This window comes from Chryseobacterium sp. X308 (assembly GCF_020733145.1).
Classification (GTDB): domain Bacteria; phylum Bacteroidota; class Bacteroidia; order Flavobacteriales; family Weeksellaceae; genus Chryseobacterium; species Chryseobacterium cupriresistens.
On sequence record NZ_JAJFZH010000023.1, the window covers coordinates 1 to 57,671 of the forward strand.

Here is a 57,671-nt window from a genome sequence, read left to right on the forward strand (position 1 = left end):
ATCTAAAGCCAATGGGATTTAAAATTTATTTGGCTGGGCTAAAGCTCACCCCTATTGAATTTTAACAATAAGATCTTTTATCTTTTATCTTTTATCTTTTATCTTTTATCTTTTATCTTTTATCTTTTATCTTTTATCTTTTATCTTTTATCTTTTTACCATAATTCATATATTTGTACCCTCAAAAGGAAATGGTGTTCTTCCTTACCCAACCGCTTTATAAAAGCTGATGACGCCTGATTAAAAGATTATTAACAAATAACTAATCAGGATTATTATGTCAAAAAGTCAAAGAACACCAGGTAAAAAAGCAGTTTTTCATACTCGTTTTTTCTTCAGAAAATTTCCGGCAATTCCTTATATTTTAAAATGGCTGTGTATCAGTATCATCATTGGTGCATTGGTAGGAACCGCATCTGCAGGATTTCTTCAATCTTTAGAATGGGCAACACACTTCAGAGAAAATCATCTCTGGCTGATTGCTTTACTTCCTGCTGCAGGATTTCTGATAGGGCTTCTTTATTATTATTTCGGAAAAGATGTGGAGGCTGGAAATAATCTGTTGATCGATACCATCCATGAACCCAAGGGAATTATTCCATTTAAAATGGCTCCTTTTGTGTATCTGGGAACAATTGCAACGCATTTCTTTGGAGGTTCTGCCGGCCGTGAAGGAACAGCTCTTCAGATGGCGGGAGCCATCGCGGATCAGCTCACCAGGCCTTTTAAACTTGACCGAAATGAAAGAAAAATATTAATTATTGCTGCTATTGCTGCCGGATTTGGCTCCGTTTTCGGAACACCGCTGGCAGGAGCCGTTTTTGGTCTTGAAGTTTTTCTGATCGGAAGGATTCGTTACAATGCAATCTTTCCGGCATTTGCTTCTGCAATTCTGGCAGACTGGGCTACCAATCTCTGGAATGTAAAACATACCCATTACCATATTGATTATATTCCTAAACTTGAGTTCTTACCAATTCTATACAGCATTCTGGCAGGAATAGCTTTTGGAATCTGCGCTGCTGCATTCAGTAAAATCATCCACTGGATGGGCTCTCATTTTAAATCAAAAATCAAATATCCTCCACTTCGTCCAGTAGTGGGAGGAATTATTATAGCACTTGCCGTTTTTGCAATGGGAACAACCCGTTATATAGGACTGGGAGTTCCTGTAATTGTGGAATCTTTTGATAAGCAGCTTCCACTGTATGATTTTGCTCTAAAAATGATTTTTACCATTGTTACGCTTTCGGCCGGATTCAAAGGTGGAGAAGTGACACCTTTGTTCTTCATTGGTGCTACCTTAGGCAGCGCTCTGTCACTATTCATTCCTTTACCCTTCGGATTATTAGCAGGAATGGGGTTTGTAGCGGTATTTGCAGGAGCCACCAATACGCCTTTAGCCTGTATGCTGATGGGAATTGAATTATTCGGGGCAGAATGCGGTGTTTATGTAGCTATTGCGTGTGTCGTTTCTTATCTTCTTTCAGGACATAACAGTATTTATTCCAGACAGAAAATCGGAGAAGCAAAAAACAGAAGATATGAAAGTCAGCAGGACAAGTCTGTTTCGGATTTTTTATAAAGGGTTTCGAGATGCGGGGTGCGGGTTACGAGTTACGGGATGCGAAGTGCGGGGTCACAATTATTTGTTTATTTTGTTGCCGGATGCGGGATGCTGGTTTTTATTAATTCTCAGTTCTTCACTTATAACATCTTGAGCCCAAAATCCCTCAAACTTAAAAACCAAACTTGAAATCCCGAATCCCGCACCACGAAACCCGAATCCCGAATCCCAAATCTCTCAAATCGTCAGACTCCAAAACCCCGAAACTCGCAACACGCATCTCATTACCCTCAAACCCTCCCACTCTCAAACTCACTCCACTTCCCGTTTCCAACTATAATTCGTAATTTTACCCCATGTTCGATTACAGATTAAAAGTTTTCCATACGGTGGCTACCCGATTAAGTTTCACGAAGGCTTCAGAGGAGCTTCACATTTCCCAGCCTGCCGTTACCAAGCATATTAAAGAGATTGAAATTCAAATAGGAGCCAAATTATTTGATCGTAAAGGAACTTCTATCCAACTGACTCAAAGCGGAAAAATTCTGTTTGAACATGCCGAAAAGATCAGAAATATCTACCGTGACATGGAATTTGAGATCAGCCAGATCAGTCAGCAGCATAAGGGAAAACTGATTATCGGGGCGAGTACAACCGTTGCACAGTATATTTTACCGGAGATTTTAGCCAAATTCAATTCGTATTATAAAGATATTAAGATTGAATTGCTGACAGGAAATACAGAAACCATCTCAACCCTTTTAAAAGAGGAGAAAATTGATCTGGGCATTATTGAAGGAGAATCACAGTCTTCTTATTTTGAATATAAAACTTTTAAGCCCGATGAGATTGTACTGGCCGCAAAGTCAGATCACCCTCTTGCCCATAAAACATTAAGCTTAAAAGATCTTTATCAGCTGGATCTTATCTTCAGGGAACAGGGTTCCGGGACACTGGAATTTATCCAAAACAGGCTTAAAGAAAAGGAAATTAATATCCATGAATTGAATACTGTCATACAGCTGGGAAGCAGTGAAAGTATTAAAAATTACCTTCTTCACTCTGAATGTTTGGCATTTCTTTCCATCAGCACTATTCTTAACGAACTTAAAAACAACATCCTTACAGTGATTGATATTAAAAATTTCAGTATCGAAAGAGATTTTCATTTTATCCTGCCTAAAGGAGAACAATCTGAACTGATCAAACTTTTTTTGAGGTTTGCAGAATAACAGGCAATAAGCAATAAGCAATAAGCAATAAGCAATAAGCAATAAGCAATAAGCAAAGATATAACTTTTAGTTATTCAATATAACAAAATACGATTTACTTTGTAATACTATTTTCCGGACTTTTGATGCTCATTTTAAAAGTTCGCATTATGAAAGATTTCATTCAAAATGAAATAACAAGGAAAGTATTTTTTATTGTTTTGGCTGTATTATGCCTTACTCCCTTTATATCTTCTCCAATTGCCCTGGCGCTGGGTTTTTTCCTGGTTGTCTTTATCGGAAATCCTTTTGAAAAACATCTTCATCAATATATTCATTTACTGCTGCAGATTTCAATTGTAGGTCTTGGATTCGGGCTGAAGCTTGATGAAGCGCTTCATGCCGGTAAAACAGGCTTGATGCTGACTGTTGTAAGTATTGTCACTGTTATGGTTTTAGGATATTTTCTTGGAAAAATATTTAAACTGGAAAGGCCTTTATCTTATCTTCTCTCCGCAGGAACTGCTATTTGTGGCGGGAGTGCTATTGCTGCTGTTTCCCCAATCATTAAACCCAATACAAAACAAATTTCTCTTGCACTGGCTATTGTTTTTACCTTAAATTCGGTTGCCTTGTTTGTATACCCTGCAATAGGACACCTGCTGAATCTTTCACAGGAGCAGTTTGGGCTTTGGTGTGCCGTGGGAATTCATGACACAAGTTCTGTAGTGGGTGCCGCCAGTAAATATGGAGATGAAGCTTTGAAAATAGCCACCACAGTAAAACTGGCTCGTGCTTTATGGATTATTCCTGTTTCACTGATCACCATGTTTATTTTTAAAAGTAAAGATTCCAAAATAAAGATTCCCTGGTTTATTGGATATTTCATTGCAGCAATCCTTTTGAATACTTATTTCCCCTTTCTTGACCGATTCAGTACTTCGATTACTGTTCTGGCAAAATCCGGTCTGAATCTGACTTTATTTTTGATTGGTTCTACCCTTTCTGTTCAAACACTAAAATCAATCGGATTAAAACCTTTGGTAATGGCAATTATCCTATGGATAACGATAAGCATCGGCAGCCTTCTTTACATCATCCGTTAAAAGAGCAGAACCCTTTTGAAATCAAAAGGGTTCTGCATATTAAATGTGGAAATGTTTATTTCTAATTGAAATAATTTCTTAGATCTCCCCGCAAGTATAAACTTGTGGACAGCCAATATATTGTACACAATACCAAGGTCCGGTTACTGCTCCTGAGCAGCTGCATCCGCAAAGTGATAAATCAGGATTTCCGCTTATTCCTCCGGTAATGTTTTTCAGATCCTGTTTTCTTAATTTTTTAGCGTTTTTCATAATGTTCATGAGATTTAGTTTGATTAAAAATATAGTTTTAGTTACCTTTCAAAGTTAAACAAATATTAAATACTCGCAACAAAAATTAATGTAAAATTGAATAATTTATTGATAATAACCCTATTATTATGTTCAAAATAAGGAATAGCACTATGTTATTTATTAAACAAGTTAAATTATTCCGTAAATTCAAGATCTCTGTCGTGGGTTTCTGAAATGGTAAGTGAAGAATAAAATGCCAGCCCGAATACCACCACTCCTACTATGGCAGCACTTTCCACAACCGGGAAATGTCCTTTAAGAGAATCAAAAGCAAATATCATTACCGGCACCAACCCTCTTACCATGTTAGGAACGGTAGTTGTTGCCGTATTTCTGATATTCGTTCCGAACTGTTCTGCTGCCAACGTTACAAACATAGCCCAGTATCCTGTTCCAAATCCCAGCCATACACAAAACAGGTAATATCTGGTTTCCGTGTTGGTATTTCCGAATAACATAATTACCACCCCGATCAGCGTAAAGATCAGCATATAAAAGATGGCCATTTTACGGGATTTTAAAGCATGGGAAATAAAACCACTCAACAGGTCACCGACAGAAATACCTACATAAGCCCACATAATGGCTTTTCCGGGGTTGATATCCTTTATTCCTAATTCAGGGGCAAACTGATTGGCTAAAACAGCCAGAATCCCTATGCAATACCACGTAGGTAATCCCACTGCAATGCATTTTAAATATCTTATCAGTCTGTCTTTATTGGTGAAAAAGGAGAGAAAGTTTCCTTTGGAGATGTTTTTATGCTCAAGATTCTTATAAATTCCGGATTCCGATACGCTTATTCTCAGTATCAATAACATAATTCCCATGATCCCACCGATAATGTAAGAAATATTCCATCCTCCGGCCAGCTCTACAGTTAGCTGAGCTACAACGGCCCCCATTAATCCGAAACCGGCAACAACCGAAGTCCCGATGGCTCTTAAATTCTTCGGCAGACTTTCAGAAACCAGTGTAATTCCGGCTCCAAGCTCTCCGGCAAGTCCTATACCTGCAATAAACCTTAAGCCGGCATATTGGTATACCAAATGCTCTTTCGGAAAATAAGGCAGAAAACCACAGGCAATATTGGCTAAAGAATACACTAAAATGGATCCAAAAAGTACGGAAAGCCTTCCTTTCTTATCGCCAAAAATTCCCCAGAACACCCCTCCGATAAGAAGGCCTACCATCTGACAGTTCAGAATAAAAGTTCCGTCCGCATCCGGATTAAGCCCCAAAGCTTTTAAACTGGGTATTCTAACGATACCGAATAAAAGAAGGTCATAGATATCTACAAAATAGCCAAGGGCGGAGATAATAACGGGAATAGAGAAAATGTACTTCAGTTTTGAAGACAGGGACAGTTCTTGCATTTTTAAGTTTTGATAAAAATAAAAAACCTTTCAATTTCTTGAAAGGTTTTTATCAAATATCTTTTTCTGATTATTATCTGGCAATATTGACAGCTCTCGTTTCTCTGATTACTGTTACTTTTACCTGCCCCGGATAAGTCAGTTCATTCTGGATTTTCTCAGAGATGTCGTAAGATAGCTGAGACGCTACTTCGTCATTTACTTTTCCGCTCTCTACCATTACTCTCAATTCTCTACCCGCCTGGATGGCATAAGCACTGGATACTCCATCGAAGCTTAATGCTGCAGATTCAAGATCTTTTAATCTCTGGATGTAAGACTCCAATACCTGTCTTCTTGCTCCCGGTCTTGCTCCTGAGATCGCATCGGCAACCTGAATGATCGGAGATAATAACGATTTCATTTCAATTTCGTCGTGGTGAGCTCCGATTGCGTTTACAACTTCAGGGTTTTCACCGTATTTCTCAGCCCACTGCATTCCTAAAAGGGCGTGTGGTAATTCTGATTCCTGCTCAGGAACTTTACCGATATCGTGTAAAAGACCTGCTCTTTTTGCTAATTTTACGTTTAATCCTAATTCAGCAGCCATCGTTGCAGCAATGTTGGCTACTTCTCTCGAGTGCTGTAGTAAGTTTTGTCCGTAAGAAGAACGGTATTTCATTCTACCTACGATTTTGATCAGTTCAGGGTGTAATCCGTGGATTCCTAAATCAATGATGGTTCTCTTCCCTACTTCAATGATTTCCTCCTCAATCTGCTTTCTTGTTTTTTCTACCACTTCTTCGATTCTTGCCGGGTGAATTCTACCATCGGTTACCAATCTGTGAAGGGATAGTCTTGCAATTTCTCTTCTTACCGGATCAAAGCATGAAAGAAGAATAGCTTCAGGAGTATCATCAACGATAATTTCTACTCCGGTTACAGCTTCCAAAGCACGGATATTTCTACCTTCCCTACCGATAATTCTACCTTTTACTTCATCAGACTCGATGTTGAAAACGGATACTGAATTTTCGATTGCCTGCTCCGTTCCGATTCTCTGGATTGTCTGGATAACGATCTTTCTCGCTTCGTTTTTAGCATTCATCTGAGCTTCTTCCATGATGCTCTGAACATGTGCCTGTGCTCTTGTTTTGGCCTCTGCTCTCATGGTTTCTACCAATTCTGCTTTAGCTTCCTCAGCGGTGTAATTAGAGATTTTTTCAAGTATTTCTACTTTCTTGGCAGTAGCCGTATCTAATTCCTGCTGTTTTCTATCCAGAATTTCGTTCTTCTTGGCATAATCTGCAATCTGTCTGTCTAGATCTTTTTCAAGCTTCCCAGTCTTGCTAAGCTCGTCATTCAGCTTGTGTTCCTTGTCTTTGATTCTTTTCTCAACTTCCTGCATTTTCTTTTCGCGGGACTGAATATCAGCGTCATGCTGTGATTTCAGTTCCAGGAATTTTTCTTTAGCCTGAAGATTCTTTTCTTTCTTTATGGATTCAGCCTGTACATTAGCTTTTTCTATAAGGTTTTCGGCATTTTTCTTGGCATCATCTATGATGAATTTTGCTTTAGTATTCAGAGAACTTCTGGAAAAAAACATTCCCACGACAGCTCCGATTACCAAACAAACAACACCGACTATAACTTCTATCATAATTTATATTGAGTTTTAATTGTATTCATATCCTTGTTCAATAAAAAAAGCCCACAATAATCCAGAGATTGAGAGTAAACTCCTAATCAACACGATTTGAACTGATTTCCACTGTCTGTAATCCGGAAGCCCGGCACGCCATTCAATGGACATTTGTTCGGTAATTGTTTAGCGTTGAGTTTACCTTTAATGTGTTAGAATTATTGTAGGCAGTAATTTTCAGGAAAAAAAATCTATTTCCCGATTTCATTCAACGACTGATTAATCTGCTTTAACCTTTCGTTGGTAGAATTAATATTTTTTTCGTAGTTCAGAGAAACTACTTCCGCATTGGTTCCCAGTTTAAGGGCACACATTGCCAAAGCATCCTGTTTATCTCTTACATCGAAGTTTTGTTCAAAATCTTTAATCATATTCTCGATCTGCTTCCCTACTTTACGCAAAGTTTCTTCCTCTGCTGCCGGTACGTTCAGCGGATACACTCTTCCTGCAATGTTGACGGTTATTCTCCTTATCTCCATTATAATCCACTGTTTTGAAGCTGAGCAATACAGAAATCAATTTCTTTTACCAATCTGTTGATATGGTTTTTCATTAACCTATTGTGTTCAGGATTTCCTGATATTGCTGAATAAAGTTTTATATTTTTTTGTTCTTCTGCTAATACCTGATTCTTTCTTCTTTCCTCATCATATTTCTTCTTCAACTCTTCATGCTCAATACTTAATTCTTTTAAATTTTCCGTAAGATTTTTATAGTTCTTTTGCAGAGTCGAAATCTTTCTCTCTAATTCTGAAAAATTGTTTTCTAAATCTTGAAGCATTTCAGGTTTGTATATTCTAACTAAAAGCAAAAATAAAAAAATAATAACACTAACAAAAATAAAACACTCTATATTTTGATATAACAATAAAAAAGGAGGTGCCAGCGCACCTCCTGTGTATTTTTCATTGAAATATTTTTTATTCAAATTTCAGAACGAACATTACTGCTCTTGTCTGCAATGTAGAGATTGCAGATGACCAGTAAGGAGGTGTAGTAGCGTTATCCGCCACTTTTTCATTGTTCATGAAGAATGTTCCTCTTACGGCAGGAGTCAGTTTAAATTTGTTGAAATAAAACTGGATTCCCATTTCTGCAGACCATGCAAAGTTGTGCGTAGTAGATCTGTAGATTCCCTGCATGTTGTCGTCTGTAGAAGTTGCATTAGACTGAAGGTTTACAACGTAATTCACCCCTGCTGCAACATAAGGTCTTGAGTTGTACCATCTCTGGCCGTGAAGCTCCAAAAGTACCGGAATATCGATCAACGTAGATTTAATTTCTCTTACTTTATCCTTTTCCTGTAAAGGGAATGGCATAAAAGGATCATTCGTTAAAGATCCCCCTGCATATATGTCATTGGATTGAGTATTAAAAGTCAACTGTCTTTGTGCAAACTGTAAACCTGGTTCTATTCTCACGTCAAGATAGTCATTCAGTCTCCATTTTGCAATAAGCCCGGCACCGAAACTATAGCTTTCCTTAGAGGTAACAAGGTTTTCATTATCATTCATCCCGTATTTCGGATGTAAAACAATGCGGTAATCCAGTCTGTTCCCGTTCAAATAAAACCCCCAACTGAATTTCTGTTCGTCGAAATCTTCCAACTTGTCCATTCTGTTTCGGGTTCTGAATTGCGCGTTTGCAAAAACGGCAACATTTACTGAGGTTAAAACCAGTGCTTTTAATAGAAATTTATTCATAGGTTACTTTGTTGCTTTATAAATTGTGGCTATACCTAAACTTAATTTTTTATATTCAACTTTCTTAAATCCCGTATCTAAAAGAATTTGCTTCATCTTCTCCCCGAAAGGAAAAGCATTTACAGAATCCGGAAGGTATGTGTACGCCCTATTATCCTTAGAAACCAATCTGCCGATGGCAGGCAATATATTTTTGAAATAAAACATATAAAATGGTCCCATGAAACCCTCAACCTTTGAAAACTCCAGTATATAAACACTTTTGTTATCTTTAACTACTCTTCTTAACTCTGCCAAACCTTTGGTAAGGTTTTCAAAATTCCTTACTCCAAATGCAACGGAAACAGCATCAAATCTATTGTCCTCGAAGGGTAAATTTTCTGCATCTCCTTTTTGCATGGAAATTTTGCCGTCTAATTTAAGTTTTTTTATTTTAATAACGCCAACATTCAGCATTTGTTGTGATAAATCTAATCCAACTACTTTAGAACCGGTTCCTTTTTCAATAGTAATTGCCAGATCTCCTGTTCCTGTAGCCACATCCAGCACTTCCTGCGGATTATCATTTTTCATCCATTTTACCAGTTTATTTCTCCATAAAACGTCAATTTTCATGGATAAAACATGGTTCAGAAGGTCATACTTCGGTGCAATGTTGTCGAACATATCCTCTACCTGGCTCTTTTTGGTAGCCTCTGAATTGTAGGGAGTAACTTTGGTGATATCTTTTGTCAAAACTTAAAACTTGTAATATTCTTTGTAATAATTTAGGTAATCCTGCTTTCTGAAGATTTTGGATCGCGATTCCACTTTCTGGATGTTTTTGATCACTTTGTCATAGTCTTCATCTACATTGTAATAAAAATCTTCTGTGTAAAGCTTATTGAAGCGTCTTGCTCCTCCGTAATAATCCTTTCCGTCGATAACCGTTTTATCAAGGTTAGCCAGCAACGAATCTTTTTTAAGATTATATCCGTAATACTGATCATTTACGTAGTAATCCTGATGGGTAATATTAATCAGACCGCGAAGTTTATTCACTTCAAATGCTGAATCGTAAAGCATTTTCTTGTTCTGATCAAAAACCTGAATAGAGTTTTTCCCTTTATTCAAATCCACATGCACATACTGCCCCGCAGAAATAATTCCTTCAGATCCGTTATTGATCTTAAAATAATACGTATTCGGGGTAGGATTATCTACAACATAATAATTCTTCTTGGCTAAAAAAAGGAAGTAGATCCCAAAGGCAACGATAAACGCCACAGCTGCAATAAGTAAGCCTTTTAAGGACGAGTTGTTTTTCATAGATTGTAAAGTACAATTTTTGCAAATTTAATAATATTTTTAATTCTCCGTTATTAATATTAATTATTAACTTTGCATCTTTAAAAAAATCATATAAACGAATGCCGAATACGATCATTATTGGCTCTGGATGTTATATTCCGAACAGAGTTATTGGTAGAGATTACTTCATGAATTCCGAGTTTTACACTGAAGACGGGGTAAAGATTGAAAAGCCTGTGGAAGAGACCATTGCGAAATTTGTAGAGATTACAGAAATCGAAAACAGGAGATTCATTGAGGATGATCTTTCCAACTCACAAATCGGTTATGAAGCTGCAAAAATTGCCCTTGAGGACGCAAAAGTAGACGGCGAAGACCTGGATTATATTATTTATGCAAGCAATTTCGGGGAAGTTACTGAACACGGATATGCTGATTTTATGCCTACAATGGCAGCGAGAGTGAAGAATAAACTGGGAATCAAAAACAGAAAATGCGTAACCTACGATATGCTTTTCGGATGCCCGGGATGGGTAGAAGCAATGATTTTGGCAGATAACCTTATTAAAGCTAAAGTAGCCAAAACCATTCTTGTTATCGGAGGAGAAACTTTAAGCAGAGTAACAGATCCGCATGACAGAAACAGAATGATCTTTGCAGACGGTGCCGGAGCTGTAGTGGTAAAAGCTACGGATGAAGAGAATGTTGGAATTATTGCCCACAACACAATTTGTGATAACGGACCGGAATTAAACTATCTTGAAAACGCTCCTTCCATCAATAAAGAAGTAGATCAGAAACGTCTGTATGTAAGAATGTTAGGAAGAAAAATCTACGAATACGCTCTAAAAAATGTACCGGTTGCCATCAAGGATACCATTACTGATGCCGGTCTTTCTATTGAAGATATAGACAAAATCTTAATCCACCAGGCTAATGCTAAAATGGATTATGCAATGATTGAAAGACTTCATAAGCTTTATGACGTGAAAGAATACGATCATGCCATCTCTCCTATGACTATTCAGGATTTCGGAAACACTTCTGTAGCAACAATTCCTACTATGTACGATTTAATAATTAAAGGAAAAATGGAGGGTCAATCGTTTAAAGATAATGGTAACATTGTAATGACTTCGGTAGGTGCCGGAATGAACATCAATGCTATCGTTTATAGATTTCCTAAAAAGTAATATTTAAACCATTAAAAATATAAAAGCACAGGGAAGTTTATTCTTTGTGCTTTTTTTTGATCAGAACATGCAAAAGAATTTTTTAATCATCGCCGCAATCTTCCTTTTTCTGGAAGTGTATATTTATCAGGCCGTCAGAACACTTACCGATAATTTCTGGATCAGAATCGGATACTGGGTCATATCTTTAGTTGTGTATGGAATTTTCGCGTATGAAGTTACCCACTACCAAAGATCAGACAGAAGTATGGTAAGAGCTCAGATCATGATTTCGTTATTTTTAATCTTCATTCTTCCAAAGATCTTTATCGTGTTATTTTTATTGATTGATGATATTGTCCGAACGGGTGGTTACCTGATCGGTTTCGCCAAGCCATCGGAAAACTTCTTCCCGGAAAGAAGAAAGTTCCTGAGTCTGGTTGGATTGGGAATGAGCGGCCTTCTTTCCGCTCTTTTCATAGACGGGATTACATTTGGAAAGTACAGACATAAGGTAAGAAGGGTAAGAGTGAATTTCGCCAACCTTCCGAAAAGCTTTAAAGGCTATAAAATCATCCAGATTTCTGATGTCCACAGCGGAAGTTTCTCTGATCCCGGCAAATTAGAGCATGCCATTGAGCTGATTAATGAGCAGAAGCCAGACCTGGTATTATTTACCGGGGATATGGTGAATAACGTTGCTGATGAATTCAAACCTTTTATTCCCTTATTTTCAAAAATCCAGGCTAAAGACGGCAAGTTTGCGGTATTGGGAAACCACGATTACGGAGATTATGTAAGCTGGGAATCACCTGCAGCTAAACAAGAAAACCTTGATACATTGATTGATTATGAAAAGCAAGCCGGATTTGATATGCTGAGAAATGAACACAGAGTCATTGAAAAAAACGGAGAAAAACTATATATTCTTGGGGTTGATAACTGGGGATTGAAGCCATTCCCACAATTCGGAAAGATTGATGATGCTTTACAAGGCGTACCGGAATCTGCCACTAAGATTTTAATGAGCCACGACCCTACCCACTTTGATTATGTAGTAAAAAAGCACCCTGCAAACATTCACCTGACACTTTCGGGACACACGCACGGGATGCAGTTTGGGCTGGATCTTAAGAATGTCAAATGGTCACCCGTACAATATAAATACCCAAAATGGGCCGATTTATACGAAAGTGAAGGAAAACTACTGTATGTCAACAGAGGATTCGGAGTATTGGGCTATCCGGGAAGAGTAGGTGTATTGCCGGAGATTACGCTTTTTGAGTTGAGCTAGTGAAGTTCAAAGTTCAAAGTTCAAAGTTTAATGTTTAATGTTTAATGTTTAAAGTTTAATGTTAGAGGTTTAGAAATTGAGTATTGTTGAACATGTGAAATAGCTCTCCCTAATCCCTTTAACCTATTAGCTGCTACCTAACACCTAATATCTGCAACCTATAACCTGCAACCTAAAAAATATAATCTTTCATACGGGAAGTAGCCATTTCCCTATCGTTAAGAAAAGTAAGGAGGGCATCTAGTTTGTCCTCCATTTTTTTGCCCGAAAATAAGCTTCGGTAAAATGGAATATCAAAACGGTATTTCTTGAAATCCGTAAACTGCCATGTGTTCAGGTAGATCAGCACAAATTCTTCATTCTGCAAAGTTTCCAGTACCATATTCTGATAGTACTTCATCGGCAGAATCTGAAATACAAAATCATTATAGGGAAGCTGGCTGTACGGAGAGATACTTTCCGGAACAATACTCAGCCCATCCTCCTCTATAATTTCAGTATCTCTTTTAAGCCTTTTGAAAGGAAAAAGAATATTGGCATTATCAATATTGGAGACATAATTGAATTCCATCATCTTTAACATTTCGTGAGAAACCTTTATGTCTTTCTGACGGATTCCTCTGATTTGTTTTTCCAGAAGATCCTGAATATTCTTCTTGGCATTTTCAATTTCTTCAGGATTTGAACCTTTGTTATAAAAAGCAATTTCATGCCCTTTGGATGAAATTGCTTTTATTAAATGATGAAGTTTTTCAGTAAGAGAAACCTCTACAAAAAAACTTGATTTGACATCATGAATATCTAAAATTCTCAGAATCGCTCTGGTATTATCTTCAGTGATTTTTAATCGCTCTTCATCAGAAATTTGAGAGCCGTTTTTTACTCCAGCTTCAATACAAGTGATGTTAAAAGTCAATAATACCATTTAAATTAAAATTTATGTAAATTCTATAAAATATTAAAAATCAGACGTTAAAGATATTTTTAATTAAAGTATTACTTTATATTATTAATCCTTTGCTAATTTTACCTTTAGGTTCTTAATCATATCTTTTGTCATCTCAGAAATTCCGAAATCATACGTCAGACCCCAGTCTTTTTTAGCTACGGAATCGTCAATTGATGCCGGCCATGAATCTGCAATTGCCTGTCTGAAATCCGGGTTATAATCGATCGTAAAATCCGGAATTTCTTTTGTGATTTCTTCCGCCAGTTCTTTTGGAGTAAATGACATTCCGCCCAAATTATAAGAAGAACGAACCGTTAAACTTTCTTTAGGAGCCTCCATCAATTTCAGGGTTGCATTGATAGCATCATCCATATACAACATCGGCATTCCTGTATTCTCCGAAATGAAACTTGTATACTTTCCGTCTTCAATTGCTTTGTAGAAAATCTCAACGGCATAGTCGGTTGTTCCTCCTCCCGCAGGAGTCTTCCATGAGATCAATCCTGGATATCTGATACTTCTTACATCCACACCATATTTATCGAAATAGTACTCACACCACTTCTCCCCTGCCATTTTGGAGATTCCGTAAACGGTTGTTGGGTTCAGCACCACATCCTGTCCTACGTCATGCTTAGGAATTCCTTTTCCAAATACAGCGATTGAACTTGGCCAGAAGATCTTTTTAAGAAGTCCTTCTTTCGCCATTTCACAAAAATGAAGCAGTGGTTCAAGATTTAGCTTCCACGCAAAAATTGGCTGCTTTTCCGAAGTCCCGGATAAAAGCGAAGCAAGGTGATACACTGTCGTAATATCGTAATCTTTGATCACCTGTCTTACCAATTGGGTATTGGTAACATCCATTCTTTCATAGTGTCCGGCAGAGGTAATTCCCTCCTGCCATCTGTCCAATCCTGAGGCAACTACGTTTTCCGCTCCGTGGATTTCAACAAGTCTGTTCGTTAATTCGGTACCAATTTGTCCCAAGGCACCTGTAATCAGTATTCTTTCCGTATAGGATTCCATTTTTCAGATTTTTTTTAGAATTCTACAAAAGTAAAAAAAACATGCCAACCATAATAAAAAAGGTATACTTTCGTACACCTTTTTATATTGCCTAAGCTTGTAATTAAAAAGTAAGATTTACTCTGGCAAAAAGAAATCTTCCGTTCATTCCGAACTGAGAAACATTTCTCGAGTATACAAACTGATTCTGATTAGAAAGATCGATAGTAGATGTATTAACATACACGAGGTTACCGGAAGCATCCAGAGAAGGAGTTTTTAGCGTTGCCGGACCGTAGTTTTTATCAGGATAAATATCAAACAAATTATTTGCCCCGATTGTCAGCTTAAAGTTTTTATTAAAATTATATCCAACAGACAGGTCGGTAATTATTTTTCCTCCCCAAACCGGATGTTCAGTAGCGACAGCCTGGCCGTTAATGATTTCTCCGCTTACGATTCCATCCCCGTTAGCATCCATCGTATTAGGGTCGGTAACTTTTCCGAAATAAACATTCCTTAGCAGCACACTGAATTTATTAATTTCAAGGGCATTATTCAGGGAAGCTTTGAACCTTGGGATAGCTTCCTCAAGGTAAACACGGCTGGATTCCGAATAATACCTGTTGATCTGCCCGGCATTGACTAAAATATCGGAACCATGTATATCTCCTATCCTGTTCGTCTTTGACACCGTAACTGCAAAATCAGAATTCAAAGCTACCGCCTGAGAAAGTCTTGCTTTATGTGAAATCACTCCTTCAACACCCTTAGTCTGAGTATCAATCGCATTCGCGAAGAAAGTGGCAGCATTTGCATTGGCCTTATCAAAAGCAGTCTGTAATTTAGCAAGATCACTTCCCACCGGATAGGTTCCTGACGGTCTTGAAAACTGATCTGTTAAGACCACCCTGTTTTTAATCTTAATGTAATAACCGTCTACTGTAAATGTAAGATTGGCCTGTGGAATCTTAGCCGTAAAACCGGCAGAATAACTCACCGACTCTTCCTGTTTCAATTGTGGAATTCCAAGAATACGTGCTACATCAGAATCATTAGAAAACGTACCTACTTCATATGCTGTTCCGCCCACAAACTGTGTCGCTGTAGCATTAAAATAAATCTGCTGTAAAGAAGGAGCCCTGAATCCCGTGGAATGTGCCGCCCGCAGATTGATATGATCCGTCAGCTTATATCTTGTTGCCAGCTTATAGTTGAATGTAGAACCAAAGTCTGAATAGTTTTCATATCTCAAAGCGGCACTCAAAAGCCACTTGTCTGTAACATCCAGTTCCGTATCCACATAAGCAGCTACGGAATGTCTTCCTTTATTTAAAGCATTTTCTGGTCTAAAACCAGGGAACACCTGAGCTCCTCCGGGCCTTATGTTTCCAAAAAAATCAGTAGGTTTAATCGCAGACCCCCGATTCCCATTAATATCATAAAGAGCCCATGAGGCTTCCTCGCCATTTTCTATTTTGTATTTTTCAAACCTCATTTCTCCTCCAAAGGCAATATTAAATCCTTTTAACCAGTCTAACTTTGTATCGAAATCTGCATTGATGGTATTTTGAGAGAACCCCAAACCTCCTGCATTAAACTCTCTTTTACCAGGATACAGCATGGATGCATTGGCTGTATTTTTTATTGTATAGTCAAAAGTATTGCTTCCGTAAGTGTTACTGATATCATAATTAATATTTCCTAATTTTCCTTTAAATCCTGCTGCAAAAGAGAGATCTATAACATCAGAAGCAATTTCCGGTAAGAAACCATTAGGATATATTGACGTTGAAGTTCTGTTTTGATTAGGCCTTCTGTAAAACCCAGCTGCATTTCCCGCTCTGTAGGAGATTCCTCCAAAAGCATATCCACGGATTGTTGAGGACAGATCAAATTCGGAGTTCATAAAAAACTGACCGGATCCTAACCTAGACTGCCCCACTCTCATATTAAAGTCGTCTCTTGTTAACCCTCTGTAAGCAAGTTCATTTTCAGTTACATCACCCTTCAGCAGATTCTGCAGGGCTGTAATTGTATTTGCCGACTGAATATCAGCCTGCTGTGCTGCAGTAAAATAATTGACATGCGGAGCATACTGATGTATATAATCTATGATTTGTTGCGTATTGGGAGTGTTATTGATATTCCCGAAAAGAGCGGAAATATTAACTCCTTTTTCTAATGCTCTTTGCTCAATAGCATTATATGCATTAAAAATATCACCTGCCGCCGACCTGGCTCTTCCGGTATCATTTCTGTTCAGCAAACTTGCCGTAAAATTGACGAACCCATTATTACCAATTTTAGTTCCGTAATTAAGATCAAGCTGATATTTCTCTCCATCCCATCCTCCGGTATGATCATTAGCTCCTTTCGAATTAAATCCACCTCCCATAATCGCTGCGGTAAATGCATTGGTATTTTTCTTCATGATCACATTAATAACCCCGGCAATTGCATCAGAGCCATACTGCGCTGAAGCCCCATCCCTCAATACTTCCAGCCTTTCAATAGCAAAAGCAGGAATAGCATTCAGATCAGTCCCTACAGATCCTCTACCCGGAGAACCGTTAATATTAACCAGTGATGAAGTATGCCTTCTTTTTCCATTAAGTAAAACAAGTACCTGATCCGGCCCGAGTCCTCTCAATTGAGCTGGATCAACATGATCCGTACCATCTGCTACAGTTGTTGAATTGGAAGTAAAAGACGGCGCAGCATAGTTTAAGATCTGATTAAGATCGGTTTGCGGACTTAGCACAGATTGTGATCCAATATTGATAACATCCACAGGAACAGGAGTATCAGTTGCAACTCGGCTTTTATTTCTGGATCCTACAGTAATTTTAACTTCATCTACTGCCTTTACTTTTATAGAATCTTTCGTTTGTGCATCCAAGCTGGCTGACACAAAGACCAAGGTTCCCAAAAAGATAATTTTCTGGTAATTTTTTTTCATGTATTTTTTTTTCAAATGTAGCAATTCGAATCATAAAAAATAAATTAAAATTCATAAAAACTCTAAATAATTTAAACATTATTCAATATTATTAAATAAATTAACAATAAAACATAAATTAACTTAAAATATATCAACAACTTCAAACAACAATGTATAATTTTCATACCTCTAATAAAAACAGCCATTTACACAAAAAATTCAATAATTTTGTCCTAAGAAAAAAACAATCATATGAAGAAGATTTTAATTGCTTCGATGCTTTTGGCTGCACAGCTCAGCTGGGCACAATTTACTGACATCAATATTATCAAAGAAGTACAGGTAAAAAAGAAAGGTGTTGTAGTCTCTGCACATCCGTTAGCCAGTGAAGCAGGAGCCAAAATCTTAAAGATGGGCGGAAATGCCTACGATGCTGTTACCGCAACACAATATGCTCTTGCTGTAGTGTATCCGCAGGCCGGAAACATCGGTGGCGGAGGATTTCTGGTAGGCGTAAAGAATAATGGTGAAAAATTCACACTGGATTACAGGGAAACAGCTCCGAAAAAGGCTTCCCGTGATATGTATATTGATGAAAAAGGAAAGGCAGATACAGATTTATCCCAGAACGGCAGACTTGCAGTAGGCATCCCGGGAAGCGTAGCAGGATTTTTTGCTACGTTGAAATATTGTAAACTTCCTATGGAAAAGATTATTCAGCCCGCCATTGATCTTGCTGAAAAAGGATTTGCCATCACAGATAAAGAGGCAGAAATGCTGAATAACCAAAGGGAAAAATTCCAGAAACATAATAAATCTTCTATCATTTTCGTGAAGGATACTCCATGGAAAGCCGGAGATCTATTGGTTCAAAAAGATTTAGCTGAAACTTTGAAACTGATCCAGAAACAGGGAGCTAAAGGTTTTTATGAAGGAAAAACAGCTGAACTTTTAGTTGCTGAAATGAAAAGAGGGAACGGAATCATCACATTAGAAGATCTTAAAAACTATAAAGTTGCTGAGAGAAAAGCATTGGAATTTGATTACAAAGGAAACGATGTTGTCACCATGCCTTTACCATCAAGCGGCGGAGTACTACTTGCCCAGATGCTCAGAATGGCCAGTTTTGAAAACCTTGAAAAATATCAGCAGAACTCAACAAAAGCAGTTCAGATTATGGCTGAAGCAGAAAGAAGAGCGTTCGCAGACAGGGCTGAATATATGGGTGACCCGGATTTTATTCAGGACAAGACCTCTTACCTGATCTCTGATGATTATCTGAAAGGGAGATGGAAAAGCTTTAGTTTTGACAAAGCGACACCAAGTGCAGAAGTCGGTAAAATCATAGCACAACCGAAAGAATCGATGCAGACCACACATATTTCCGTATTGGATAAGGATGGAAATGCAGCTTCTGTAACCACGACTCTTAACGGATATTACGGAAGTAAAGTTTTAGTTACGGGAGCAGGATTCTTTTTAAATAATGAGATGGATGACTTTTCAATCAAACCCGGAGTACCGAATATGTTCGGAGCTGTGGGTGGAGAGGCCAATTCAATACAGCCCAACAAGAGAATGCTTTCTTCAATGACGCCAACGATTATTCTTAAGAATGGAAAACCTTTTATGGTTGTGGGAACTCCCGGAGGCACTACAATACCGACTTCAGTATACCAATCCATTGTGAATGTGGTTGATTTTAAACTCAATGCAAACATGTCGGTCAATGCACCAAAATTCCACCACCAATGGCTTCCTGAAACCATAACGGTTGAAAATAATTTTCCGGAAAGTACTATTTCTGAACTGAAAAGTAAGAATTACGTCATTGAAAAGACGAAGTACATCGGAAAAACAGAAATGATTGTTCTTGATGAAAACGGAAATATCCATGCTGTGGCAGACGGCCGTGGAGATGATTCTGTAGCAGTGGAATAAACTACATATTAATATATAGAAATAGAGTCAGGGCTTCATTCTTCGAATGAAGCCCTGACTTTTTAATCAATCTATCAAATAAGTTCAACAGATTCTTTTGAATGACTTTTGTCATGTTTTCAGATAAATTTTCTTAATTTTCGCCCTTAAAAAAACAAAACGACTGTTCTTTGAAAGCAAAAAAAATACACAATCAGCTTTATTTCCAGGTGATTATCGCCATCATTGCGGGTATTCTTCTTGGGAAATTTTACCCTGAATTGGGAGAAAAGATGAAACCATTGGGGGATGGATTCATCAAATTGGTAAAAATGATTATCGCTCCGGTAATTTTTATAACCCTTACTTTAGGAATTGCCCACATGACCGATTTGAAAAAAGTAGGCAGAATTGCAATCAAGGCAATGATCTATTTTTTTACCTTTTCAACTCTGGCTCTTATCATCGGATTAGTGGTAGGAAATATTCTGCAGCCGGGACATGGTTTGAACATTGATCCTGCTACCCTTTCGGGTGATGTTTCACAATACCAGGCAAAAGCTCATGAATCTACTCTTACAGGTTTTATTATGAATATTATTCCGGAGACATTATTCAGCCCTTTGGTGGGTGATAATATCCTGCAGGTTCTTCTGGTTGCTATTTTAATGGGAGTTGCTTTGGTTTTAACAAAAGAAAAGAGCCAGAAAGTAACTGATTTTCTACAGGATTTGTCGACTCCGGTATTTAAAATCGTCCATATGCTCATGAAACTTGCCCCGATAGGAGCTTTCGGTGCTATGGCCTTTACCATCGGAAAATATGGACTTCATTCTGTACTGAATCTTATATTCCTGGTAGGAACCTTTTATATCACGTCTATCCTTTTTGTGGTCCTGGTACTGGGAGCGGTGACATGGTATAACGGATTTAATATTTTCAAACTTCTTTTTTATCTTAAGGAAGAGCTTCTTCTCGTTCTGGGCACAAGCTCTTCAGAGTCTGCCCTACCGGGAATTATGGAAAAACTTGAAAAAGCCGGCTGCTCACGGGCTATTGTAGGCCTTGTAGTTCCTACCGGATATTCTTTCAATCTTGACGGAACAAATATTTATATGACACTGGCCTCTCTCTTTATTGCACAGGCATTAAATATTCATCTTCCTCTGGAAAAGCAACTGATGCTTCTTTTGGTAGCCATGTTAAGTTCAAAAGGTGCAGCTGGTGTCACAGGTGCCGGGTTTGTTACGCTTGCAGCAACGCTGGCCGTAGTTCCTGAAATTCCGATTGCAGGAATGACTTTAATTCTTGGAATTGATAAGTTCATGAGCGAATGCAGAGCTTTAACCAATGTCATTGGAAATTCCGTAGCTACAGTTGTAGTGGCCAACTGGGAAAAACAACTTGATAAAAAACAGCTTCAATACTGTCTGGAACATCCGGCTGAAGTTGAAAAGAAACTGGAAGTGTAGATAGGTGGCAGATGGCAGGTTTTAGGCTGCAGGGAATAGGAATAGAATTCAAGGTTCAAGGTTTAAGGTTTAAGATTGTGTGTAAAACGTAACTCGAAATAAACCGAACTCGCAGCCAAACAACCAGTAACTGGTAAACCCGAAACAGATTAACCCACACCAGTAACTGGCTTTAAATCAAAATGTTCAAACTTGAAGGCTGTACTTTAACATGAATTGGTGATTTTATCTTATTGAATTCACCGTCAAGATGCCAGTTTTTGGTATTGACTTTAAATGATATTTCAGAGACCGGAAGATAGGTTACGTATTCATCATCTTTCAGCCTTTTGGTAAACATCCTGAAAGCAAAGAGCGCAGAATACGTTAAAGGAAACTTTTTCACCAAAACCATGTCAACCAGCCCGTCACTTTTACTGGCTTTTGGTGCAATATAGGCGTTGTTACCAAACTGCCGGGTATTGGCGATGTTCATCATCAGATATCTGCCGTTATACTGCTGATATTCCTCATCAAAAAACTTCACTTTGATCGGTTTGTAATTGAAGAAGGTTTTCAGAGAAACTTTGATATAGTTTTTGAATCCACGGCTTGTTTTTTCAAACTCTTTAACCACTTTACCGTCAAAACCTGTTCCCGAAACATTGATGGAAAGCCTGTCGTTCACGGTAAATGTATCGATCTTTCTGGAATTTTTTGCTTTTATTTTTTCTAAAAGTTCATCCAGATTTTTACTGAATTGTGTTTCATTGGAAAAACCGTTTCCTGAACCTGCCGGGAAAATTGCGAGAATTTTCTCTGTATAAATAAGGTTCCTGGCTACTGTAGAAATGGTACCATCCCCTCCTATTGCCACAAAAATATCTACCTTTCCGAAGTGAGACTGGATAAATTCATCTGTCCCGGGAATAGATTCTGACACATAATACAGAGGATTGTTAACCTTTGCTTTAAGTTCGTTCAAAAACGGCTGATAGTTTTTTTTGGCCGAAAAAGGATTGATAATAAAAGCTACTTTGTCCATTACCGCAAAATTAAAAAATGCTTCCTGAACTGGAAGCATTAATTTACTTAATTTTCATTCTTTCTTTAAATTCTGCATTTAATGTGCCTTTCAGGTCTTCCCATGAAACCGGAATGGTAATATCTCCGGCAGCAAAAGCAGCAATTTCATAGGGACTGTAGTGAAAATACAGGTTTTTATCATCAAAATAAAAGTTATCAGATGCCGGAATTTTATCTACTAAAAGCATTTCTGAGTTTTTCACTTCTCCGTCACCATCCATCGTACCACTATTCATTTTATCGATATTCTTCATCAGAATGGCTTCAATTTTATTTTTAGGCATTGAAGTAATGTCTTTCAATTCTAATTTTTTGCTGTTTTTCAGATCAAAAACTCTTTCTGAGAAGCCATAATTATCATGTGCTCCACCTTCATATCCGCTTCCCACATATTGGATATGCATATAACCGTTGGTGTTGGAAATAAGATTCATATGTGAGCTTGAATACCAGTTTTGAGCATAAGTAACATCTGAAGCCCAGTCTTTATTATCATTTTTTACAGAATTGAAATAACTATTTTTTTCATTATCCAGATAAGCCTGAAGACCAGCTTTGGAAAAGTCTTTAATTTTTTCATTCTGAAAATAGATGCTGTCCAGTAGTTTTTTATCTTTTAAAGAAGGGAAAACCAACAGTTTTGAAGTGTAACTTACTTTTAAGGAGTCTGTAATTTTTGTAGAATCATTGACTTTCACAGAGTCCACTACAAATTCTTCAGTCGCTTTATTTTCTGTTTTTTCTGCTTGCCCTGCCTTTTCATTTTTTTTACAGGCCGTAACTGCCAGGAAAGAAGATAATGCTATAACAGCAATCGTATTTTTCATAATTTATTTTTTAAGTATATATACAAAAACCATTCAAAAGATGAATGGTTTTGGAAAAAAATATATTTTTTTACTCAGATCACGTCAGACATTACTTTTTAACAAGACTGATTACCTGGTTTTCAAATTTCGAAGCGACGCCCCAGATTTGTTTAAATGCAGGATAATACTCTTTCGGATAATCTGAACTGTTAATTTTTGTTGTGGTCGTTACCTCCAGCTTATTTCCTTTTTGTACGATAGAATAGGTGTATTCTACTTCTTTATCTTCTGTGACAATCTTTTTTTCTTTAGGCATTTCCTCAATCACGTATCCTTCCGGAATTTCAAGAGTTACTTTTTTTACTTTTGTGATCGGTGATCCAAAATCGATAGGATACTGTCTTACTTCCGTCTGATCAAATTCATTGGAACTTTTGTTTAAAAACAGCATAGGATTAATGATCATTTTCTTCCCTACTCTGTCAATCAGGTTGGGAGAAGAGAATTTCATACTGCTTTCAAAGTCTCCATTTTCTAAGACTTTTGAATCGATATCCGTAAAGTCCATGGAGAAGTTTTCCTTGTATTGTTTTTTGTATTTCTCAGCATTATCGTCATAGCTGTCTTTTACATACATTGCGTAGGCGCCGGTATCTCTGTCAGAATACGTTCCTGAAATACTTCCGTCGTCATTGATTTTACCATTGACTGTAAGGAAAGTATTACTTGACTTCACATTGGCCATTTGAATCAGAAGAGTCTTGTCTTTGGTGACTAAAATTCCATACTGATTCCAGTTTTTAAGAGGAATCTCATCCAGAGAAGATTGTTTTGAAGTGGCATCATAGATATGCAGCTGGTCATCAATACTGATCGCTGCTAATACAAAATTCATATTGGAAATATTAGGCGAAACCAGGTTGATTAACCCGTTTTCCACTGTAGAAATTACCAACGGATCAGCTTTAAGACCTGCTTCGCGAAGCATCATCACAAGAAAAAGATTGATTTCTGCAGCGTTCCCGACTTTAGTTTCCAACAGTTTCCTGATGCCATCTTCTGTGTAGATTCCTTTATCTTTATTCCAGGTAAAGGTCTTTTGAACATAGGAAAAAATAGCATTTGCCTTTTCAAGATCTGTTTTCATTTCTGAAATTCCTGCCGGCATGTTTTCTTTTGCCAGTTTTGTTCTTTTCAGTTCTCCTCCAAAATCTTCACTTTCATACAATCTCTTCCCAATCTGATCCCATGAGGAAGAATACAGCTTGAGCTCTCCGAAATTTGTAGAATTCAGCTCAGCACTGATTTTTGTTCTGAAGTTTCTGTCATTTCTTACAAATTTTTCAGTTTTAAAGCCTTTCAGATTTTCATAAGCAAATCTGTAGGTTCTGTATTGTGCACCATATAGGTATCTTTCCTCCATCTCTCTGTACTTAGGAGTAATTCCCCCTGTATAATTTACGTTATATGACATATTAATCGGAGTATCAAAAACGTATTCTGTATTCAGAGAAGGCGTGTCGGATTCTATCAATACTTCAGGAATCATAAATCTGAACGGAGATACAATTTCGTATTGATATTCCAGGATTGACCCGTTTTTCACACCTGGAAATGCAAATTTTGTGAGAGTAACATATTTATTCTCTTTACTTTTATATTGAGAACTCTTTTCTACTTTTACAGGAACAGAATTTCCATTTTCAAGATTATAAGTAAAAGCCTTGAATTTACCTAGTGATTCTCTGTTTGAACCGATATTATAGATAGGGATTTCGAGATTCAGCCAATCTTCAGCCTTATCTTTATCATAAATCTTAACTCTGTAAAAATATCTTTTATGCAGATTACCGGTATTGTTATCGATCATAAAATAAGCAGATTTATACAAGATCTCTGCAGGAGCATTTTCATCCAGTAATGATTTGGTTTTAGACAAATCTGCATCATTAAATTTCGGAGGATTAAGAAATTCATATTTCTTCTGAGCATTTACCAGTATTGTGCCGGCTGAGCAAAGAAGCAATACTATTATTTTTTTCATGGTTATATTTTTGTTATTAAAATTTTTGAATTATCCATATTCAGGATCTTTTTTCTGAAACTGATATAGTCATTGTACTTTTCTTTTGGATACAGCCCTTTATTAATCTGTATTTTTCTGATCACTTTTACCTGATCATCACTTTTAACAAAGCTTAGCTTATAAGATCCGAACTCGGAAGTAATGCTTGCGTTATCCGGAGTTTCATCAACTTTATATCCTAAAGGAAGAACAAAGGCAATTTCATATTCATCCTCATAAGACATGCCTACTTCAAAAGGAAGCTCACGGTTTTCATCAGTTTTAAAGACTGCATCATTAAAAATAGGTACCGATCTGAACAACATGCTGTTTCCAGCTTTTTTAGAGAAATTATTGGTTTTAAAATCCAGATCATAGGTAATAACGGCATTGTCTCTGTCGTTATTAAAATTTTTCATTTCAACTTTTTCAAAGTTCAGGATATTAAACCTTTCTTTAACTGCATCATTCTTTTCTTTAGGATTAAGGTTGGCAAATCTCAGATTATCATCATATTGATTTCCGGTATAAGAAAAGTTACCGGTGCCGATAATACTATTATCCTCATTAAGATTAACTCTCAATGTTTGTTTTTCTTTATTCTGTTCTGCTTTATACACCGGTGTATTGATCAGTTCGATTCCTTTCGGAGTCACAGCAAGTACATTTCTGTCGGTAGTACTGTAATTTAAATGGTTAAAAGCAATTTGCTGAGAGGTATTTTCAAGCCATATATTTCCTTTTTCTGTTGGAACCATAAGAATAATATGATTTCCTCCCATAGAAGGAAATTCGGGATCAAAAGAAACCTGTGACCGACTGGAGGTAATGATGCAATAATTGGAAGGAATCCCTGCTTCATTCAGAAGAACTTTCATATAATTCGTAAGCCCCTTGCAATCTCCATAGCCTTTTTTCTGAACCTCATCCGGCATCATAGGCTGCCATCCACCTATTCCCAAAGCCACAGCAATATATCGGCTTTTGTTCTGCATGTACTGATAGATTTTCTTTACTTTATCTTCTACAGATCCCTGTAATTGTAAAGAGGCTACCTCAGCTTTAATAGCAGGAGTAGATACAGAAACAGGTACCAAAAGATCATTGTAAATCCAGGTTCCGAAATCTGTCCAGTTATTCAAAGTTCCCTGTTTCCCTGCAAGGCTGAATTTTGTAAGTGCAAAGTTGACCGCAGGTAAGATTTTAACAGGCTCTGGAATCATAAAAGCATCGTCAATAGCAGGTACATTTTTGTATGAATAGGTTTTATCATTTCCACTACCGCTTTCTATCACAGAGGTATAATTGTATTTTGAAGGGTAAATTTTAGATCTGAGTTCTATTCCAGAAGTGTTAACGATTTTAAACTGTGCTTCTTCAAGAGATATTTTAGTAGAAGTAAAAGGTACAAAATCCGGGATAAAAACAGTATCCTCATCTTCCGCTTCATAGGAAAAATCAATAGTATAAGGATATTGCACCGGTGTATATGAATAAACCAATATCCTGTTATCAGAATAAAAAACTCCCTGAGGATTGTTGGCTACGTCTTTAAAATCAGATTTTGAAACACTTTTAATTTTTTTACCGGCCTCATCGTAAATCGTAAGTTTTATGTTTGAAATACTTTTTGATTTATCATAAGGGATGTAAGCTACTGCCTCATCGTCACCGTCTTTATTTAAGACTGTAATTACCTTATTTTTCTGATATTTTATTTCATCAACTTTATTGATCTGAACGGTTGTAAAATCTTTCCGGATTACAACACTAGCGTTTTTCTTTAAATTCTCAGGAATGGCAGAGGCAGGATAGCTCTGTGCGAAATATAATGAGGCGGTAGATAAAGCCCCCAGTACTAATATTTTCATCATCGTTATTAATATTATACAAAAATAATAAAATCTTAATAACTGTTAAAAAAAATACAAAAGGCTTCAACATGTGAAGCCTTCAACCTAATACTTAAAAAGTACAGTTTTTAATGTACTTATAAGGTAATGAACACATTATCAACTTTTCATTGCTTATTTCTGAAAAGTTATAACAGAATATTTATATTCATTCTATATTGAAATAAGAATATATATTCTGTAACATGAAGGGATAAACTTCATATTGTCTGCACTCAAATTTATAATAATTTACAATCCATATGATTCAAATACTGTAGAATTAATAATAACGGGAAGTACAATTAATTCTACAATTCTATAGATGATCAATAAAAAAAAGACTTCATTGCTGAAGTCTTTTCATTTTTTTCTTTCTATTTAATCATTCGGGACCAGTTTACTGTCAAAACGATCACTTCCCAATCCCAATACAGGAATAAAAATAAATCCGAAAAGGAGAATCAGAATGGTGTACAGAGGTGTATCTTTCGCAAAGCCTTTGGCAAGTCTGTCATATACCACCCAGCATGCATAAATGTTTACCAGTGGAATAAAGAAAAGAATGATCCACCAAATCGGTTTTTTCACAATTTCCAGTAATACGATTGTGTTGTAAATAGGAATAAAGGCAGCCCAGGCATCTTGTCTTCCTGCTTTCTGGAAAATTTTGTACATGCAATATCCATAGAATATATAGCAAAGCAGTCCGAAGAACATTGTTCCGATCCCTAATCCTGCAGCAACTGCACCAGAAGCCGCATCTGCTCCGTTGTAAGGATCTGTTTGTAAAAGAGTTAACATATTATTGTTTTTTTGGTTTATCCAAATATAAAAAAAGCTTCTAAATAATCAGAAGCTTTTTTATTATATTTTTAAAAAGGTTTATGCATCAATTTTTGCATATTTCGCATTTTTCTCGATAAATTCTCTTCTTGGCGGAACTTCATCTCCCATCAGCATTGAGAAAATACTGTCTGCTTCCACTGCATTATCAATGGTTACCTGCTTCAGAATTCTGTGTTCAGGATTCAATGTAGTTTCCCACAGCTGTTCAGGGTTCATCTCTCCAAGACCTTTGTAACGTTGTACCTCTACTCCTTTTCCGTCCGGAGACATTTCTAAAGTAAACTCCTCACGCTCTTTTTCGTTATAAGCATATACTTTTTTGTTTCCTTTCTTTAAAAGATATAAAGGTGGTTGAGCGATATAGATATAACCGTTCTCAATAAGTTCCTTCATATATCTGAAGAAGAAAGTAAGAATCAGTGTTGAAATGTGAGATCCGTCAATATCGGCATCGGTCATAATCACGATCTTGTGGTATCTTAATTTTGCCAGGTTCAATGCTTTGCTGTCTTCCTCAGTTCCCACAGAAACCCCAAGAGCAGTATAGATATTTCTGATCTCTTCATTATCATATACTTTGTGAAGCATAGATTTCTCTACGTTCAGAATTTTACCTCTTAACGGAAGGATAGCCTGGAAGTGTCTGTCTCTTCCCTGCTTAGCCGTACCCCCTGCGGAATCTCCCTCTACAAGGAAGATTTCAGATTCTGCCGGATCTTTTGATGAACAGTCTGATAATTTCCCTGGAAGACCGGAACCTCCCATCGGAGATTTTCTCTGAACCATTTCACGGGCTTTTTTTGCAGCCTGTCTTGCTTTTGCAGCCAAAACCACCTTCTGAACGATCTGTTTCGCTTCATTTGGGTTCTCTTCAAGGAAATTCGTAAGCATTTCCCCTACAATTTTATCTACAGCTCCGGAAACTTCAGAGTTTCCTAATTTTGTTTTAGTCTGTCCTTCAAACTGAGGTTCCATTACTTTTACAGAAACTACAGCTGTTAATCCTTCACGGAAATCATCTCCTGTAACTTCTACTTTCTCTTTCTGTGGAATTCCTAAATCATCAGCATATTTTTTAAGGGTTCTCGTCAAAGCACGTCTGAAACCTGCAAGATGAGTTCCTCCTTCATGAGTGTTGATGTTGTTTACGTAAGAGTGAAGATTTTCGTTGAAAGAAGTGTTATAACGCATTGCTACTTCTACCGGGATATCATCTCTTTCTCCTTCCATGAAGATCACATGCTCCATGATAGATTCACGGTTACCATCGATGTAAGCAACGAATTCTTTTAATCCGCCTTCAGAATGGAAAACTTCTGAACGGAAAGATCCGTCTTCCAGTTTTTCTCTTTCATCCGTTAAAGTAATGGTAATTCCTTTATTAAGATAAGAAAGTTCTCTTAAACGGCTTGCTAATGTATCGTAATTATAAATTAGTTCTGTAAAGATGGTATCATCCGGCTGGAAAAACTGCTTGGTACCTCTTTTTTCGCTGTGACCAATCTCCTCAACACCTGTCTGGGCTTTTCCTCTTGAATAAATCTGCTGGTAAACGTTTCCGTCTCTGTAAACAGTAGTGATCATCTCATTGGAAAGAGCATTCACACACGAAACCCCAACTCCGTGAAGACCTCCTGAAACCTTATAAGAGTCTTTGTCAAACTTACCTCCGGCTCCAATTTTTGTCATTACCACTTCAAGGGCAGATTTCTGCTCTTTTTCGTGGAAATCAACCGGGATACCTCTACCGTTATCACTTACCTCAATTCCGTTTCCTTCCTTGATGCTAACGAAGATCGTGTCGCAGTACCCTGCCAATGCCTCGTCAATAGAGTTATCTACTACTTCATAAACCAAGTGGTGAAGTCCTCTGACTCCTACATCACCAATGTACATTGAAGGACGCATACGAACGTGTTCCATTCCTTCCAATGCCTGAATACTACTAGCTGTATATTGTTTTTGACTCATATTAAAAATTAAAAATCCTGCTATATGCAAAGACTCACAAATATCGTGATTTTTTTCGAGGTATGAAAGTTAAAAAGTGTCAAAAAAATGTGGAGTTTTCTTTAGAAAAACATAAGGATTAGTGAGCCGGTAAAAGAAACAAAATTAAAATGTATTGATGAGATAGCAACTGTTGTAAATCATATTCAACATCAATAATTTATGCTTAAATTTATTATCTGAAAAGTTGAAATTATGGATGATTTTATCGCAGCACGCGCTCAGATGGCACTCTCTCTGGGCTTTCATATCATATTCTCCTGTGTGGGTATGGTGATGCCTTTTCTGATGGCTTTTGCCCATTGGAAATATCTGAAAACCAATAACGAGGTATATAAAGGACTTACAAAAGCATGGAGTAAAGGTGTGGCTATCCTTTTTGCAACGGGAGCCGTTTCAGGAACAATGCTTTCTTTTGAACTTGGGCTTCTATGGCCAGGTTTTATGAAACATGCAGGTCCGATTTTCGGGATGCCTTTTTCTCTGGAAGGAACAGCCTTTTTCATCGAAGCGATTGCCATTGGTTTCTTTTTATATGGATGGGAAAGATTCAATAAATGGTTTCACTGGTTCTGTGGTTTTCTTGTTGGAGTAAGCGGGCTGGCTTCCGGGATTCTTGTAGTAGCGGCCAATTCCTGGATGAACTCTCCCACTGGTTTCGATTATATCAATGGACAGTATCTTAATATAGATCCTATCAAAGCGATGTTCAATGATGCGTGGTTTCCACAGGCTCTTCACATGACGGTTGCTGCATTTTGTGCAACAGGATTTGCTGTAGCAGGAGTACACGCTTTTATGATTATGCGAAAAAGAAATATTGAATTTCACACCAAAGCTTTTAGAATTGCCGTAGGTTTTGCCTTGATCGGAGCATTCGGAGCGCCTCTAAGTGGTGATGTTGCAGCTAAATCTGTTGCGGAAAGACAACCGATCAAGCTGGCTGCCATGGAAGCTCACTTTGAAACTGAAAAAGGTGCTTCATTCGTAATTGGCGGAATTCCTGACGAAGAAAAAGAAGAAGTAAAATATGCGGTGAAAATTCCAAAAGTGTTGAGTTTTCTGGTAAGTAATGATTTTAATTCTGAAGTAAAAGGTCTTAAGGATTTCCCTAGAGATGAATGGCCTCCGATTGCTGTGGTTCATTATGCTTTTCAGATTATGATTTTCTTCGGTGTGGTGATGATTGTTATCGGAGCTGTCTATTTATATGCCTTCTTCTTCAAAAAAGAATGGCTGAATAAAAACTGGTTATTAAAAACCTTTTTAATCGCAACACCTTTTGGATATATTGCTCTGGAAGCGGGATGGACGGTCACAGAAGTCGGAAGACAGCCCTGGATTATTTATGGAATTATGAGGACAGCAGATGCGGTAACTCCTATGCCGGGAATACAGTATTCATTCTATTTCTTTACGGCTATTTTCGTATCATTATCATTAATCCTTGTTTTCCTTTTAAAGAGACAGATTCAAATGGTACCGAAGCTTTACGATCCTACCGATGCTCAGTTTAACGATAAAAACAAAAAATCATGATTTACATTGTAATAGGTTTTCTCTGGCTATCCATATGTCTTTATATTATTCTGGGAGGAGCTGACTTTGGAGCAGGTATTGTAGAAATGTTCACCAATAAAAAAGCCCGCCATAAAACCCATGAGATTATGTATGAATCTATTGCTCCTGTTTGGGAAGCCAATCACATGTGGCTTATCATTGCGATTGTAATTCTCTTCGTTGGTTTTCCTGAGATTTATACGACCATGTCTACTTATCTTCACATTCCTTTAGTCTTAATGCTTTTAGGAATTATTGCAAGAGGAACAGCTTTTACGTTCAGGCATTATGATGCTGTGAAAGACAATTGGCAGGTTTTATACACTCATATTTTCTACTACGCAAGCCTTTTAACACCTTTCTTTTTAGGGTTAATAGCTGCTGCTACGGTTTCACATTCTATCAATCCTGATGCTGTAGGTTTTCTGGATTTGTATGTGTTCAGCTGGCTGAACTGGTTTGGGGTTTCTGTGGGCTTATTTACTGTAGCCCTTTGTGCTTATCTTGCTTCTATCTTTTCATTAAGAGAAACCCGTGATAAAGCAGACCTTTTGTTAATGATAAGAAAATCCAAGCAGACCATGATCTTTGTTGTGGTTACAGGAATATTGGTATTCGTAACTGCTTATATTTCAGACATTCCCCTTTTGATGTGGGTGTTTTCTAAACCTTTGGGTATTATGGCGATTGCTTTTGCTACGATTGCTTTATTGCTTATTTTAAGAGCGATGAACCGTCAAAAACTGCTTCCCGTACGTGCTTTGGCAGGATTCCAGATGGTGATGATTTTAGTAGCGGCAACGTATCAGCATAATCCGGATATTATTTTATTAGGAAACGGACAGCATCTTTCATTACTGGAACATATGGCTCCTGAAAAAACTATCGCTGCATTGGGATGGGCATTGATGCTGGGATCACTATTTATTCTTCCTTTCTTATTTTATCTGATGGCTTCTTTCAGTAAATTGAGAAAATAGTAAGTATGCAGGGTTATAAAGATAAAACAGAATTCATTGAAGAGCTAAAGAAAAGATATCTGCTCTATGATCAGGAATTTAATGATATAAAAGAAGAGGAAAAAGATCTTCGGCAGCCGGGAGTTGATAAAACTCCATCACAAAATATTTCCTATCAATTGGGTTGGACTCACCTCCTTTTACAATGGGAATCTGATGAAAGCAAAGGAATTGAAGTAAAAACTCCCACTCCTCAATACAAATGGAATAACCTGGGAGGATTGTACCAGTCTTTTTATAATCAATATGGTTCTCATACTTTACAAGAACAAAGAGAACTGCTTCGAAATAAAGTAGATGAAATTATCAACTGGATAGAAAACCTTAGTGATGACACACTATTTATTCCCGGACAGAGAAAATGGGCAACGACTCCCGCCCAGTGGCCAGTCTGGAAATGGATTCATATCAATACCGTGGCTCCGTTTAAAAACTTCAGGGCACAGCTCCGGAAATGGAAAAAAGAAAAAGGTACAGCATAACACTGTACCTTTTTTATTTATGTTTTCTGAGAAATCTTAAGCCAGTTTCATCAAAAGATTTTCGTCAATTTTCTCTACTTTCACAATATTGTTTTTTGTCAAAGTCTTGGAAGCTTTATCCCATTTTTTACCGGATAACTGGCTTCTTTCTTTTACTTCAGCCAAAGCCATCGGCTCTTCCTGGGAATTAAGGATTTCAAGGATTACTTTTTCATCCTCACCCAGTTCAATTTGTGGGACTGCTTTTTCAGGTCTCATCTGAGGGAAGAACAATACTTCCTGGATTGAGGCATTATTCGTTAAGAACATAATTAATCTGTCCATACCAATTCCTAATCCTGAAGTTGGTGGCATACCGTATTCCAGCGCTCTTAAGAAGTCCTGATCGATGAACATCGCTTCATCATCTCCTCTTTCAGATAACGCCATCTGTGCTTCAAAACGTTCTCTCTGATCGATAGGATCATTAAGCTCTGAATATGCATTAGCGATTTCTTTACCGCATACCATTAATTCAAAACGCTCTGTTAAACCTTCTTTGCTTCTGTGTTTCTTTGTCAGTGGAGACATTTCGATCGGATAATCCGTAATGAAAGTCGGCTGGATGAAGTTTCCTTCACATTTCTCACCGAAGATTTCATCGATTAATTTTCCTTTACCCATCGTCTCATTTACTTCGATACCGATAGATTTCGCGAAATCATATAATTCCTTCTCAGTTTTTCCGGTGATATCGAAACCTGTAAATTTCAGGATTGCTTCTGTCATGGAAACTCTTGGATAAGGAGCTTTGAAATCTACTTCATGTTCCCCAAAGGTAGCTTTTGTAGTTCCGTTTACCTGTATAGCACAGAATTCCAGTAATTTCTCAGTGAAATCCATCATCCAGTTGTAATCTTTGTACGCTACATAGATTTCCATAGCGGTAAATTCCGGGTTGTGTGTTCTGTCCATCCCTTCATTTCTGAAGTTTTTAGAGAACTCATATACTCCGTCAAAACCACCTACGATCAGTCTTTTCAGATATAATTCGTTGGCAATTCTTAAATATAATGGAATATCCAGCGCATTGTGGTGTGTGATAAACGGTTTTGCTGCCGCTCCACCAGGAATTGACTGTAGGATTGGTGTTTCCACTTCAAAATATCCTGCATCATTAAAGAATGTTCTCATGGCATTGAACAATTTTGTTCTCTTCACGAAAATTTCTTTTACCTGTGGGTTTACCGTTAAATCTACGTAACGCTGTCTGTATCTTAATTCAGGATCTGTAAAACCATCGTGTACTACTCCGTTTTCATCAGTTTTAGCCTGAGGCAGCGGGCGTAAAGCCTTTGTAAGAAGCGTAAAGTTTTTCACTAAAACCGTCTTCTCTCCTACCTGAGTGGTAAACAATTCTCCCTCAATACCGATAATATCACCGATATCCAGAAGGTGTTTGTATACTTCATTATATAGTTCTTTATCTTCACCCGGACAGATCTCGTCTCTGTTGAAATAAACCTGGATTTTTCCTTTAGAATCCTGCAATTCTGCAAAAGAAGCCTTTCCTTGAATTCTGCGGGACATCAATCTACCAGCGATCTTCACCTGTTTACTTTCAGAAAAATCCTGTTTAATAGATTCTGTAGTATCTGTAATTGTATACTCATCCGCAGGGAACGCATTAATCCCCATTTCAGTAAGCTTATTCAGCTTTTCTCTTCTAATGATTTCTTGTTCTGATAATTGCATTTCTTATTTTTCTAAAAGCGTACAAATTTAGGCATTTTTGACATGACCGTCAATGGCTTTTTTAAGAAATTTTAAAAAGTGGTAAAGATGCGGGGTATTGGGGTTCGGCATACGTGTTTAGAGATCAAAGATTTGAATGATTGTGCTATAACATTAAACTTTGAACTTTAAACTTTAAACTTTAAACTTTGAATTTTAAATCAACCAGCTTTTTCTGTCTTTTCGGGGAATAAACGTCCACGCCAGCATTCTGCTTACTTTTTGTCCCTGAGCCATATCGATGGTTTTCACCTCTACAGCATTTACTTTCTTTAAAAGATTGTTGAGTTTATTGAGATTATCTTTTTTGGAAACCAGACACGTGAACCAAAGAACCTGTGATGAAAACAATGTGCTTTCATTGATCATTTTAGTAATAAAAGCAATTTCACCACCTTCACACCAAAGTTCAGACTGCTGACCTCTGAAGTTAAGAAGAGGTTTTGTTTTCTTTGATTGATGGAGGTTTTTTGTTTTTCTGATATTCCCTTTCAAGGCAGATTCTTCGGAATCATGAAAAGGAGGATTACACATGGTAAAAGTGAATCTGTCTTCCGCACCGATGATATTGGTAAAAATATGATCAGCATCAGGCTGACTTTTCAACTGAATAATAGTTAAAAGATCCGGGTTCTGATCTAAAATATGCTGAGCATTTTTTAAAGAATCCTGATTGATATCCGTTCCCAGCATGGTCCAGCCATAAGATTTGCAGCTGATTAAAGGATACACGAGATTCGCGCCTGTTCCTATGTCTAATCCTTTTACAGAATTTCCTGTGGGAATTTTATTAAGTGGTTCACCTAATAGATCGGCAATATAATGTACATAGTCTGCTCTTCCCGGGATCGGTGGACAAAGATTGGTGTCAGGAATGTCCCAGCCTTTAATATTATAGAAATGTAAGAGTAAGGCTTTGTTGAGCAGTTTTACAGCCTGTGGAATGCTGAAATTAATGGTTGCCGTCTGATAGGCATTTGTAAAAACATAGTGTTTCAGTTCCGGCACACAAGAAATAAGCTGATCAAAATCGTAGGGACGACGATGCAGATTTCTTGTGTGCAGACTGGATTTTTCAGCGGACATATTTTATTTCTTCTGACTTAAAATATATTCCACCATTTTTTTGGCATCTTCTTTAGATACCTGAGGATGGGCAGCCATAGGGACACTTCCCCATACTCCACTTCCGCCTTCTATAATTTTGGAAGCCAGCAGTTCAGTATCCTTTTCAGAGTACTTTCCTGCAATTTCCTGATAAGAAGGTCCTATCATTCTCTCATTCACAGAATGGCAGCCTGAGCAGTCCAATGTTTCCATGATCTGATCACCGGAAAGATGAGACTGAGCAGGTTCTGAAACAGCTGTAGTTTCAGAAGAAGATGCCACTTCTGCTGTATTTTCTTTTTTAGAACAGGAAATGATCATAAGACCCAGTGTTCCTGCCAAAAGTATTTTTTTCATTATTTCTTCGCTGTAGAATCTGTTTTAGCAGCTTCAGGTGCAGTTGCAGCCGGAGTTGCAGCAGCTGGAGCAGCAGTTTTAGCTGTAGAATCTACCACTGTAGTTGCTTCCGGTTCCTCAAGCATTGTGTTGCTATCCTGTAAAGAGTGATCTGGCTTTTTTTTGCAGCTTGCCAATAATAAACCTCCGATAAATGCGATTGCTAATACTTTTTTCATTTTTTTCTAATTTGGAAGCAAAAATATAAAAAATAAACTTTTAAACTTATGACAAATGTTTTCTTTGAGAAATATTTTTGGGATCAGAGTTTTAATTTAACAATAAAAAATAATTCAAACTTTAGGGAAATTTAAAATAGGTTAGTATTTTTGTATATCGGATGATCCGAGCCAAAAATCAACGTATTAATTTAAAAATGTATGACCAGAAAACATGTATTGGGTACAGCTTGCTTTGCTGTACTCTCTTTTCTCCTTTTTTCATGTGATAATTCATCCAATGAACCACAATCAGAATATTCTGATAAAATTGAATCGGTAACGCTTTTAAAAACGACGAAATCCTGGGACGGAACTACGTATCCTGCGTACCCCGCAACTCAGCCGGAAATTTCGGTTCTTAAAATTGCTGTACCTCCCAATTCGGCACTGAGCTGGCATAAACATCCTGTGATTAATGCTGCTTATGTAGAAAAAGGTGAAATTCAGATTGAAAGAAAAGAGGATGGAAAAACGCAATGGATAAGAAAAGGTCAGGTGCTTCCTGAAATGGTTAATACCGGCCACAGAGGTAAAACCGGAGACCTCGGAGCAACGCTGATTGTTTTCTACAGCGGAACTCCGGATATTCCTTTATCTGAGCCAGTACAATAAATAGTTCAAACGCCAGGTTCGCAAAGTAATGATGATAAAAATTTATTTTTTTGTTCGCAAAGGCACTTCATTCAGCTAATAACAGCTCTTTTGCTAAGTGAAACGCCCTTGTGATCATTTTAACAGTCATTTAATAACATCTTTGCGATCTCAGCGTTTAAATAAAAGATTATTATAGTTATCTTTAATCCATGATTTTAATTTCAAAAATTCTGTTTTTCACCAGCCATCATGGTTTTTATACTGTGGTTCTGTTGTTTGCATTCTTTGGATTGCTCTCCTATCTGACCAAAAAAGCATGGTTTTTGATTCCGATCATTCCACTTGCTATATTGAATGGTTTTGGAGGACAGTTTCTAAATGCATGGTTTTTAAACAAATACGGAGTAGAAAGCACTGCTATTATCACCTCTGATGTAGAAACCAATTCTACCCTGAATGACATGTACATCCACGATTATGAGGCTATTGTGAAGAAACAGGACGGAAAATATACCACTACCTTTTTCTCCACCACTACTGCAGCCATTTATCCTATCAGAAATTCAATCAGAATTCCGGGTGATAAGGATATTCCTGTAAAATACATTCCAGGATATGAAAAAAACATGGTCATCCTTTATGACCAATCCAGGGAAGGAAAAATTGTATTACAAAATGAAAAAATGGCTCCTGTGAATTCTGCAAGAATCAAATATGAAGCAGACAGAACAAATAAACAATTCATTGAAGAATATATTGCTGCATTGGAAGATTATGTAAAAGACTATGATGATGAAACTTACAGAGAAAAAATCAAAGTATTGAAACAAGAACTCAAACAGCTTAAATAAGAGGTTTCAATGTTAAGTTTTTTTATTTTCAGAAATTTTTTCGTCTTTGTATAAAAAAAATTTCTACATTTGTCCTATGTTTAAGATGAACAACAATATTTGGTGGTGGCTTTCAAACTCTTCGTCGGGTCTGGAGGTATTGTCATGTTGTTAATTACAGCAGAAATAATCAAAAAACAATATATAGGCTTTGACGGATACCGTTAAAGCCTTTTTTTATTCCTTAATCTCACAAAAAACAATAAAATGTTGACCAAAACAATTACGATAAAAACCGTTTCGAAAAAAACACTGGGAGACCTTCATACTCCCATGAATATTTACCTTAAGATCAGGGATAAATTCCGTGATACGATTCTTCTGGAAAGTTCAGATTCAAAAAGTATTGATAATAACTTTTCCTTCATCGCCGTGAATGCCATTGCCGGAATTGAGGTGAAAAATCTTAACGAATATGAAATTAAACTTCCTTCTTCTGCTCCCGTAAAGCAATTTATTATGGAGCGGAATATTACAGATGTATTTGAAGAGTTTCGTCAGATTTTTAAATGTGAAGAAACCAGTGACCCTATTGAGCAGACGGCTCAGAGCCTTTTTGGCTACACAAGTTTTGAAGCGGTACAGTTTTTTGAAAACATCAGCCTTAAAGCACAAAGCAAGGAAGTAGAGATTCCTGTTTTAAGGTATAGATTGTACCAATATGTAATTGCTATCAATCATTTCAATGATGAAATGTATATTATTGAAAACTGTATTGATGGCGTAAAATCTGAATTCCATCTGTTGGAAAATCTCATTAAAAATCAGAATACTCCGGTTTACCCATTCGAGAAAATAAGCGAAGAAACATCTAATATTACAGATGACGAATATATTGAACTAGTAAAAACAGCCCAGAAACACTGTATGCGCGGAGATGTCTTCCAGCTGGTTCTGAGCAGAAGATTCGAGCAGAAATTCAAAGGGGATGAGTTCAACGTGTATCGTGCTTTGAGAAATATCAATCCTTCTCCTTACTTATTCTATTTTGATTACGGAAATTACAAATTATTCGGATCGAGTCCTGAAAGCCAGTTAATCATCAAAAACAATAAAGCAATTATTCACCCGATTGCAGGAACATCCAAAAGAACGGGAAATTTTGAAGCTGACCTTGAAGCTATTGAAGTCCTGAAAGCTGATCCTAAAGAAAACGCAGAACATACCATGCTGGTGGATCTGGCAAGAAATGATCTTGGAAAACTTGGAAAAAATGTAACGGTTACCAGGCTTAAAGAAATCCAGCTGTTCTCGCATGTTATTCATATGGTAAGTGAGGTGACTGCAGATGTTTCTGATGACATCAATCCTCTGGAAATGGTTTCCGCTACTTTCCCTCAGGGAACACTGAGCGGTGCACCCAAGCATAAAGCGCTTCAGCTGATCAATCAATATGAAAAAGATTCCCGCGGCTATTATGGCGGTTGTATCGGAATCATCGGACTGAACGGAACCTGCAACCAGGCCATTATGATCAGAACTTTCTTAAGTAAAAACAATACCTTATTTTATCAGGCTGGTGCCGGTCTTGTAGCAAAATCTGTCCCTGAAAGTGAATTACAGGAAGTCAACAACAAACTGAATGCACTGAAAAAAGCCGTAGAAAAAGCAGAAAAAATAGTTGAAAAATAAACCCACCAGCTAGCAACAAAAAAAAACCAGCAACTATCTAACAAAAAAAGCAATGAACAGCAATATAAACACTCAGCAGACGCCACTTAAAGTTCTCGTTTTTGACAATTACGACAGCTTTACCTATAACCTTGTTCAGATTATTGAAAGAATTCTGAACCAAAGAGTAGATGTGGTAAGAAACGATGAAATTACCCTTGAAGAGATTGGAAAATACGACAAAATCATCCTTTCTCCCGGTCCCGGAATTCCTGAAGAAGCAGGTATTTTATTAGACCTTATTAAAGAATATGCTCCTTCAAAAAGTATCCTTGGAGTATGTCTCGGACAGCAGGCCATTGCTGAAGCTTTCGGAGGGAGTTTGATCAATTTGTCCGAAATCTTTCACGGAGTGGCTACCACTACCGATCTGGTGAAAGAAGGCACCAAATTATTTAAGGATTTACATTCAGGATTGGAAGTGGGAAGATACCACAGCTGGGCAGTCAATACTGAAGATTTCCCGGAAGAACTGGAAATCACAGCCGTAGATAAAGACGGAATGATCATGGCTTTGCAGCACAAAACCTATGATGTACACGGAGTACAGTTTCACCCTGAAAGCATTTTAACGCCGGAAGGAGAAGTAATCATTAAAAACTTTCTGTTGTCATGAAAACCTTAGAAAGTCCTTCAACAACCATAAAAATACCACAAATGAAAGAAATACTTCAATACCTGTTCAACCATAATACGCTTTCAAAATCAGAAGCGAAGGCTACCATGATTGAGATTGCACAAAATAAATTCAACGCTGCGGAAGTGACTGCTTTTATCAGTGTTTTCCTGATGCGGAATATCACATTGAAAGAGCTGGAAGGTTTCAGAGAAGCATTATTACAGATGGCTGTTCCTGTAAATATCGATGCCAGTGATGCGATTGATATTGTAGGAACAGGAGGTGACGGAAAAGATACCATCAATATATCCACTCTGGCCAGTTTTGTTGTAGCCGGAGCCGGACAGAAGGTAATAAAACATGGAAATTACGGTGCTTCTACCACTACAGGTTCTTCCAATGTACTGGAAGAACTGGGATATCAGTTTAAAAACAGCTCAGAGCAATTGAATGAAGATCTTGAAAGGGCAAACATCTGCTTTTTGCATGCTCCCTATTTTCATCCTGCGCTGCAATCTGTCGGGTTATTAAGAAAGTCGCTGGGATTAAGAACCTTCTTTAACCTTTTGGGTCCTTTGGTCAATCCGGCAAAGCCCAGATATTCAATGATTGGAGTTTATAATCTGGAAATTGCAAGAATTTATCAGTATCTTCTTCAAAAGGAAGAACGTGAATTTATTCTGGTGCATGGTCTTGACGGATATGATGAAATAAGTCTTACCGGCGACAGCAAAATCATCACCAAAAACGGAGAAGAAATTTATTCTGCAGAAGATTTAGGTTTCAATCCGGTAACGCTGGAAGATATTAAAGCAGGAAACTCCATTCGGGAAACGGCAAAAATATTTATGAATATTCTGGAAGGAAACGGTACAGAACAGCAGAACTCAGTAATCCTTGCCAACGCTTCAGCCGCACTTTACAACACCCATAAATTCGGGACCTACGATAACTGTCTTCTCATGGCTGATGAAAGTCTGCAAAGCGGAAAAGCATTAAATAGTTTTAATCTTTTGATCCAATAAGATTCACCATTCACTTGCAAAGCAAAATTCACTATTGACTATATTACAGACACAAAAAAATGACTATACTGGATAAAATTATTGAACGAAAAAAAGAGGAGGTTGCTGCTGCAAAATTGCGCATTTCCCTTGACCGGTTAAAAGACACCTCTTTTTTTGGAAGACCAACCTATTCATTAAAAGAATCTATCAAAAATAAGAGCGGAATTATCGCTGAGTTTAAAAGACAATCACCTTCAAAAGGGATCATCAATAATAATGTACAGCCTTTGGAAGTAGTTTCTGCTTACGAAAATTCTGGAGCCAGCGGGGTTTCTATCCTGACTGATCATGATTTTTTCGGAGGAAATTTAAATGATATTCTCAGTGTAAGAAATGACATCAATATTCCGATTCTGCGAAAAGATTTTATGATTGATGAGTACCAGTTTTATGAAGCTAAAAGCATCGGTGCTGATGTTGTTCTGTTGATCGCATCATGCCTTTCACCGGATCAGGTACAGGAATTTACTGAACTGGCTCATCAACTGAAAATGGAGGTTTTACTGGAAATTCATACAGAAGATGAACTGAAGCATTTCAATTCAGAAATTGATTTGGTAGGAATTAATAACAGAAACCTTAAAGATTTTAAAGTTGATCTACAGCATTCCGTTCAGCTGAAAAACCAGCTTCCAAAAGGCGTTTTGTCTGTTGCAGAAAGCGGCATTTACAATCTTAAAGATTTTCAGTTTTTAAAAGAAAAAGGATTTGACGGTTTCCTGATGGGCGAATATTTCATGAAAAATACAGATCCTGCCAAAGCTTTTGAAGAATTTGCTTCTCAAATTTAAACACAATAACAATGAACCTGCAACCTACAACCTCAAACCTGCCACCTCAACTCAAAGTCTGCGGTCTTACAAAACCGGACCAGATTCAGGAATTGATTGCTATGAATACAGATTTTCTCGGTTTTATCTTCTACGAAAAATCGCCGAGATGTGTTTTGAATCATCTGAGTCTGGAAGAGATCTCAACCATTGATCACCAGGGAAAAGTGGGCGTTTTTGTCAATGAAGAAGCAGATATCATTGTAAAGATCGTTCAGCATGCAGATTTGAATTTTGTACAGCTTCACGGTGATGAAAGTAATGACTTTATTGCTGAATTAAGACAAAAGCTGAATCCGGAAGTTGGTATTATTAAAGTCATCAGAATAGGAAACAAAGCAGCTGAAAATAAAATTAATATAACGCAGGCTTTTAACTTTCAACCGACAACCTGCAACTCACAGCCTATCACCTACTATCTATTCGATACTGACAGCAAAGCCTTTGGCGGAACAGGAAAACAATTCGACTGGAATATTCTGAATGAATTTGAGATTCCTCTGCCGTACTTTTTAAGCGGCGGAATTTCTGAAGATAGTATCTGTGATGTAAAAACATTGAAGCAACAGCCTTTCGCTTTGGATATTAATTCAAAGTTTGAAACAGAACCCGGCAGTAAAAATATTGAAAGGATAAAAAAATTTAAAACCCAATTTTAATAAAATAAATAACACATAAAAAACACAAGGATGAATATACATTTGCTAAAGAAGACATTTTATAAAACATTATTTCCGCCTAAATTCGGGAATGAAAAAATCCAGAATCTGTACCATTTTGTTGCACAGAACGACAGCAATACAGAACATTGGGAAGCGGGTGGATTATTGTCCGATTTCATTTGTATTATTAAAGATTTTGAAGAAAGTGATATCCAGTATTTTTTTGAAAGAATCAGTTTATGGAACAGTTATTATCTGGTTATTATTTCAGATAAATTTTTGGAAAACCATGTAAAATCCAGTGTAAAGTATGACCTGGGATTGATTTATTCTAAAATTTTTCTGCTTTACGAGGATTCCGATCCTTATTTTCTGATTGACAACCTTGAAATTGCCATTACCATGTATCAGTCGAAAATAGATAAAGCAACCTTAATTGACTTAATGCATAAAATAGAATTATTATATTATAAAAAACTGATCACCAAACAACAATATGATTACCATCTTACATTTATTAATAGTTTAAACCCATGAAATATCAAGTAAAAGAAACGAAAGATTTAACAGAAGCCGAAATAAAACACATCCTGGAACTTTGGGATATTTCTGCATGGAACACCATGAAATCATCCTACTTCCGCTCTTTTTTTAAAGACTCAGAATTTCATTTTCTGATGGATACGGATGAAAGCATATTGGCCGTTATGAGAGTGAATTTTGATTTCACCTTACAAATAGCAGATAATGAGTATTCCTTTGCGGAGGTGGTAGGACTTGTCTCTGCTCATAAAAAGAAAGGATATGCAGAAGCGCTGGTTCGTCATTTCAAAGAAAATGCCATACATAGAAATCTGGAGGCGATAGGTTTCTGTCATTCAGATCTTCGTCCTTTTTATGAAAAGTGTGACATCGAAATTCTTCATGATAAAGCAAGAATGATCAAAGAAAGTGTCGGCCCGGAGTGGGTGAATTCTGAAGATGATGATATTTTGCTTTTCCACACAACACAGGAAAGAAAAGAACTGCTCAACCAGCTGAGTTCACAAAACAATGCTTATTTAATGACTAAAGAATAAAAAAAAATGAATTATAAAAACCCCGATGAAAACGGATATTACGGAGAGTTTGGAGGAGCCTTTATCCCCGAAATGCTCTATCCGAATGTAGAAGAACTGCAAAAAAACTATCTTGAAATCATAGAGTCTGAAGATTTCCAAGCTGAGTATCAGGATTTGCTGAAAAACTATGTTGGGCGGGCCACTCCCTTATATTTTGCTAAAAATTTAAGTCAGAAATACAAGACTCAGATCTATTTGAAAAGAGAAGATCTCAACCATACCGGAGCTCACAAAATCAATAATGCTCTGGGCCAGGTTTTATTAGCGAAACGTCTTGGAAAAACCAGGATTATTGCAGAAACCGGAGCCGGACAGCATGGCGTTGCTACCGCTACAGCATGTGCTTTGCTTGGTCTAGAATGCATCGTCTATATGGGAGAAATTGATATCCAGAGACAGGCTCCCAATGTAGCGAGAATGAAAATGCTGGGAGCAGAAGTAGTGGCTGCTACTTCAGGTTCAAAAACCCTGAAAGATGCAGTAAATGAAGCATTAAGAGACTGGATCAACAATCCTGTGACGACTCATTATGTGATTGGAAGTGTAGTGGGACCTCATCCTTTTCCGGATCTTGTAGCACGATTCCAGAGTATTATTTCAAAGGAAATCAAAGAACAGCTGAAAGAGAAAATAGGTAGAGAAAATCCGGATTATGTGATTGCCTGTGTGGGCGGAGGAAGCAATGCTGCCGGAACTTTCTATCATTTTGTTGAAGAAAAAGAGGTGAAAATCATTGCTGCTGAAGCCGGAGGATTGGGAGTGGATTCCGGAAAATCGGCTGCTACCACTTTCCTGGGAACGCTTGGTGTTCTTCACGGAAGCAAAAGTCTTGTGATGCAGACAGCAGACGGCCAGGTTATTGAGCCCCACTCTATTTCTGCCGGACTGGATTACCCGGGAATCGGGCCTTTTCACGCGCATTTATTTAAAGAAAAAAGAGCTGAATTCTTTAGCATTAATGATGATGAAGCTTTGAAATGTGCCTTTGAGTTAACCAGACTGGAAGGAATTATCCCCGCACTGGAAAGTTCTCACGCACTGGCTGTTCTGGATAAGAAGAAATTTAATGAGAATGATGTTGTGGTCATTTGCCTGAGCGGCCGAGGAGATAAGGATATGGAAACGTATCTTAAAGAAATTAGAAGTTAGATACTGGAAATTAGTAAGTATTACCTAATAACAAGTATTCACCTTCTAACAAGTATTCACCTTCTAACAAGTATTCACCTTCTAACTTCTACCCTCTAATTTCTAACCTCTATAATAAAAAAATGAAAAAACTAAATATATACTTCACAGCAGGAATTCCACAACTGGAAGATACCGCTGATATTATACAACTGATTCAGGATTCCGGAGCAGATATGATTGAAATCGGAATGCCTTATTCTGATCCTGTGGCAGACGGCCCTGTCATCCAGAAAGCTCACGAACTGGCTTTGCAAAACGGAATGACGATTGAAAAACTGTTATCTCAGCTAAAAGCCATCAAAGACAAAATCAACATTCCAATTATCCTGATGGGATATATCAATCCGGTATTGAGTTTCGGATTTGAGAAATTCTGTGCGGCTTGTGCGGAAAGTGGTGTTTCAGGATTGATCCTACCCGATCTTCCTCCTATTGAGTTTGAGAAAAATTATCAGTCAATATTAAAACAATACAATCTTAATTTCACTTTCCTTGTAACACCGGAAACCTCTGATGAAAGGATGATCTATCTGGATTCTTTAAGTTCTGGTTTTCTCTATGCAGTAAGCTCTTCTTCTACCACAGGAAATGAAAATGCAGTTGTAAAAAATGAGAACTACCTTTCCAGGGTAGCTTCCCTTCCTCTAAAAAATCCGGTAATGATCGGATTCGGGATTAAAACGAAAGAAGACTTCGAAAATGTAACGGAAAAAGCGGATGGCGGCATCATTGGAACTGCTTTCGTAAATATTTTACTTCAGGATAGAGACTGGAAGAAGAATGCCATAGATTTTATCCATTCCATAAAAGGGTAAAATTCACTAAATTTGTATATCAAAAATTGAAATGAATACAAATCAAAATAAAGCAGTAGAATTTGAAGATTTAGGAATCAAAGAATATCAGCCAGCCTGGGATTATCAGGAGCAACTGATGAAAAACATCATTGATACCAAAATAAAAAACAGAGACCTTCCTGCGGAACAGCATAGTATTACTCCCAACCACCTTCTTTTCGTAGAGCATCCTCACGTGTATACGTTAGGAAAAAGCGGACATGAAGAAAATATGCTTGCCGGTATTGATAAGCTGAAAGAAATTGAGGCTACCTTTGTGAAAGTAAACCGCGGCGGGGATATTACCTATCATGGTTACGGACAGGTTGTAGGCTACCCTATTCTGGATCTTGAAAACTTTTTTACGGATATTCATTTATATATGAGGAATCTGGAAGAAGTGATCATCAGAACCATTGCCGAATATGGTATTAAAGGAGAACGTTCCCCGGGAGAGACCGGAGTATGGCTGGATGTGGGAAAACCTTACGCCAGAAAAATGTGTGCCATGGGAGTGAAAGCTTCCCGTTGGGTAACTCTTCACGGCTTTGCATTGAATGTGAATACGGATATGCGTTATTTTGAATATATCATTCCATGTGGGATCAAAGATAAGCAGGTTACTTCGTTAAAAAGAGAGCTTGAAAGAGAACTGACACCTGAAGAAATGGAAGAACTGAAAGCAAAGATCAGAAAGCATTTCGCAGACGTTTTTCAGGCAGAATTGATTTACAAATAGTCAAGTTTACTTACAATAAAATAAGCCCGGTTTCAATAGTTGAAACCGGGCTTTTAGTTTTATGATAATGTTATTTTTATTCGCTTAGATTATCCACAACGTTTGTCATTCCACAGGATCCATACCTCAAAATCTATTTTAAAATTCTTCTTGCTTTTCAGAATTCTACTATTATTGAGACTTTTTTTAGATTTAATCCGTATTACATAGTTTAGATTCCTACGGAATGGACAAAGTATAAATAGACTTATCTTATTGAAGAACATTTGTATGTCAGGAATAAACTATCCATCCACCTTGTCCATTCCGTAGGAATTCAGATCTCGAAATTCTATTTTAAAATTTTCTATGTTTCAAAATTCTACTATTAAAAACCTAAGGTTTTTTAGTTGTTTTCAATATTATAAAATCAATAAAACAAAAAAAATAATGTATTTTTTTCAAAAAAAATCTTGCATATCTTTTAATTTTTATTACTTTTAATGTCACAAATAAGTGAACTATCATAATTAAAAAGTTCACTGAAAAACTAACCACAAAATATAAAAACTATGAAAAAATTTCTGTTATCCATGATGGTATTCGTGACGGTACTGTCAGTGAATTCCTGCTCAGATTCAGCTGCCAACCAGGATCCTAATCTTGTTGCCAAGGAGTCTAATGAAATCGCCATGAAAGATTTCGGTAAAACTGTTCCGGTAGGGATTGAAAAAGAAGATGGAAAATTTAAAATCTCATTTATGGTTACTGCACAGCCGTACGAAATTGCGGACAGTAAAGAGAATGCAGGTTATATTTCCATGATCAGACAGGCTGTTGAAAACGAAACTCCTGTTCATGTTTTCCTTAAAGCCAATACCAATAAAATTGCGAAAGTAGAAAAAGCAACTGCTGATGACATCCGTTATTTCAAATCGGTATTCAACAAAGAAGAAAGAGGAGAAAGTAATAAAGCTGTAAGTGTTATTCCTAATCTTGCTACGTTAAACAGTCTTTTTACCCAGATCAAAAACCAGGCTTGTGGAACTTCTACGGCATCTTCACCATGTATTACCTTCAGATATCCTGTGGATGGATGCTACGCAAGAGCGCACAAAATGAGACAAATACTCTTGAACGCAGGTTATGATTGTGAAAAACAGTTCGTTTACGGTAATCTGAGAGCGTCTACCGGAACCTGCTGTGTATCATGGGTATATCACGTAGCCATTTTGGTAAGCTTCAAAAATGCATCAGGAATTGTTGAGAAAAGAATCATTGATCCGTCATTATTCTCCAGCGGACCGGTAACCGATTCTGCATGGAGAGCTGCTTGCACCAATACAAGCTGTGGATCTGCTTCAGTATCTTCTTATGCCAATACCGCAGGAAACGTATACTACAGAAGTCCATCAGGATCTCTGTTATATGATAACAATTATGTGAATACCAACTGTGTATTGAACATATTCTCATCCCTTTCCGGATGTTCTCCTTCCCCTGCACCTAGTGTAGCGAGCTGTGGATTCTAACTAATTTATATAGAGCTCCTGCCGATATTTTGATATATTGCAGGAGCTTTTTACTTAATCTTTTCTATTATGAAAGCCTGGTCCTGTTTACTATTACTTTTTATTATGATTACATCCTGTTCCGGAAACTCCACTCCGCAGAATTTAACCTGGTATAATAATGCCACTATTTCCGATATTACTGAAGATCCGGACAAACCCAATGAAGTGGTACGTGTTGCTATAGGAATCAGTGCGCAGGTATTTTATCTTTCAAAAAAATCGCCGGAATATAAAAGCCTGATGGAAAAAGCTACCCAAAGCTTTAAAAAAGGTAAGGCCTATAATATTGGTATTGAAAATAAAACCAATATCATTAAAGAAATTAAAGAGGCCAAATAATCCGGATTATCTGATCACAGAAATTCCGGCATCCACTTTCACTTCTGCCCCATGGATATAGGACGCTTCTTCTGAAGCCAGAAACAGAACTACACTGGCTATTTCTGAAGGCTCTCCCTGTCTTTTAAAAGGGATTGTCGGAATAATATCATCAATAGCGCTTTCTATCTGCTCTCCGGTTAAACCTGTATTATTAAAAATATTGGTTTTAATATGTCCGGGACTTACTCCATTCACACGGATTCCACGTTCTGTAAGTTCTACAGCAAACGTTTTGATCATTGACTGCACTGCAGATTTTGCTGCAGAATACACCGAAAAATTAGGCATCGCAATCTCTGTTGCCACGGAAGTATTGAAAATAACGGAGCTTCCGCTTTTCATTAATGGCAACACCTGCTGTACCGTAAAAAACGGTCCTTTCACCAGCATATTAAATAATTCATCAAACTGATTTTCATCCACATATTCCACAGGTGCAAATCTTCCATACCCTGCATTGGCAAAAACCAGATCAATACGTTCTGTATATTTTCTGATTTCATGCTGCAGGTTCATAAGGTCTTTCATATTTCCGGCATTGGAAACAATTCCAAAAGCCTTTTCTCCAAGTTTATCTAAAGCACTATTCACCGTTTCTTCACTTCTTCCGGTAATGATCACAGATCCTCCTTCTTCAATGAATTTCTGAGCGGTAGCCAAACCCATCCCATTGGTTCCTCCGGTAATTAAAGCGGTTTTGTTTTTAAATCTCTGCATTGTTTTAAGTTTAAAATTCTACGGCAAAGATTGGAATACTACGGCTTTGAAAAAATCCAGTTCTTGTGGAATTGAGTGGAAAGGCAAAAAGTTCATCAATAATTGTCATCAATAAAATCATTCAAAATTAAATTGCACACAATTAAATTGGCCATATATTTGTATCGTTAATTGAGTCAGTTCAAAACTGACATTTAATCATCAATAAGTAGTTTAATTTAAAACAAAAAGAAAAATGTCATTAATAGAAAATCTAAACTGGAGACATGCTGTAAAAGCTTATGATCCGACCAAAAAAGTATCACAGGAAGACCTTAATACGATTTTAGAATCAGCAAGACTGGCTCCTACTTCATCGGGCTTACAACCGTTCAGAATTATTGTAGTGGAAAACCAGGAACTGAAAGAAAAAATGGTAGCAGGAGCTTTAAACCCTGAAGTAATGAGAGATTCTTCTCACGTTTTGGTCTTTGCAGCATGGGACAGTTATTCTAATGAAAAAATTGACAAAGTTTACGATTATCATACGGATGTAAGAGATCTTCCAAGAGGCCGCTTCGGAAGCTATACCGATAAAATTAAAGAAATATATGGTGCGCAGACTCCTGAAGAGCATTTTGCCCACACTGCCCGCCAGACTTATATTGCCTTAGGAATTGCGCTTGCACAGGCTGCAGAACTTAAAATCGACAGTACTCCGGCGGAAGGATTCAGCAATGAGGTGGTAGATGAAGTACTGGGACTAAGAGAACTGGGATTAAAAAGTGTAAGCCTTTTATACCTTGGATACCGCGACGAAGCTAATGACTGGCTTTCTACTATGAAAAAAGTCAGAATTCCAATGGATGAATTTATCATAAAAAAGTAATACCTTCATCGAATCTTTCGTACCCCAAAATTATGGAAAATCCGAAAACACCTAAACTGGAAAACCAGATTTGTTTCCCATTGTATGTCATTGCCAAAGAGATTACAGGGCTTTACCGTCCTTTTCTTGATGAGCTGGGTATTACCTATCCGCAATATCTTGTGATGATGATATTATGGGACGGTGACGGACTTACGGTAACCCATATCGGAGAAAAACTGTTTCTGGACAGTGGTACTTTGACCCCTCTTCTTAAAAGGCTGGAGTCTAAAGGATTTATTATCCGAAAAAGAAAAAAAGAGGACGAAAGAGTGGTTGAAGTATTTTTAGACGAAGCAGGAAAACAGCTTCAGCAAAAGGCTTGTGAAATTCCGGGAAAAATTCAGGAAAAACTGGGAATACAACCGGAAGAGCTGCTGCACCTTAAAGACACCGTCTTAAAAATCTTAAACAAAATAGAAAATAAATGAAAACGTTATATACCACTCAGGTCACTGCTCAAGGAGGAAGAAACGGACAGGTGAAGAGTGAAAACGGAGTGCTGGATCTTGATGTAAGAATGCCGAAAGCTTTAGGAGGAGCCAATGATGATTTTGCCAATCCTGAAATGCTTTTTGCAGCGGGATATTCTGCCTGTTTCGACAGCGCTCTGAACAGAGTCATCAGTCTTTCTAAAGTAAAAACAGGTGAAACAACAGTGACTGCTCAGGTAAGCATAGGTCAGCTTGACAATGGCGGCTTTGGATTGGCAGCAGAACTGGATGTCAATATTCCCGGAGTTTCTCTTGAAGAGGCACAGGCCTTGACAGAAAAAGCACACCAGATCTGTCCTTATTCTAATGCGACCAGAAATAATATGGAGGTGAAACTTACAGTCACCAACAACGATTAATCCAATTTTTTTAAGCATAGTTATAACGAAAGGAGCTGTTCCATGGAAACAGCTCCTTTTTTTTATTTTCCCACAGATTTCGCTGATGACGCAGATGATTGAGGATAATTTTATGTATACTATATAATGCTTAAGAATATCATTTATAATTCATCATTATTGAATATTTTTACGTAATGGAAATCATTATAGATATTGTTTGCCAGGTGTATGCAGGGCGAAAATCAAGAAAGACTATCGATTTGGTGTTGAATACATTCCTTCCCGGATATGAAAAATTAAATTTCAATTATACTTTCCCAAGGCACGACAAAGATTATGTTTTTAAAACAGAGGACGAAATGATTGGTTATTTCATCGAAAACCCTGCCCTTGACCAAACTTTTTACTGGAATAAATATCATGATAATCCGGACAAAATAATGGTGGGTGCCAATATTACAGATGATGACAGGCTTATTATGAGCTTAACAATGGATACTACTGAAGACAAAAGGGATATGTACTTCAATAAGCTAAAAGAAGTTTTACAATCAGATATCGGGGTAATTACCTATGTGTATCCTGCAGATTATGAAGATGGAGAAGATTTTATTATAAAATATGGATAGTATTCAATCTTGTCATCATTCATAACTTATCATTTATAATTCGTAATTACCTCCTGTCTTTATTTACGTCACTTTTCTGATAGGCATCTACCTTTTTATAAGAATCGTTTTTTTCTTTTTCCTTTTTATCGGAAATCAGGATGCCGAAAAGGTGGTCGATTTCATGCTGGAAAATCACCGCAGTAAAACCTTCTACAATTTCTGAATATTTCTGTCCTTTCAGATCCACATATTCCAGTTGGATAACTTTGCTTCTGTAGAACTGATCCCTGAAATCAGGAATAGATAAATCGCCTTCAGGACCGAGATTCTGAAGATCGGAACGCCAGACAATCACCGGATTGATAAAGTATTCCAGCGGGGTTCCTTCTTTATCAAAACGCTGCACCCAGATAATCTTCCTGTTGATTCCCACTTGTGGGGCTGCAATACCTACTCCGCCGTCTGTCGACAGAAGAGATTCTTTCATTCTTTTTACCAGAACAGCTGTATTCGGATCAAGAGGATCTGCTTCTGAAGAGATGTTCAGCAATGTTTGGTGCTGATTATTATCTGTCGTCTGATAGATGGGTAACGCCGTGTTTACATCTCCCTGATTGATGATTGAAAGTTCACTGGAGGTGAGTTTCTGAGCATTAAAAAATCCGGTAAAAAAGATCAGCAGGATGGGGATTTTTTTCATATGTTTTTGAATCTGATACAAAGGTAAATATTGTGGATTAAAAATGATTAAAAGGTATTCAATAATTATGTTTAGGCTAAAGCCAATGGAAGTTGATATAAAAAATAAACGGGCTAAAGCCCGTTTCTATTGAATATTTTTTCATTCTAACTGTTGAAAGATTAAAAAGTCTTTGTCATATCCGCAGGAATAATCAGATTGAAATCTGTCGGGATATAATCTTTGGCAGGTACTTTCAGTTCGGGATCGTCTGATTCAAAAACAGAAATTACGGCCATTTTCAAATTAGGATTCTTCTGTTTGATATACCAATAGATTCCTCCGAATTCTTTACTGTGATAGTTACCGTTGTAGTGGATAAAGATCTTTCCGGCCTGATAACTTTTCAGGATAGATTCAGCCATCGTAGCGTCTTTTACAGCCTGAGCTGAAATGAAATTCATCACTTTGGTTCCTTCTGCATGATCTCCCATCATTTTTTTCATTTCCGGATATCCAGGAGTGTCTAATGTTACTTTAATCGGCAGCTGGGCAATGTAGGCTTTCTCTTTTTCGCTTAATTTATTCAAGGATTCAAGACCTTCTTTGGCGGTTTGAGAGGCATATCTTCTCGGAATATTCGTGGCAATAAAATCCAGTTTTTTATCTTTGGCAAAATCTACCAAAGGCTTGTAATCGGTTGCATAATTGTTCCACAAACGGGCAGAATCTTTTAATGTTTTTGCATCAAATTTTCCGTTTAAATATTGATCCAGCTGCGTCTGGTTATCTCTTTCAAACATTTCCGCTCCTAAGATCAGCTGTCCGTTCTTTTTCGCAAACAGCGCTTCTGTAATTTTAAGCTGAAGCCAGTGATTGATAGAACTGTTATGATTTTCACCAAAAAAGACCACATCATAATCTGCCAGTTCTTTTACCAGCTTTTCTGTCTTTACTTCTTTTCCTTTTTTATCATAAAACTGATATGCTTTTAAGTCCTGTGCCTTCAATGCACAGAAACCAGCCAGCAGTATCGCTATGAAAATATGTTTCATTTTTTTATATTTAGTCACAAATTACACAAATATTCCTGCACTTGCAGATTGTTTCAATAAAAAAGACCGCTTTGAATTTTACAAACAAAACGGTCTCATTCAAATCATCTAATTATTATTTCTCTAAAGCTGCTACAAGGTCCTTCCACTCCTGAAGCTCAGGAATTCCAGGTTTTCTTTTTCCAAAGAACTGAACGATAAAGTCTCCTTCTTTATTGAATACTTCGATAGCGGTTACTTCTCCGTCTTCAGTCGGTTTTTTCACGATCCATGCTTCTGCAATTTTCGTTACGTCAAGATGTAAGTTGAAATCAGGATCCATCACATTGAACCATTGCTGGTGCCAAAGTGTTTTCTTCACATTTCCTGTGTGGATCTGGATAATCCCTCTGTTTCCAACGAAAACCATGATTGGAACGTTCTTTTCAGAAGCATCTTCAAGGATATTCACCACTTTCGCGTTATCAATTTTCTTAGCAAATCCTTCCGGAGCCAATCTTAATGCCTGCGTTCTGCTTACTCCATATTTTCTGGTCATCATGAAGAAATCATGGGTGTCTTTCAATTCTGTCCAGGCTTTTTTAAAGCCTTCTACATCAATGTCTGAATCTGCTTTTTCAGCCTGTTTTGGAGCTACTGCTTCAAAAGCCAATGCCTGATTCTGATCTTCTGCTCTGAATTTTTCTACGATCGCATCGAAAGCAGCTTCATTACTGTCCTTTGTCAGATAAATCTTGTGAAGTGCCAGACCATCTTTTCCGAAAAACTGAAGGCTTTTCTTCTCTCCTTCCAGTACTGCAAAAGCAAATTTCCAGTGGTTAAGGAAAATTCTGAGATCGATATCTTCACCCACAAAAAGCTGTGCATGAGGACTGCTGAAGTCTCCGTTCAGGTAAGTCCCTTTTCTTTCATGAACACATTCATCATTACGGGTAAGCGCCATTACTTTTCCTAACTGCTCAGCTTCTGTAAGGATTCCCTGGAAATCCGGGTTCAGGACAGTTACTCCTTCTCCAATGGTTGTTGCCAATAATTCTGCCTCACTTACTTCTAACTGTGCTGCTGCATTTCTTATTCTGATATGTGGATTTTCTGCTTTCAGAGCTTCCCATTTTTCCTTTAAATCATTAACTAATGTGCTCATTACTTTACTTTTTTATGGTTAAAATTGTATAAATTCTTCGTATGGTTTCGTTTCCTGTTTTACTTTTTATTTCTTCTTCTCTTTCAGAAGTTTTCATCCTTTTAAATTGGCTTTTGGAGACCAGCTCTTCCATTTCGCTGTTGTTGTACAGAGTGAAATCATACTCTGTAAATGGAAGCTTTTCCATGAATTCTCTTTGTCCGAATGTAAGAACAAATGTTCCGTCATCTTTTAAAACCCTGTAGATTTCGTTTAAGAATTCCACGGGATTTTCCCAGAAGTATACGGTATTGACTGTAAATATTTTATCAAAAGTTTCATCCTGAAATGGAAGCATTTTCCCTTCGTATAAAACAAATTCTGCCTGACTTTCAAATTCTTTATTGAGCCTTTTGGCTTCATTGTGCATGGTTTCAGAAATGTCAATCCCTGTGTATTTCAGGTTTTTGGCAAGGTTCATGATACTTTTCAGGTGTGCGGCATTCCCGTGTCCTATTTCAAGGATTTGCTGGCCGTCATCAATCACAAGTGTTTTGATACTTTCTAACGTCATGCTGATGTTAGTGACATTCATCATTTCACCAATCTCAATGCCTTTTTCACCCTGAGGGTTGGCAAGATTCTGTGCGAGGATTTTGAGTTCTTCTTTTTCCATGGTTATCCAAAAATGATCATTGGGTTATTGGTAATAGGGTGCCCGCAGATGGTACAGGGAAAATTATAGGCATTGCTGATATTTTCTTCAGTAAAAACTTCCTGTGGGGTTCCATAGGCAGAAACCTGTCCTGATTTCATTAATAAAATCTTATCTGCAAACTGTGCAGCAAGGTTCAGATCATGCAAAACAACAATAGCACTGTTGGCTTTTTTGGTGAAATTTTTGATAATTTCCAATGCTTTGTACTGATGTTTTATATCTAAATTATTCAACGGTTCGTCCAGAAAAACCAGTTTATGGGCAATTTCATTTTCAAGCTGTGCCATCACTCTTGACAGATGTACACGCTGCTTTTCTCCTCCCGAAAGGGTATTGTATTCTCTTTCTTTGAGATGAAAAATATCGGTTTCGTACATCATATTATTCATCGCCTCAAGATCTTCTTTTCCGGGCTGGGCATCAAAATAAGGATACCTTCCCATCATGATCACGTCCTTTACTTCAAGTGGAATATCGTTGCTGTTATGCTGCGAGAACTTGGCTTTATGTTTAGAAAGTTCCCGGATATTCCATTCTCTGATGGGTTTATCTTTAAACAGAACTTTGTTATTTCCGGATTTCACTTCATCTGCCAATACACTCAAAAGGCTTGACTTCCCTGCTCCGTTCGGTCCCACAATGGCCAGAAATTCGCCGTATTCCAGAGAGACATCTACCCCATCCAGAATCCTGAATTCTTTATGTTGATAATTTATCTGGTGTGCCTTGATCATTACAGCGATTTTTTAAATTTAACCAAAATAGCGATAAAAATAGGTCCTCCCATTAAGGCTGTTAAAATCCCTATCGGCAGTTCTGACGGTGCCACAATACTTCTGCTGAATGTGTCTGCCGTTAATAACAAAATGCTTCCGCACATTGCCGATAATGGCAAAATAAAAACATAATTGGATTTGAATAAAAGCCTTAAAATATAAGGTACAATAAGCCCTACAAAACCAATTGTTCCTGAAAATGCAACGCAGGTTCCCACCATTAATGCCACGGTGATGATGATCTGTTTTTTCAGTCTTTCCACATTGATTCCCAGATGCTGTGCATCTTTTTCTCCCAGCATCATTGCATTTAAGGCTTTTCCTTTGGGTAATAAAATGATGTAGGCGATGGTGATCACAACGGCGAGAATGATATTCTTCGTCCATGTCGCTGCCGCCAGACTTCCTAAATTCCAGAAAGTAAGATCTCTTAGCTGTTCATCTTTTGAGATATAGATCAAAAAGCCGGTTATCGAGAAGCCGATTGCTGTAATGGCAACTCCGGTAAGCAGCATCATCACTACATTGGTTTTCCCTCCGCTTGTTGAAATTCTGTAGACCAGCATCATGGATAAAAATGAACCGATAAAAGCGGCTATTCCTACCAGTGAAAATTGTACAGCTTCAGGAAGATATTCTTTGAAATGTCCTCCTAAAACAATCGCAATAGCTGCCAGCAATGTTGCTCCTGATGTAAGTCCTATTAAATCTCCCGTTGCCAGAGGATTCTTGAAAAGTCCCTGAAGACTTGTTCCTGAAACCGACAACATACTTCCTATTAAAATGGCCATGATAATTCTGGCGGCTCTTACGTCCCAGATCACATATTTATCACTGAGTGACAAACCGGAATCTCCTTTTATAAATTGCCACAGAGCCCTGAACGGAGAGTTTTCTCCGAAATCATAAACTCCTGTATTAAGTGACAGCACTGCTATAATGATAAGCAGTACCGCACTTATAACAAGATAAAAGTATAGTTTACTTGGTGCTTTCAATTAAAAGTTTGTTTAATCCTACTGCTGCTTCTCCTACTCTTGGTCCAAAACCCGATACCAAACCTCCGTCCATTGCAATGATTTTCTTGTTTTTACCTGCATTAGTCTGAGATACTCCCGGCATTTTTAGCGCACCTTCGTTTCCTCCTGCTCCCTGTAAACCGGTTTCAAAGAAGAATAATACATCAGGATTAGCTTTTACAACGGCTTCCGGTGTCAATGGTTTGAAATCTTCAAAATCAGTCACTGCATTTTCTCCTCCTGCAAGAGTGATCAATGAAGCCATTGGGGTATTTTTACCACTCACCATCAGCATATTTCCTCTTGCGTAGATGAACAATACCTTGGGCTTTTTAGCAATAGGCTGTACTTGCTTTAAGTCAGCATCAATTTTATCGTTTAGTTTCTGATAATCTGTATTTCCGATCGCTTTTGCTACCTGTTCGATCAGTTTTTTAGTTCCTTCAACCGTATATTCCTGTTTAAAAACTTCGGTTTGAATCCCTGAGGATTTGATTTTCCCCATTAATTCCGGGTTGATATCTTTATCAGAAGCAAGAATCAATGTTGGGTTTACAGCCATGATCGGTTCAATTGTCATTGATCTCATGTGTCCTAAATCTTTCGCTGTAGCTTTTAATGAGGCAGGATAGGTACTGGTAACATCAGTTCCCACTATTTCTTTCTCGTGGCCTAAAGCAGCTACGATTTCAGTAATTCCTCCGTTTAATGTTACTATTTTATTGTTGGTTTTGGGTGCTTCTGAACTGGCTTCTGTTGTATTTTCTTTTGCTCCTGTCTCTGCTTTTTTGCAAGAATATACTGCTACAAGAACAGAAGCTGCAAGGATGAATTTTTTCATGAT

General features: G+C 37.4%; 58 protein-coding genes and 1 riboswitch. Of the genes, 28 read left to right on the top strand and 30 right to left on the bottom strand.

The window, feature by feature from the left end:
* The first annotated feature begins 178 nt into the window (after nt 1–178).
* A riboswitch (Fluoride riboswitch) is annotated at nt 179–246 on the top strand.
* Between the two features lie 31 nt (nt 247–277).
* Nucleotides 278–1,585 carry a voltage-gated chloride channel family protein gene (locus LIV57_RS19360; RefSeq protein ID WP_227943917.1) on the top strand — a complete coding sequence of 436 codons (1,308 nt, stop codon included), beginning with the start codon at nt 278–280 and terminating at the stop codon, nt 1,583–1,585.
* 154 nt (nt 1,586–1,739) lie between these two features.
* Here LIV57_RS19360 and LIV57_RS19365 read toward each other — a convergent pair whose 3' ends face one another.
* Nucleotides 1,740–1,901 carry a hypothetical protein gene (locus tag LIV57_RS19365; RefSeq protein WP_227943918.1) on the bottom strand — a complete coding sequence of 54 codons (162 nt, stop codon included), beginning with the start codon at nt 1,899–1,901 and terminating at the stop codon, nt 1,740–1,742.
* A gap of 22 nt (nt 1,902–1,923) precedes the next feature.
* Between LIV57_RS19365 and LIV57_RS19370 the strand changes: the two genes are divergently transcribed.
* Both LIV57_RS19370 and LIV57_RS19375 read left to right on the top strand, forming a co-directional pair.
* Nucleotides 1,924–2,799, top strand: coding sequence for a LysR family transcriptional regulator (locus LIV57_RS19370; protein WP_227943919.1), 876 nt, complete (start codon nt 1,924–1,926; stop codon nt 2,797–2,799).
* Nucleotides 2,800–2,949: 150 nt separating this feature from the next.
* Nucleotides 2,950–3,885 (top strand): YeiH family protein, encoded by a 936-nt coding sequence (locus LIV57_RS19375; RefSeq protein ID WP_227943920.1) that lies wholly within the window; start codon nt 2,950–2,952, stop codon nt 3,883–3,885.
* A 78-nt stretch (nt 3,886–3,963) separates the two neighbouring features.
* On the opposite strand, the gene LIV57_RS19380 is transcribed toward LIV57_RS19375, so the two are convergent.
* From LIV57_RS19380 to LIV57_RS19415, 8 genes are all read right to left on the bottom strand, one after another.
* A complete protein-coding gene (locus LIV57_RS19380) occupies nt 3,964–4,146 on the bottom strand; it encodes a hypothetical protein (protein WP_110009396.1) in 183 nt (60 codons plus the stop codon).
* Nucleotides 4,147–4,313: 167 nt separating this feature from the next.
* The gene (locus tag LIV57_RS19385) at nt 4,314–5,555 is read right to left on the bottom strand and encodes an MFS transporter (protein ID WP_227943921.1); all 1,242 of its coding nucleotides are present in this window, start codon (nt 5,553–5,555) and stop codon (nt 4,314–4,316) included.
* 73 nt (nt 5,556–5,628) lie between these two features.
* Nucleotides 5,629–7,194, bottom strand: a complete 1,566-nt coding sequence (gene rny, locus LIV57_RS19390; RefSeq protein WP_171006220.1) for a ribonuclease Y — start codon at nt 7,192–7,194, stop codon at nt 5,629–5,631.
* A gap of 233 nt (nt 7,195–7,427) precedes the next feature.
* Nucleotides 7,428–7,715 carry a cell division protein ZapA gene (locus LIV57_RS19395; RefSeq protein ID WP_110009403.1) on the bottom strand — a complete coding sequence of 96 codons (288 nt, stop codon included), beginning with the start codon at nt 7,713–7,715 and terminating at the stop codon, nt 7,428–7,430.
* Entirely contained in the window at nt 7,715–8,164 is a 450-nt protein-coding gene (locus LIV57_RS19400) for a FlxA-like family protein (protein WP_227943922.1), read from the bottom strand. Before LIV57_RS19400 ends, LIV57_RS19395 begins: the two co-directional genes overlap by 1 nt.
* Nucleotides 8,157–8,939 carry a porin family protein gene (locus LIV57_RS19405; RefSeq protein WP_110009404.1) on the bottom strand — a complete coding sequence of 261 codons (783 nt, stop codon included), beginning with the start codon at nt 8,937–8,939 and terminating at the stop codon, nt 8,157–8,159. The genes LIV57_RS19400 and LIV57_RS19405 overlap by 8 nt, the downstream gene beginning before the upstream one ends.
* Before the next feature lie 3 nt (nt 8,940–8,942).
* Complete coding sequence (ubiE, locus tag LIV57_RS19410; protein ID WP_002980528.1) at nt 8,943–9,674, bottom strand: bifunctional demethylmenaquinone methyltransferase/2-methoxy-6-polyprenyl-1,4-benzoquinol methylase UbiE; 732 nt, start codon at nt 9,672–9,674, stop codon at nt 8,943–8,945.
* A 3-nt stretch (nt 9,675–9,677) separates the two neighbouring features.
* Nucleotides 9,678–10,247, bottom strand: a complete 570-nt coding sequence (locus LIV57_RS19415; RefSeq protein ID WP_034695976.1) for a hypothetical protein — start codon at nt 10,245–10,247, stop codon at nt 9,678–9,680.
* Nucleotides 10,248–10,348: 101 nt separating this feature from the next.
* Between LIV57_RS19415 and LIV57_RS19420 the strand changes: the two genes are divergently transcribed.
* Together LIV57_RS19420 and LIV57_RS19425 are read left to right on the top strand one after the other, a co-directional pair.
* Nucleotides 10,349–11,422: a 3-oxoacyl-ACP synthase III family protein gene (locus LIV57_RS19420; protein WP_227943923.1), complete on the top strand. Its 1,074-nt coding sequence runs from the start codon at nt 10,349–10,351 to the stop codon at nt 11,420–11,422.
* 67 nt (nt 11,423–11,489) lie between these two features.
* Nucleotides 11,490–12,695: a metallophosphoesterase gene (locus LIV57_RS19425; RefSeq protein ID WP_227943924.1), complete on the top strand. Its 1,206-nt coding sequence runs from the start codon at nt 11,490–11,492 to the stop codon at nt 12,693–12,695.
* Nucleotides 12,696–12,867: 172 nt separating this feature from the next.
* On the opposite strand, the gene LIV57_RS19430 is transcribed toward LIV57_RS19425, so the two are convergent.
* From LIV57_RS19430 to LIV57_RS19440, 3 genes are all read right to left on the bottom strand, one after another.
* Nucleotides 12,868–13,620 (bottom strand): polysaccharide deacetylase, encoded by a 753-nt coding sequence (locus LIV57_RS19430; RefSeq protein WP_227943925.1) that lies wholly within the window; start codon nt 13,618–13,620, stop codon nt 12,868–12,870.
* Between the two features lie 84 nt (nt 13,621–13,704).
* Nucleotides 13,705–14,670, bottom strand: coding sequence for an NAD-dependent epimerase/dehydratase family protein (locus tag LIV57_RS19435; RefSeq protein WP_110009408.1), 966 nt, complete (start codon nt 14,668–14,670; stop codon nt 13,705–13,707).
* Nucleotides 14,671–14,773: 103 nt separating this feature from the next.
* A complete protein-coding gene (locus LIV57_RS19440; RefSeq protein ID WP_227943926.1) occupies nt 14,774–17,611 on the bottom strand; it encodes a TonB-dependent receptor plug domain-containing protein in 2,838 nt (945 codons plus the stop codon).
* Nucleotides 17,612–17,845: 234 nt separating this feature from the next.
* Between LIV57_RS19440 and ggt the strand changes: the two genes are divergently transcribed.
* Together ggt and LIV57_RS19450 are read left to right on the top strand one after the other, a co-directional pair.
* The gene (gene ggt / locus LIV57_RS19445; RefSeq protein WP_227943927.1) at nt 17,846–19,534 is read left to right on the top strand and encodes a gamma-glutamyltransferase; all 1,689 of its coding nucleotides are present in this window, start codon (nt 17,846–17,848) and stop codon (nt 19,532–19,534) included.
* Nucleotides 19,535–19,704: 170 nt separating this feature from the next.
* Nucleotides 19,705–20,985, top strand: a complete 1,281-nt coding sequence (locus LIV57_RS19450; protein ID WP_227943928.1) for a dicarboxylate/amino acid:cation symporter — start codon at nt 19,705–19,707, stop codon at nt 20,983–20,985.
* 172 nt (nt 20,986–21,157) lie between these two features.
* On the opposite strand, the gene LIV57_RS19455 is transcribed toward LIV57_RS19450, so the two are convergent.
* From LIV57_RS19455 to gyrB, 6 genes are all read right to left on the bottom strand, one after another.
* The gene (locus LIV57_RS19455; protein WP_227943967.1) at nt 21,158–22,009 is read right to left on the bottom strand and encodes a diacylglycerol/lipid kinase family protein; all 852 of its coding nucleotides are present in this window, start codon (nt 22,007–22,009) and stop codon (nt 21,158–21,160) included.
* 43 nt (nt 22,010–22,052) lie between these two features.
* On the bottom strand, nt 22,053–22,877 hold the full coding sequence (locus tag LIV57_RS19460) for an RsiV family protein (protein WP_227943929.1): 825 nt from the start codon (nt 22,875–22,877) through the stop codon (nt 22,053–22,055).
* A 91-nt stretch (nt 22,878–22,968) separates the two neighbouring features.
* Nucleotides 22,969–24,903: a transglutaminase-like domain-containing protein gene (locus tag LIV57_RS19465; protein WP_227943930.1), complete on the bottom strand. Its 1,935-nt coding sequence runs from the start codon at nt 24,901–24,903 to the stop codon at nt 22,969–22,971.
* A 2-nt stretch (nt 24,904–24,905) separates the two neighbouring features.
* Entirely contained in the window at nt 24,906–26,798 is a 1,893-nt protein-coding gene (locus LIV57_RS19470; protein WP_227943931.1) for a DUF3857 domain-containing protein, read from the bottom strand.
* 399 nt (nt 26,799–27,197) lie between these two features.
* The gene (locus LIV57_RS19475) at nt 27,198–27,620 is read right to left on the bottom strand and encodes a DUF5684 domain-containing protein (RefSeq protein WP_227943932.1); all 423 of its coding nucleotides are present in this window, start codon (nt 27,618–27,620) and stop codon (nt 27,198–27,200) included.
* A gap of 81 nt (nt 27,621–27,701) precedes the next feature.
* Nucleotides 27,702–29,636, bottom strand: a complete 1,935-nt coding sequence (gene gyrB, locus LIV57_RS19480) for a DNA topoisomerase (ATP-hydrolyzing) subunit B (protein ID WP_227943933.1) — start codon at nt 29,634–29,636, stop codon at nt 27,702–27,704.
* Between the two features lie 234 nt (nt 29,637–29,870).
* On the opposite strand from gyrB, the gene LIV57_RS19485 reads away from it, so the two are divergent.
* The 3 genes from LIV57_RS19485 to LIV57_RS19495 are packed head-to-tail and all read left to right on the top strand — an operon-like array spanning nt 29,871 to nt 32,736.
* The gene (locus tag LIV57_RS19485; RefSeq protein WP_227943934.1) at nt 29,871–31,214 is read left to right on the top strand and encodes a cytochrome ubiquinol oxidase subunit I; all 1,344 of its coding nucleotides are present in this window, start codon (nt 29,871–29,873) and stop codon (nt 31,212–31,214) included.
* A complete protein-coding gene (locus LIV57_RS19490) occupies nt 31,211–32,215 on the top strand; it encodes a cytochrome d ubiquinol oxidase subunit II (protein ID WP_202844055.1) in 1,005 nt (334 codons plus the stop codon). The genes LIV57_RS19485 and LIV57_RS19490 overlap by 4 nt, the downstream gene beginning before the upstream one ends.
* Nucleotides 32,216–32,220: 5 nt before the next feature.
* Nucleotides 32,221–32,736 carry a ClbS/DfsB family four-helix bundle protein gene (locus tag LIV57_RS19495; protein ID WP_227943935.1) on the top strand — a complete coding sequence of 172 codons (516 nt, stop codon included), beginning with the start codon at nt 32,221–32,223 and terminating at the stop codon, nt 32,734–32,736.
* 36 nt (nt 32,737–32,772) lie between these two features.
* Here LIV57_RS19495 and lysS read toward each other — a convergent pair whose 3' ends face one another.
* The 4 genes from lysS to LIV57_RS19515 all read right to left on the bottom strand — a co-directional run bounded on the left by lysS (nt 32,773) and on the right by LIV57_RS19515 (nt 36,191).
* Nucleotides 32,773–34,470: a lysine--tRNA ligase gene (gene lysS, locus LIV57_RS19500; protein ID WP_227943936.1), complete on the bottom strand. Its 1,698-nt coding sequence runs from the start codon at nt 34,468–34,470 to the stop codon at nt 32,773–32,775.
* 195 nt (nt 34,471–34,665) lie between these two features.
* Nucleotides 34,666–35,595 carry a 23S rRNA (adenine(1618)-N(6))-methyltransferase RlmF gene (rlmF, locus tag LIV57_RS19505; protein WP_227943937.1) on the bottom strand — a complete coding sequence of 310 codons (930 nt, stop codon included), beginning with the start codon at nt 35,593–35,595 and terminating at the stop codon, nt 34,666–34,668.
* Between the two features lie 3 nt (nt 35,596–35,598).
* Nucleotides 35,599–35,973 (bottom strand): c-type cytochrome, encoded by a 375-nt coding sequence (locus LIV57_RS19510; RefSeq protein WP_110009422.1) that lies wholly within the window; start codon nt 35,971–35,973, stop codon nt 35,599–35,601.
* Nucleotides 35,973–36,191, bottom strand: coding sequence for a hypothetical protein (locus tag LIV57_RS19515; RefSeq protein WP_137904168.1), 219 nt, complete (start codon nt 36,189–36,191; stop codon nt 35,973–35,975). Before LIV57_RS19515 ends, LIV57_RS19510 begins: the two co-directional genes overlap by 1 nt.
* A 201-nt stretch (nt 36,192–36,392) precedes the next feature.
* On the opposite strand from LIV57_RS19515, the gene LIV57_RS19520 reads away from it, so the two are divergent.
* The 14 genes from LIV57_RS19520 (at nt 36,393) to LIV57_RS19585 (ending at nt 48,345) form a co-directional block, all read left to right on the top strand.
* The gene (locus tag LIV57_RS19520; protein ID WP_227943938.1) at nt 36,393–36,845 is read left to right on the top strand and encodes a cupin domain-containing protein; all 453 of its coding nucleotides are present in this window, start codon (nt 36,393–36,395) and stop codon (nt 36,843–36,845) included.
* Between the two features lie 191 nt (nt 36,846–37,036).
* Complete coding sequence (locus tag LIV57_RS19525; RefSeq protein WP_227943939.1) at nt 37,037–37,678, top strand: hypothetical protein; 642 nt, start codon at nt 37,037–37,039, stop codon at nt 37,676–37,678.
* 246 nt (nt 37,679–37,924) lie between these two features.
* Nucleotides 37,925–39,349 carry an anthranilate synthase component I family protein gene (locus LIV57_RS19530; protein ID WP_227943940.1) on the top strand — a complete coding sequence of 475 codons (1,425 nt, stop codon included), beginning with the start codon at nt 37,925–37,927 and terminating at the stop codon, nt 39,347–39,349.
* 52 nt (nt 39,350–39,401) lie between these two features.
* Nucleotides 39,402–40,004: an anthranilate synthase component II gene (locus LIV57_RS19535; protein WP_227943941.1), complete on the top strand. Its 603-nt coding sequence runs from the start codon at nt 39,402–39,404 to the stop codon at nt 40,002–40,004.
* 41 nt (nt 40,005–40,045) lie between these two features.
* Nucleotides 40,046–41,032: an anthranilate phosphoribosyltransferase gene (gene trpD / locus LIV57_RS19540; protein WP_227943942.1), complete on the top strand. Its 987-nt coding sequence runs from the start codon at nt 40,046–40,048 to the stop codon at nt 41,030–41,032.
* A 59-nt stretch (nt 41,033–41,091) separates the two neighbouring features.
* Complete coding sequence (trpC, locus tag LIV57_RS19545) at nt 41,092–41,865, top strand: indole-3-glycerol phosphate synthase TrpC (protein WP_227943943.1); 774 nt, start codon at nt 41,092–41,094, stop codon at nt 41,863–41,865.
* A gap of 11 nt (nt 41,866–41,876) precedes the next feature.
* On the top strand, nt 41,877–42,563 hold the full coding sequence (locus LIV57_RS19550; RefSeq protein WP_227943944.1) for a phosphoribosylanthranilate isomerase: 687 nt from the start codon (nt 41,877–41,879) through the stop codon (nt 42,561–42,563).
* A 30-nt stretch (nt 42,564–42,593) separates the two neighbouring features.
* Nucleotides 42,594–43,103 (top strand): hypothetical protein, encoded by a 510-nt coding sequence (locus LIV57_RS19555; RefSeq protein ID WP_110009430.1) that lies wholly within the window; start codon nt 42,594–42,596, stop codon nt 43,101–43,103.
* Entirely contained in the window at nt 43,100–43,645 is a 546-nt protein-coding gene (locus LIV57_RS19560; RefSeq protein WP_227943945.1) for a GNAT family N-acetyltransferase, read from the top strand. Before LIV57_RS19555 ends, LIV57_RS19560 begins: the two co-directional genes overlap by 4 nt.
* A 6-nt stretch (nt 43,646–43,651) precedes the next feature.
* Nucleotides 43,652–44,836 carry a tryptophan synthase subunit beta gene (gene trpB, locus LIV57_RS19565; RefSeq protein ID WP_202844096.1) on the top strand — a complete coding sequence of 395 codons (1,185 nt, stop codon included), beginning with the start codon at nt 43,652–43,654 and terminating at the stop codon, nt 44,834–44,836.
* Between the two features lie 98 nt (nt 44,837–44,934).
* Nucleotides 44,935–45,693, top strand: coding sequence for a tryptophan synthase subunit alpha (gene trpA, locus LIV57_RS19570; protein ID WP_227943968.1), 759 nt, complete (start codon nt 44,935–44,937; stop codon nt 45,691–45,693).
* 31 nt (nt 45,694–45,724) lie between these two features.
* Nucleotides 45,725–46,453, top strand: coding sequence for a lipoyl(octanoyl) transferase LipB (gene lipB, locus LIV57_RS19575; RefSeq protein ID WP_110009434.1), 729 nt, complete (start codon nt 45,725–45,727; stop codon nt 46,451–46,453).
* Nucleotides 46,454–47,004: 551 nt separating this feature from the next.
* Nucleotides 47,005–47,964 (top strand): protein-glutamine glutaminase, encoded by a 960-nt coding sequence (locus tag LIV57_RS19580; protein ID WP_110009435.1) that lies wholly within the window; start codon nt 47,005–47,007, stop codon nt 47,962–47,964.
* 105 nt (nt 47,965–48,069) lie between these two features.
* Nucleotides 48,070–48,345 (top strand): hypothetical protein, encoded by a 276-nt coding sequence (locus LIV57_RS19585; RefSeq protein WP_227943946.1) that lies wholly within the window; start codon nt 48,070–48,072, stop codon nt 48,343–48,345.
* A gap of 6 nt (nt 48,346–48,351) precedes the next feature.
* Here LIV57_RS19585 and LIV57_RS19590 read toward each other — a convergent pair whose 3' ends face one another.
* Nucleotides 48,352–49,104, bottom strand: coding sequence for an SDR family oxidoreductase (locus LIV57_RS19590; protein WP_227943947.1), 753 nt, complete (start codon nt 49,102–49,104; stop codon nt 48,352–48,354).
* Nucleotides 49,105–49,339: 235 nt separating this feature from the next.
* On the opposite strand from LIV57_RS19590, the gene LIV57_RS19595 reads away from it, so the two are divergent.
* From LIV57_RS19595 to LIV57_RS19610, 4 genes are all read left to right on the top strand, one after another.
* The gene (locus LIV57_RS19595) at nt 49,340–49,972 is read left to right on the top strand and encodes an NAD(P)H-dependent oxidoreductase (RefSeq protein WP_110009438.1); all 633 of its coding nucleotides are present in this window, start codon (nt 49,340–49,342) and stop codon (nt 49,970–49,972) included.
* A 32-nt stretch (nt 49,973–50,004) separates the two neighbouring features.
* On the top strand, nt 50,005–50,442 hold the full coding sequence (locus LIV57_RS19600) for a MarR family winged helix-turn-helix transcriptional regulator (protein ID WP_062670961.1): 438 nt from the start codon (nt 50,005–50,007) through the stop codon (nt 50,440–50,442).
* The gene (locus tag LIV57_RS19605) at nt 50,439–50,864 is read left to right on the top strand and encodes an organic hydroperoxide resistance protein (protein WP_227943948.1); all 426 of its coding nucleotides are present in this window, start codon (nt 50,439–50,441) and stop codon (nt 50,862–50,864) included. Before LIV57_RS19600 ends, LIV57_RS19605 begins: the two co-directional genes overlap by 4 nt.
* A 176-nt stretch (nt 50,865–51,040) precedes the next feature.
* The gene (locus tag LIV57_RS19610) at nt 51,041–51,475 is read left to right on the top strand and encodes a hypothetical protein (RefSeq protein ID WP_227943949.1); all 435 of its coding nucleotides are present in this window, start codon (nt 51,041–51,043) and stop codon (nt 51,473–51,475) included.
* A 46-nt stretch (nt 51,476–51,521) separates the two neighbouring features.
* On the opposite strand, the gene LIV57_RS19615 is transcribed toward LIV57_RS19610, so the two are convergent.
* The 7 genes from LIV57_RS19615 to LIV57_RS19645 form a co-directional block, all read right to left on the bottom strand.
* Nucleotides 51,522–52,157, bottom strand: coding sequence for a peptide deformylase (locus LIV57_RS19615; protein WP_227943950.1), 636 nt, complete (start codon nt 52,155–52,157; stop codon nt 51,522–51,524).
* A 161-nt stretch (nt 52,158–52,318) separates the two neighbouring features.
* Nucleotides 52,319–53,191 (bottom strand): ChaN family lipoprotein, encoded by an 873-nt coding sequence (locus tag LIV57_RS19620; RefSeq protein ID WP_227943951.1) that lies wholly within the window; start codon nt 53,189–53,191, stop codon nt 52,319–52,321.
* A 115-nt stretch (nt 53,192–53,306) separates the two neighbouring features.
* Nucleotides 53,307–54,335, bottom strand: a complete 1,029-nt coding sequence (locus LIV57_RS19625) for a hemin-degrading factor (RefSeq protein ID WP_227943952.1) — start codon at nt 54,333–54,335, stop codon at nt 53,307–53,309.
* A 4-nt stretch (nt 54,336–54,339) separates the two neighbouring features.
* On the bottom strand, nt 54,340–54,990 hold the full coding sequence (locus LIV57_RS19630) for a class I SAM-dependent methyltransferase (protein WP_227943953.1): 651 nt from the start codon (nt 54,988–54,990) through the stop codon (nt 54,340–54,342).
* A gap of 2 nt (nt 54,991–54,992) precedes the next feature.
* Nucleotides 54,993–55,766, bottom strand: coding sequence for a heme ABC transporter ATP-binding protein (locus LIV57_RS19635; protein ID WP_227943954.1), 774 nt, complete (start codon nt 55,764–55,766; stop codon nt 54,993–54,995).
* Nucleotides 55,766–56,806 (bottom strand): FecCD family ABC transporter permease, encoded by a 1,041-nt coding sequence (locus LIV57_RS19640; RefSeq protein ID WP_227943955.1) that lies wholly within the window; start codon nt 56,804–56,806, stop codon nt 55,766–55,768. The genes LIV57_RS19635 and LIV57_RS19640 overlap by 1 nt, the downstream gene beginning before the upstream one ends.
* A complete protein-coding gene (locus tag LIV57_RS19645; protein WP_227943956.1) occupies nt 56,790–57,668 on the bottom strand; it encodes a hemin ABC transporter substrate-binding protein in 879 nt (292 codons plus the stop codon). Before LIV57_RS19645 ends, LIV57_RS19640 begins: the two co-directional genes overlap by 17 nt.
* Between the last annotated feature and the right edge of the window lie 3 nt (nt 57,669–57,671).

Excerpts from the sequence above, each read along its gene's own strand:
- LIV57_RS19380 (WP_110009396.1), bottom strand. The coding sequence starts at position 4,146 with ATGAACATTATGAAAAACGCTAAAAAATTAAGAAAACAGGATCTGAAA.
- LIV57_RS19560 (WP_227943945.1), top strand. The coding sequence starts at position 43,100 with ATGAAATATCAAGTAAAAGAAACGAAAGATTTAACAGAAGCCGAAATA.
- trpD (WP_227943942.1), top strand. The coding sequence starts at position 40,046 with ATGAAAGAAATACTTCAATACCTGTTCAACCATAATACGCTTTCAAAA.
- LIV57_RS19525 (WP_227943939.1), top strand. The coding sequence starts at position 37,037 with ATGATTTTAATTTCAAAAATTCTGTTTTTCACCAGCCATCATGGTTTT.
- lipB (WP_110009434.1), top strand. The coding sequence starts at position 45,725 with ATGAATACAAATCAAAATAAAGCAGTAGAATTTGAAGATTTAGGAATC.
- LIV57_RS19430 (WP_227943925.1), bottom strand. The coding sequence starts at position 13,620 with ATGGTATTATTGACTTTTAACATCACTTGTATTGAAGCTGGAGTAAAA.
- LIV57_RS19515 (WP_137904168.1), bottom strand. The coding sequence starts at position 36,191 with ATGAAAAAAGTATTAGCAATCGCATTTATCGGAGGTTTATTATTGGCA.
- LIV57_RS19455 (WP_227943967.1), bottom strand. The coding sequence starts at position 22,009 with ATGGACAAAGTAGCTTTTATTATCAATCCTTTTTCGGCCAAAAAAAAC.
- LIV57_RS19605 (WP_227943948.1), top strand. The coding sequence starts at position 50,439 with ATGAAAACGTTATATACCACTCAGGTCACTGCTCAAGGAGGAAGAAAC.
- LIV57_RS19495 (WP_227943935.1), top strand. The coding sequence starts at position 32,221 with ATGCAGGGTTATAAAGATAAAACAGAATTCATTGAAGAGCTAAAGAAA.
- LIV57_RS19585 (WP_227943946.1), top strand. The coding sequence starts at position 48,070 with ATGATTACATCCTGTTCCGGAAACTCCACTCCGCAGAATTTAACCTGG.
- LIV57_RS19555 (WP_110009430.1), top strand. The coding sequence starts at position 42,594 with ATGAATATACATTTGCTAAAGAAGACATTTTATAAAACATTATTTCCG.
- LIV57_RS19615 (WP_227943950.1), bottom strand. The coding sequence starts at position 52,157 with ATGAAAAAAATCCCCATCCTGCTGATCTTTTTTACCGGATTTTTTAAT.
- LIV57_RS19435 (WP_110009408.1), bottom strand. The coding sequence starts at position 14,670 with ATGGAATCCTATACGGAAAGAATACTGATTACAGGTGCCTTGGGACAA.
- LIV57_RS19475 (WP_227943932.1), bottom strand. The coding sequence starts at position 27,620 with ATGTTAACTCTTTTACAAACAGATCCTTACAACGGAGCAGATGCGGCT.
- lysS (WP_227943936.1), bottom strand. The coding sequence starts at position 34,470 with ATGCAATTATCAGAACAAGAAATCATTAGAAGAGAAAAGCTGAATAAG.
- LIV57_RS19395 (WP_110009403.1), bottom strand. The coding sequence starts at position 7,715 with ATGGAGATAAGGAGAATAACCGTCAACATTGCAGGAAGAGTGTATCCG.
- LIV57_RS19580 (WP_110009435.1), top strand. The coding sequence starts at position 47,005 with ATGAAAAAATTTCTGTTATCCATGATGGTATTCGTGACGGTACTGTCA.
- LIV57_RS19625 (WP_227943952.1), bottom strand. The coding sequence starts at position 54,335 with ATGAGCACATTAGTTAATGATTTAAAGGAAAAATGGGAAGCTCTGAAA.
- LIV57_RS19360 (WP_227943917.1), top strand. The coding sequence starts at position 278 with ATGTCAAAAAGTCAAAGAACACCAGGTAAAAAAGCAGTTTTTCATACT.
- LIV57_RS19510 (WP_110009422.1), bottom strand. The coding sequence starts at position 35,973 with ATGAAAAAAATACTTTTGGCAGGAACACTGGGTCTTATGATCATTTCC.
- LIV57_RS19645 (WP_227943956.1), bottom strand. The coding sequence starts at position 57,668 with ATGAAAAAATTCATCCTTGCAGCTTCTGTTCTTGTAGCAGTATATTCT.
- rny (WP_171006220.1), bottom strand. The coding sequence starts at position 7,194 with ATGATAGAAGTTATAGTCGGTGTTGTTTGTTTGGTAATCGGAGCTGTC.
- LIV57_RS19425 (WP_227943924.1), top strand. The coding sequence starts at position 11,490 with ATGCAAAAGAATTTTTTAATCATCGCCGCAATCTTCCTTTTTCTGGAA.
- LIV57_RS19415 (WP_034695976.1), bottom strand. The coding sequence starts at position 10,247 with ATGAAAAACAACTCGTCCTTAAAAGGCTTACTTATTGCAGCTGTGGCG.
- ggt (WP_227943927.1), top strand. The coding sequence starts at position 17,846 with ATGAAGAAGATTTTAATTGCTTCGATGCTTTTGGCTGCACAGCTCAGC.
- LIV57_RS19465 (WP_227943930.1), bottom strand. The coding sequence starts at position 24,903 with ATGAAAAAAATAATAGTATTGCTTCTTTGCTCAGCCGGCACAATACTG.
- LIV57_RS19520 (WP_227943938.1), top strand. The coding sequence starts at position 36,393 with ATGACCAGAAAACATGTATTGGGTACAGCTTGCTTTGCTGTACTCTCT.
- trpB (WP_202844096.1), top strand. The coding sequence starts at position 43,652 with ATGAATTATAAAAACCCCGATGAAAACGGATATTACGGAGAGTTTGGA.
- LIV57_RS19620 (WP_227943951.1), bottom strand. The coding sequence starts at position 53,191 with ATGAAACATATTTTCATAGCGATACTGCTGGCTGGTTTCTGTGCATTG.
- LIV57_RS19530 (WP_227943940.1), top strand. The coding sequence starts at position 37,925 with ATGTTGACCAAAACAATTACGATAAAAACCGTTTCGAAAAAAACACTG.
- LIV57_RS19490 (WP_202844055.1), top strand. The coding sequence starts at position 31,211 with ATGATTTACATTGTAATAGGTTTTCTCTGGCTATCCATATGTCTTTAT.
- LIV57_RS19550 (WP_227943944.1), top strand. The coding sequence starts at position 41,877 with ATGAACCTGCAACCTACAACCTCAAACCTGCCACCTCAACTCAAAGTC.
- LIV57_RS19405 (WP_110009404.1), bottom strand. The coding sequence starts at position 8,939 with ATGAATAAATTTCTATTAAAAGCACTGGTTTTAACCTCAGTAAATGTT.
- LIV57_RS19375 (WP_227943920.1), top strand. The coding sequence starts at position 2,950 with ATGAAAGATTTCATTCAAAATGAAATAACAAGGAAAGTATTTTTTATT.
- rlmF (WP_227943937.1), bottom strand. The coding sequence starts at position 35,595 with ATGTCCGCTGAAAAATCCAGTCTGCACACAAGAAATCTGCATCGTCGT.
- LIV57_RS19535 (WP_227943941.1), top strand. The coding sequence starts at position 39,402 with ATGAACAGCAATATAAACACTCAGCAGACGCCACTTAAAGTTCTCGTT.
- LIV57_RS19600 (WP_062670961.1), top strand. The coding sequence starts at position 50,005 with ATGGAAAATCCGAAAACACCTAAACTGGAAAACCAGATTTGTTTCCCA.
- trpC (WP_227943943.1), top strand. The coding sequence starts at position 41,092 with ATGACTATACTGGATAAAATTATTGAACGAAAAAAAGAGGAGGTTGCT.
- LIV57_RS19595 (WP_110009438.1), top strand. The coding sequence starts at position 49,340 with ATGTCATTAATAGAAAATCTAAACTGGAGACATGCTGTAAAAGCTTAT.
- LIV57_RS19470 (WP_227943931.1), bottom strand. The coding sequence starts at position 26,798 with ATGATGAAAATATTAGTACTGGGGGCTTTATCTACCGCCTCATTATAT.
- LIV57_RS19485 (WP_227943934.1), top strand. The coding sequence starts at position 29,871 with ATGGATGATTTTATCGCAGCACGCGCTCAGATGGCACTCTCTCTGGGC.
- LIV57_RS19630 (WP_227943953.1), bottom strand. The coding sequence starts at position 54,990 with ATGGAAAAAGAAGAACTCAAAATCCTCGCACAGAATCTTGCCAACCCT.
- LIV57_RS19440 (WP_227943926.1), bottom strand. The coding sequence starts at position 17,611 with ATGAAAAAAAATTACCAGAAAATTATCTTTTTGGGAACCTTGGTCTTT.
- gyrB (WP_227943933.1), bottom strand. The coding sequence starts at position 29,636 with ATGAGTCAAAAACAATATACAGCTAGTAGTATTCAGGCATTGGAAGGA.
- LIV57_RS19370 (WP_227943919.1), top strand. The coding sequence starts at position 1,924 with ATGTTCGATTACAGATTAAAAGTTTTCCATACGGTGGCTACCCGATTA.
- LIV57_RS19635 (WP_227943954.1), bottom strand. The coding sequence starts at position 55,766 with ATGATCAAGGCACACCAGATAAATTATCAACATAAAGAATTCAGGATT.
- LIV57_RS19385 (WP_227943921.1), bottom strand. The coding sequence starts at position 5,555 with ATGCAAGAACTGTCCCTGTCTTCAAAACTGAAGTACATTTTCTCTATT.
- LIV57_RS19420 (WP_227943923.1), top strand. The coding sequence starts at position 10,349 with ATGCCGAATACGATCATTATTGGCTCTGGATGTTATATTCCGAACAGA.
- LIV57_RS19610 (WP_227943949.1), top strand. The coding sequence starts at position 51,041 with ATGGAAATCATTATAGATATTGTTTGCCAGGTGTATGCAGGGCGAAAA.
- LIV57_RS19460 (WP_227943929.1), bottom strand. The coding sequence starts at position 22,877 with ATGAAAAATACGATTGCTGTTATAGCATTATCTTCTTTCCTGGCAGTT.
- LIV57_RS19590 (WP_227943947.1), bottom strand. The coding sequence starts at position 49,104 with ATGCAGAGATTTAAAAACAAAACCGCTTTAATTACCGGAGGAACCAAT.